At 56.0% G+C, this 54,394-nt stretch carries 64 protein-coding genes (1 of these 64 cut by a window edge); 42 read left to right on the top strand and 22 right to left on the bottom strand.

Translation table 11 applies throughout. The annotated features are described in order from the left end of the window. From ACRQ1B_RS28440 to ACRQ1B_RS28425, 4 genes are all read right to left on the bottom strand, one after another. Positions 1-1,326, bottom strand: partial view of a type IV secretory system conjugative DNA transfer family protein gene (locus ACRQ1B_RS28440; RefSeq protein ID WP_432297659.1) — the 5' portion only. 321 nt of this gene lie to the left of the window's left edge; only the first 1,326 of its 1,647 coding nucleotides appear in the window; the start codon lies at positions 1,324-1,326; the stop codon falls past the left edge of the window. Positions 1,327-1,643: 317 nt separating this feature from the next. Further along, positions 1,644-1,919 (bottom strand): mobilization protein, encoded by a 276-nt coding sequence (locus ACRQ1B_RS28435; protein WP_432297658.1) that lies wholly within the window; start codon positions 1,917-1,919, stop codon positions 1,644-1,646. An 84-nt stretch (positions 1,920-2,003) separates the two neighbouring features. Next, positions 2,004-2,354, bottom strand: coding sequence for a hypothetical protein (locus ACRQ1B_RS28430; RefSeq protein ID WP_432297657.1), 351 nt, complete (start codon positions 2,352-2,354; stop codon positions 2,004-2,006). Between the two features lie 106 nt (positions 2,355-2,460). Next, a complete protein-coding gene (locus ACRQ1B_RS28425; protein WP_432297655.1) occupies positions 2,461-2,727 on the bottom strand; it encodes a hypothetical protein in 267 nt (88 codons plus the stop codon). 240 nt (positions 2,728-2,967) lie between these two features. Between ACRQ1B_RS28425 and traA the strand changes: the two genes are divergently transcribed. The 10 genes from traA (at position 2,968) to ACRQ1B_RS28375 (ending at position 15,242) form a co-directional block, all read left to right on the top strand. Then, the gene (gene traA / locus ACRQ1B_RS28420; RefSeq protein WP_432297654.1) at positions 2,968-6,396 is read left to right on the top strand and encodes a Ti-type conjugative transfer relaxase TraA; all 3,429 of its coding nucleotides are present in this window, start codon (positions 2,968-2,970) and stop codon (positions 6,394-6,396) included. Between the two features lie 79 nt (positions 6,397-6,475). After that, positions 6,476-6,688, top strand: a complete 213-nt coding sequence (locus ACRQ1B_RS28415) for a hypothetical protein (RefSeq protein ID WP_432297652.1) — start codon at positions 6,476-6,478, stop codon at positions 6,686-6,688. Positions 6,689-7,165: 477 nt separating this feature from the next. After that, positions 7,166-8,314, top strand: a complete 1,149-nt coding sequence (locus tag ACRQ1B_RS28410; RefSeq protein ID WP_432297650.1) for a DNA cytosine methyltransferase — start codon at positions 7,166-7,168, stop codon at positions 8,312-8,314. Next, on the top strand, positions 8,311-9,162 hold the full coding sequence (locus tag ACRQ1B_RS28405) for a hypothetical protein (RefSeq protein ID WP_432297649.1): 852 nt from the start codon (positions 8,311-8,313) through the stop codon (positions 9,160-9,162). Before ACRQ1B_RS28410 ends, ACRQ1B_RS28405 begins: the two co-directional genes overlap by 4 nt. Positions 9,163-9,169: 7 nt before the next feature. Further along, positions 9,170-10,102: a DUF4928 family protein gene (locus ACRQ1B_RS28400; protein WP_432297647.1), complete on the top strand. Its 933-nt coding sequence runs from the start codon at positions 9,170-9,172 to the stop codon at positions 10,100-10,102. Continuing rightward, positions 10,099-10,518: a very short patch repair endonuclease gene (locus ACRQ1B_RS28395; protein WP_432297646.1), complete on the top strand. Its 420-nt coding sequence runs from the start codon at positions 10,099-10,101 to the stop codon at positions 10,516-10,518. The genes ACRQ1B_RS28400 and ACRQ1B_RS28395 overlap by 4 nt, the downstream gene beginning before the upstream one ends. A gap of 27 nt (positions 10,519-10,545) precedes the next feature. Next, positions 10,546-10,995: a hypothetical protein gene (locus ACRQ1B_RS28390; RefSeq protein WP_432297644.1), complete on the top strand. Its 450-nt coding sequence runs from the start codon at positions 10,546-10,548 to the stop codon at positions 10,993-10,995. Positions 10,996-10,999: 4 nt separating this feature from the next. Then, positions 11,000-11,779: an HNH endonuclease gene (locus ACRQ1B_RS28385; RefSeq protein WP_432297642.1), complete on the top strand. Its 780-nt coding sequence runs from the start codon at positions 11,000-11,002 to the stop codon at positions 11,777-11,779. Between the two features lie 87 nt (positions 11,780-11,866). Continuing rightward, the gene (locus tag ACRQ1B_RS28380; RefSeq protein ID WP_432297640.1) at positions 11,867-14,440 is read left to right on the top strand and encodes a toll/interleukin-1 receptor domain-containing protein; all 2,574 of its coding nucleotides are present in this window, start codon (positions 11,867-11,869) and stop codon (positions 14,438-14,440) included. 34 nt (positions 14,441-14,474) lie between these two features. Next, positions 14,475-15,242: a hypothetical protein gene (locus ACRQ1B_RS28375; protein ID WP_432297638.1), complete on the top strand. Its 768-nt coding sequence runs from the start codon at positions 14,475-14,477 to the stop codon at positions 15,240-15,242. Positions 15,243-15,334: 92 nt separating this feature from the next. Here the strand turns inward: ACRQ1B_RS28375 and ACRQ1B_RS28370 are convergent, their stop codons facing one another. Next, positions 15,335-16,138, bottom strand: a complete 804-nt coding sequence (locus ACRQ1B_RS28370; RefSeq protein ID WP_432297636.1) for an AraC family transcriptional regulator — start codon at positions 16,136-16,138, stop codon at positions 15,335-15,337. 74 nt (positions 16,139-16,212) lie between these two features. Between ACRQ1B_RS28370 and ACRQ1B_RS28365 the strand changes: the two genes are divergently transcribed. Both ACRQ1B_RS28365 and ACRQ1B_RS28360 read left to right on the top strand, forming a co-directional pair. After that, the gene (locus ACRQ1B_RS28365) at positions 16,213-17,154 is read left to right on the top strand and encodes an NmrA family NAD(P)-binding protein (protein ID WP_432297634.1); all 942 of its coding nucleotides are present in this window, start codon (positions 16,213-16,215) and stop codon (positions 17,152-17,154) included. 971 nt (positions 17,155-18,125) lie between these two features. Beyond that, the gene (locus ACRQ1B_RS28360; protein WP_432297632.1) at positions 18,126-18,683 is read left to right on the top strand and encodes a recombinase family protein; all 558 of its coding nucleotides are present in this window, start codon (positions 18,126-18,128) and stop codon (positions 18,681-18,683) included. 370 nt (positions 18,684-19,053) lie between these two features. On the opposite strand, the gene ACRQ1B_RS28355 is transcribed toward ACRQ1B_RS28360, so the two are convergent. After that, positions 19,054-20,709: an FAD-dependent monooxygenase gene (locus ACRQ1B_RS28355; protein WP_432297630.1), complete on the bottom strand. Its 1,656-nt coding sequence runs from the start codon at positions 20,707-20,709 to the stop codon at positions 19,054-19,056. 89 nt (positions 20,710-20,798) lie between these two features. Beyond that, positions 20,799-21,842 (bottom strand): aldo/keto reductase, encoded by a 1,044-nt coding sequence (locus tag ACRQ1B_RS28350; RefSeq protein WP_432297628.1) that lies wholly within the window; start codon positions 21,840-21,842, stop codon positions 20,799-20,801. A 132-nt stretch (positions 21,843-21,974) separates the two neighbouring features. On the opposite strand from ACRQ1B_RS28350, the gene ACRQ1B_RS28345 reads away from it, so the two are divergent. The 6 genes from ACRQ1B_RS28345 (at position 21,975) to ACRQ1B_RS28320 (ending at position 26,226) form a co-directional block, all read left to right on the top strand. Next, entirely contained in the window at positions 21,975-22,631 is a 657-nt protein-coding gene (locus ACRQ1B_RS28345) for a TetR/AcrR family transcriptional regulator (protein ID WP_432297626.1), read from the top strand. Positions 22,632-22,659: 28 nt separating this feature from the next. Next, positions 22,660-23,073 carry a DUF1761 domain-containing protein gene (locus tag ACRQ1B_RS28340; protein ID WP_432297624.1) on the top strand — a complete coding sequence of 138 codons (414 nt, stop codon included), beginning with the start codon at positions 22,660-22,662 and terminating at the stop codon, positions 23,071-23,073. 14 nt (positions 23,074-23,087) lie between these two features. Beyond that, a complete protein-coding gene (locus tag ACRQ1B_RS28335) occupies positions 23,088-23,663 on the top strand; it encodes a YdeI/OmpD-associated family protein (protein ID WP_432297623.1) in 576 nt (191 codons plus the stop codon). 95 nt (positions 23,664-23,758) lie between these two features. Continuing rightward, positions 23,759-24,397 carry a DedA family protein gene (locus ACRQ1B_RS28330; protein WP_432297621.1) on the top strand — a complete coding sequence of 213 codons (639 nt, stop codon included), beginning with the start codon at positions 23,759-23,761 and terminating at the stop codon, positions 24,395-24,397. Then, positions 24,394-25,002: a class I SAM-dependent methyltransferase gene (locus ACRQ1B_RS28325; RefSeq protein WP_432297620.1), complete on the top strand. Its 609-nt coding sequence runs from the start codon at positions 24,394-24,396 to the stop codon at positions 25,000-25,002. The genes ACRQ1B_RS28330 and ACRQ1B_RS28325 overlap by 4 nt, the downstream gene beginning before the upstream one ends. Before the next feature lie 105 nt (positions 25,003-25,107). Beyond that, positions 25,108-26,226 (top strand): metallophosphoesterase, encoded by a 1,119-nt coding sequence (locus ACRQ1B_RS28320; protein WP_432297619.1) that lies wholly within the window; start codon positions 25,108-25,110, stop codon positions 26,224-26,226. A gap of 216 nt (positions 26,227-26,442) precedes the next feature. On the opposite strand, the gene ACRQ1B_RS28315 is transcribed toward ACRQ1B_RS28320, so the two are convergent. Both ACRQ1B_RS28315 and ACRQ1B_RS28310 read right to left on the bottom strand, forming a co-directional pair. Continuing rightward, on the bottom strand, positions 26,443-27,273 hold the full coding sequence (locus ACRQ1B_RS28315; RefSeq protein WP_432297617.1) for a hypothetical protein: 831 nt from the start codon (positions 27,271-27,273) through the stop codon (positions 26,443-26,445). A gap of 338 nt (positions 27,274-27,611) precedes the next feature. Beyond that, a complete protein-coding gene (locus ACRQ1B_RS28310; protein WP_432297616.1) occupies positions 27,612-27,803 on the bottom strand; it encodes a CsbD family protein in 192 nt (63 codons plus the stop codon). Between the two features lie 196 nt (positions 27,804-27,999). On the opposite strand from ACRQ1B_RS28310, the gene ACRQ1B_RS28305 reads away from it, so the two are divergent. The 4 genes from ACRQ1B_RS28305 to ACRQ1B_RS28290 all read left to right on the top strand — a co-directional run bounded on the left by ACRQ1B_RS28305 (position 28,000) and on the right by ACRQ1B_RS28290 (position 29,483). Then, positions 28,000-28,248, top strand: coding sequence for a hypothetical protein (locus ACRQ1B_RS28305; RefSeq protein WP_432297614.1), 249 nt, complete (start codon positions 28,000-28,002; stop codon positions 28,246-28,248). 1 nt (position 28,249) lies between these two features. Next, positions 28,250-28,396, top strand: coding sequence for a hypothetical protein (locus ACRQ1B_RS28300; protein ID WP_432297612.1), 147 nt, complete (start codon positions 28,250-28,252; stop codon positions 28,394-28,396). A 215-nt stretch (positions 28,397-28,611) separates the two neighbouring features. Continuing rightward, positions 28,612-29,250 carry an SOS response-associated peptidase gene (locus ACRQ1B_RS28295; RefSeq protein WP_432297610.1) on the top strand — a complete coding sequence of 213 codons (639 nt, stop codon included), beginning with the start codon at positions 28,612-28,614 and terminating at the stop codon, positions 29,248-29,250. A gap of 74 nt (positions 29,251-29,324) precedes the next feature. Beyond that, entirely contained in the window at positions 29,325-29,483 is a 159-nt protein-coding gene (locus ACRQ1B_RS28290) for a hypothetical protein (RefSeq protein ID WP_432297608.1), read from the top strand. A 12-nt stretch (positions 29,484-29,495) separates the two neighbouring features. Here the strand turns inward: ACRQ1B_RS28290 and ACRQ1B_RS28285 are convergent, their stop codons facing one another. Both ACRQ1B_RS28285 and ACRQ1B_RS28280 read right to left on the bottom strand, forming a co-directional pair. Next, a complete protein-coding gene (locus ACRQ1B_RS28285; RefSeq protein ID WP_432297606.1) occupies positions 29,496-30,008 on the bottom strand; it encodes a ferritin-like domain-containing protein in 513 nt (170 codons plus the stop codon). 12 nt (positions 30,009-30,020) lie between these two features. After that, positions 30,021-30,200: a DUF3606 domain-containing protein gene (locus tag ACRQ1B_RS28280; protein WP_432297604.1), complete on the bottom strand. Its 180-nt coding sequence runs from the start codon at positions 30,198-30,200 to the stop codon at positions 30,021-30,023. A 447-nt stretch (positions 30,201-30,647) separates the two neighbouring features. On the opposite strand from ACRQ1B_RS28280, the gene ACRQ1B_RS28275 reads away from it, so the two are divergent. Further along, the gene (locus ACRQ1B_RS28275; RefSeq protein WP_432297603.1) at positions 30,648-30,923 is read left to right on the top strand and encodes a hypothetical protein; all 276 of its coding nucleotides are present in this window, start codon (positions 30,648-30,650) and stop codon (positions 30,921-30,923) included. A gap of 382 nt (positions 30,924-31,305) precedes the next feature. Here ACRQ1B_RS28275 and ACRQ1B_RS28270 read toward each other — a convergent pair whose 3' ends face one another. After that, positions 31,306-31,677, bottom strand: a complete 372-nt coding sequence (locus tag ACRQ1B_RS28270) for a hypothetical protein (RefSeq protein ID WP_432297602.1) — start codon at positions 31,675-31,677, stop codon at positions 31,306-31,308. 2 nt (positions 31,678-31,679) lie between these two features. Then, positions 31,680-31,823 (bottom strand): hypothetical protein, encoded by a 144-nt coding sequence (locus ACRQ1B_RS28265; RefSeq protein ID WP_432297600.1) that lies wholly within the window; start codon positions 31,821-31,823, stop codon positions 31,680-31,682. A gap of 295 nt (positions 31,824-32,118) precedes the next feature. Between ACRQ1B_RS28265 and ACRQ1B_RS28260 the strand changes: the two genes are divergently transcribed. After that, positions 32,119-32,283, top strand: coding sequence for a hypothetical protein (locus ACRQ1B_RS28260; RefSeq protein ID WP_432297599.1), 165 nt, complete (start codon positions 32,119-32,121; stop codon positions 32,281-32,283). A gap of 38 nt (positions 32,284-32,321) precedes the next feature. Here ACRQ1B_RS28260 and ACRQ1B_RS28255 read toward each other — a convergent pair whose 3' ends face one another. After that, a complete protein-coding gene (locus ACRQ1B_RS28255; protein WP_432297597.1) occupies positions 32,322-33,212 on the bottom strand; it encodes a LysR family transcriptional regulator in 891 nt (296 codons plus the stop codon). A gap of 121 nt (positions 33,213-33,333) precedes the next feature. Here ACRQ1B_RS28255 and ACRQ1B_RS28250 point away from each other — a divergent pair, with 121 nt between their 5' ends. Further along, complete coding sequence (locus ACRQ1B_RS28250; protein WP_432297596.1) at positions 33,334-34,203, top strand: SDR family oxidoreductase; 870 nt, start codon at positions 33,334-33,336, stop codon at positions 34,201-34,203. 152 nt (positions 34,204-34,355) lie between these two features. On the opposite strand, the gene ACRQ1B_RS28245 is transcribed toward ACRQ1B_RS28250, so the two are convergent. From ACRQ1B_RS28245 to ACRQ1B_RS28230, 4 genes are all read right to left on the bottom strand, one after another. Then, positions 34,356-35,042, bottom strand: a complete 687-nt coding sequence (locus ACRQ1B_RS28245; RefSeq protein WP_432297595.1) for a TetR/AcrR family transcriptional regulator — start codon at positions 35,040-35,042, stop codon at positions 34,356-34,358. 292 nt (positions 35,043-35,334) lie between these two features. Beyond that, entirely contained in the window at positions 35,335-36,081 is a 747-nt protein-coding gene (locus ACRQ1B_RS28240; RefSeq protein ID WP_432297594.1) for an ImuA family protein, read from the bottom strand. A 4-nt stretch (positions 36,082-36,085) separates the two neighbouring features. Further along, complete coding sequence (locus ACRQ1B_RS28235) at positions 36,086-37,357, bottom strand: Y-family DNA polymerase (protein ID WP_432297593.1); 1,272 nt, start codon at positions 37,355-37,357, stop codon at positions 36,086-36,088. Continuing rightward, entirely contained in the window at positions 37,354-37,785 is a 432-nt protein-coding gene (locus tag ACRQ1B_RS28230; protein ID WP_432297592.1) for a LexA family protein, read from the bottom strand. Before ACRQ1B_RS28230 ends, ACRQ1B_RS28235 begins: the two co-directional genes overlap by 4 nt. Positions 37,786-37,967: 182 nt before the next feature. Here ACRQ1B_RS28230 and ACRQ1B_RS28225 point away from each other — a divergent pair, with 182 nt between their 5' ends. Further along, complete coding sequence (locus ACRQ1B_RS28225; RefSeq protein WP_432297591.1) at positions 37,968-38,960, top strand: DUF4268 domain-containing protein; 993 nt, start codon at positions 37,968-37,970, stop codon at positions 38,958-38,960. 5 nt (positions 38,961-38,965) lie between these two features. Here the strand turns inward: ACRQ1B_RS28225 and ACRQ1B_RS28220 are convergent, their stop codons facing one another. Continuing rightward, entirely contained in the window at positions 38,966-39,160 is a 195-nt protein-coding gene (locus ACRQ1B_RS28220; protein WP_432297590.1) for a hypothetical protein, read from the bottom strand. 448 nt (positions 39,161-39,608) lie between these two features. Here ACRQ1B_RS28220 and ACRQ1B_RS28215 point away from each other — a divergent pair, with 448 nt between their 5' ends. The 9 genes from ACRQ1B_RS28215 (at position 39,609) to ACRQ1B_RS28175 (ending at position 44,360) form a co-directional block, all read left to right on the top strand. Continuing rightward, positions 39,609-40,178 carry a hypothetical protein gene (locus tag ACRQ1B_RS28215; protein ID WP_432297589.1) on the top strand — a complete coding sequence of 190 codons (570 nt, stop codon included), beginning with the start codon at positions 39,609-39,611 and terminating at the stop codon, positions 40,176-40,178. A 51-nt stretch (positions 40,179-40,229) separates the two neighbouring features. Beyond that, positions 40,230-41,096 carry a toll/interleukin-1 receptor domain-containing protein gene (locus tag ACRQ1B_RS28210; RefSeq protein ID WP_432297587.1) on the top strand — a complete coding sequence of 289 codons (867 nt, stop codon included), beginning with the start codon at positions 40,230-40,232 and terminating at the stop codon, positions 41,094-41,096. A gap of 508 nt (positions 41,097-41,604) precedes the next feature. Further along, positions 41,605-41,940 carry a hypothetical protein gene (locus tag ACRQ1B_RS28205; protein WP_432297586.1) on the top strand — a complete coding sequence of 112 codons (336 nt, stop codon included), beginning with the start codon at positions 41,605-41,607 and terminating at the stop codon, positions 41,938-41,940. A gap of 46 nt (positions 41,941-41,986) precedes the next feature. Further along, complete coding sequence (locus ACRQ1B_RS28200; RefSeq protein ID WP_432297585.1) at positions 41,987-42,292, top strand: hypothetical protein; 306 nt, start codon at positions 41,987-41,989, stop codon at positions 42,290-42,292. Between the two features lie 73 nt (positions 42,293-42,365). Then, positions 42,366-42,632 (top strand): hypothetical protein, encoded by a 267-nt coding sequence (locus ACRQ1B_RS28195; protein ID WP_432297584.1) that lies wholly within the window; start codon positions 42,366-42,368, stop codon positions 42,630-42,632. 103 nt (positions 42,633-42,735) lie between these two features. Beyond that, positions 42,736-42,969: a helix-turn-helix domain-containing protein gene (locus ACRQ1B_RS28190; RefSeq protein ID WP_432297582.1), complete on the top strand. Its 234-nt coding sequence runs from the start codon at positions 42,736-42,738 to the stop codon at positions 42,967-42,969. 64 nt (positions 42,970-43,033) lie between these two features. Next, positions 43,034-43,273, top strand: coding sequence for a type II toxin-antitoxin system VapB family antitoxin (locus ACRQ1B_RS28185; protein WP_080831249.1), 240 nt, complete (start codon positions 43,034-43,036; stop codon positions 43,271-43,273). Next, the gene (locus ACRQ1B_RS28180) at positions 43,273-43,707 is read left to right on the top strand and encodes a type II toxin-antitoxin system VapC family toxin (RefSeq protein WP_432297580.1); all 435 of its coding nucleotides are present in this window, start codon (positions 43,273-43,275) and stop codon (positions 43,705-43,707) included. The genes ACRQ1B_RS28185 and ACRQ1B_RS28180 overlap by 1 nt, the downstream gene beginning before the upstream one ends. 464 nt (positions 43,708-44,171) lie before the next feature. Beyond that, positions 44,172-44,360 (top strand): hypothetical protein, encoded by a 189-nt coding sequence (locus ACRQ1B_RS28175; protein ID WP_432297578.1) that lies wholly within the window; start codon positions 44,172-44,174, stop codon positions 44,358-44,360. Positions 44,361-44,421: 61 nt separating this feature from the next. Here ACRQ1B_RS28175 and ACRQ1B_RS28170 read toward each other — a convergent pair whose 3' ends face one another. Beyond that, a complete protein-coding gene (locus tag ACRQ1B_RS28170) occupies positions 44,422-44,649 on the bottom strand; it encodes a hypothetical protein (protein WP_432297577.1) in 228 nt (75 codons plus the stop codon). 613 nt (positions 44,650-45,262) lie between these two features. Between ACRQ1B_RS28170 and ACRQ1B_RS29225 the strand changes: the two genes are divergently transcribed. Beyond that, positions 45,263-45,526 (top strand): hypothetical protein, encoded by a 264-nt coding sequence (locus tag ACRQ1B_RS29225; RefSeq protein WP_489753114.1) that lies wholly within the window; start codon positions 45,263-45,265, stop codon positions 45,524-45,526. Between the two features lie 104 nt (positions 45,527-45,630). On the opposite strand, the gene ligD is transcribed toward ACRQ1B_RS29225, so the two are convergent. After that, on the bottom strand, positions 45,631-46,698 hold the full coding sequence (ligD, locus tag ACRQ1B_RS28160; RefSeq protein ID WP_432297574.1) for a non-homologous end-joining DNA ligase: 1,068 nt from the start codon (positions 46,696-46,698) through the stop codon (positions 45,631-45,633). 83 nt (positions 46,699-46,781) lie between these two features. Here ligD and ACRQ1B_RS28155 point away from each other — a divergent pair, with 83 nt between their 5' ends. Next, complete coding sequence (locus ACRQ1B_RS28155) at positions 46,782-46,985, top strand: hypothetical protein (protein ID WP_432297572.1); 204 nt, start codon at positions 46,782-46,784, stop codon at positions 46,983-46,985. Positions 46,986-47,295: 310 nt separating this feature from the next. Here ACRQ1B_RS28155 and ACRQ1B_RS28150 read toward each other — a convergent pair whose 3' ends face one another. Continuing rightward, positions 47,296-47,736 carry a hypothetical protein gene (locus ACRQ1B_RS28150; protein WP_432297570.1) on the bottom strand — a complete coding sequence of 147 codons (441 nt, stop codon included), beginning with the start codon at positions 47,734-47,736 and terminating at the stop codon, positions 47,296-47,298. A 505-nt stretch (positions 47,737-48,241) separates the two neighbouring features. Here ACRQ1B_RS28150 and ACRQ1B_RS28145 point away from each other — a divergent pair. From ACRQ1B_RS28145 to repC, 5 genes are all read left to right on the top strand, one after another. Further along, positions 48,242-50,149 (top strand): ParB/RepB/Spo0J family partition protein, encoded by a 1,908-nt coding sequence (locus ACRQ1B_RS28145; protein ID WP_432297569.1) that lies wholly within the window; start codon positions 48,242-48,244, stop codon positions 50,147-50,149. A 68-nt stretch (positions 50,150-50,217) separates the two neighbouring features. After that, positions 50,218-50,400 carry a hypothetical protein gene (locus ACRQ1B_RS28140; RefSeq protein WP_432297567.1) on the top strand — a complete coding sequence of 61 codons (183 nt, stop codon included), beginning with the start codon at positions 50,218-50,220 and terminating at the stop codon, positions 50,398-50,400. 372 nt (positions 50,401-50,772) lie between these two features. Continuing rightward, on the top strand, positions 50,773-51,975 hold the full coding sequence (repA, locus tag ACRQ1B_RS28135; RefSeq protein ID WP_432297566.1) for a plasmid partitioning protein RepA: 1,203 nt from the start codon (positions 50,773-50,775) through the stop codon (positions 51,973-51,975). A gap of 75 nt (positions 51,976-52,050) precedes the next feature. Continuing rightward, positions 52,051-53,037, top strand: a complete 987-nt coding sequence (repB, locus tag ACRQ1B_RS28130; RefSeq protein WP_432297565.1) for a plasmid partitioning protein RepB — start codon at positions 52,051-52,053, stop codon at positions 53,035-53,037. 154 nt (positions 53,038-53,191) lie between these two features. Beyond that, positions 53,192-54,394, top strand: a 1,203-nt coding sequence (gene repC / locus ACRQ1B_RS28125; RefSeq protein WP_432297564.1) for a plasmid replication protein RepC, incomplete at its 3' end; no start/stop codon positions are given.

The following is a 54,394-nucleotide window of genomic DNA, read 5'->3' as shown; positions in this document are numbered from 1 at the left end:
CTGACCGTAGGTAGCTCGTAGCTGGTGAATATCTTGCAGGATTGGCCAAAGCTGAACGCCATAGCCAGCCATGAGACCCATGGCGCGCTCTACTGCAGCCAGGTGACCAAGCGAGGCGAATTCATCGAGCAAATAGAGGACAGGCGATACCGGCTTCTGTTGATCCCGAGCCATCTCCAAGAGGCTTTGCGTAATCAGGAGGCGCAACCATCGGGAATATGTGGACAGGCGATCAGGTGGTAGTACGAGAAATACCGTCGCGGTGCGGTGTTTCAGATCGCCGAAAGAGAAATGACTGTCGTCAAGCACGCGATGCATCCGCGGGCTGTCCAGAAAGTGAGTATGCCGCTGTGCAGCAGAGAGAACGCCAGCCGCTTCGCGATCGGATTTGCCGAGGTGGCGGTTTGCAGCGCGAGCGATGAGCCCACCCGCCTGTTTGTTCTCCTGCATCTGCTTCAACAGTGAAGCGAAGGCTTCAGGCGCAAGCGTTAGATACTCTCGCAGCGAAGCTAGGTTGCGTCGATTACGTGGTTCGTCGGTGACAATTTTAAGGATCAGACCGCCGATAAGCGCTTTCGCCTCTTCATTCCAGTGGGCTTCTCCACCAGTTCCCGGTTCATCGAACACGAGAGCGTCAGCAAGCGTGCTGGCATCCTCGGCGACATCAAGGCCTTCCGGGTCAAGACTGTCGAGCGGATTGAACGCAGATGATTGCATTCCAGTTACGCCGAAAGGATCGAGGACATGGACTGGCCCGAACCTTTCGCGTGTGCGGCTAGCAATCTTGGCGTTCTCTCCCTTTGGATCGATGCAAATTACAGAACGGTTAGCGGTTAGGAGGTTGGGTACAATCGTGCCAACGCCCTTGCCAGAGCGCGTTGGCGCCATGGTCAAAAGGTGGGACGGACCACTGTACCTGAAGAGTTTACCCGTTTTGGTGTCGCGCCCGATGAGGAGCCCCTCGTCGGCGACAGTCAGAGGTGCTGTTTCCTTGTCCGTCGCAAACCGTGCCGAACCATGTGTATCTGCCATCTCATCGCTAAAATTGAGGGCGATCAGGGGCGCAAAGATGATCAGCGGGATAAGCGCAATGCTTACTGTAAACGCAACATCGGCAGCTGTAGCGACCCATGAGCCTTCTGCCACGCCCAGATCGCCTAGTTGCCCACTGACCCAAATCCCGGCGATGATGATCGCGAAGAAATAGATAACAATGAACTTTATCCCCTTCCTGGAGAAAGCTGTCCAGATCAACGCTGAGAACGCCCATCCGGGGTTTTTTATGGCTCTGCCGAACATGTTGCGATATGCGCGTGCCAGTCTCATTCGCTATGATCCTTCAGATGGAGAAGGGGGGGCGCTGACGTCGGCAGACTCTGAAAGTATTCAGCGAAAGCCTGGCGGTCAGTATCGCGCATGGGAGTAGCGGCGACCTTTCGTTCCAGCCATTCTTTTAGACCGGACGTGGCTCCCAGAGACACATGATAGTTCACCACTCGGCCTATCATCGTGTCGATGCGTTTCACTTTGTGCTGACCCCATCGACGTTCGCGTGCCACGACTGATGCGAGGCGTGACGAAATGTCCGCCCATATTTCTGCAACTGGTGTTCTCGTCATATTAATCCCATAGTCAAAATGAGGTCACGGATTACCGGACTTCGTCTCCACGATGTCTGCGAACAAAGCCTTGTCCGCATCCCTCGTTAGAAACCCTGGCAGTTCTCGCTTCACCCACGCCTGGAGGCTTTTGGAAAACTCGTCATCGCGGCTGTTTTCGATACGGTGGAGCACGAAGGCACCAAGCAGAACTTTGCGACGAGTATCGTTCGATCGTTCCTGCTTTGAAAGCCGTGCTTTGAGCGCAGATCGTTGCGCTTCGAGCTCGGCCAATCGTTGTTCGATTGTCTTGCGGGCCATGGAAAAATTCACCTTAAAAAAGCTAGCTGGCGGCGACCCTAGAGACCGGTCATTCCGCTGAGCCGTTGCACACTGCGAATCGTGTCAATCAGGAAGGCATGTCGGATTGCTTTGGGTGGCGATGTGGTGCTCACGGCCTCCCTTTCCGGGAAAGATAATCTCTTTTATTTCTGGCTGTCGTTCGAAAATGTCAGCGAGCATTTGGTCGACCTCAGCGATGTAGTTGCCGGAAAAATCGCGCGAAACTTCTGTTGCTTCGTCCTCAGTTCGGATCGTTAGTCCAGATACGCCAGGCAGCAGGTCAAGAATACGCGTGAGCGCGTCGATTGTTTTCGGCGTTAGGTCGAAGCTGTCACTACCGGTACTAACAGACGAAAGCTGCCAAGCCGGCCGTCGGAGGCGGGCCATGCGTTTCTCAAATTCATGGCTCTTCATCGATATCCCTTCTGCTGTTGTTGGTGGTTGAAGTCCCTTCGATAGGGGGGCCGCGCTCGGCAATATATCCGTTCCGCCTCTGCGGACCAGCATCGGCCGCGGCGGATTACCTCCACCGGTTCTTTGATTTTGCACTGACCCAAGAAATGGACTGACGACCCCCCTTGTCCATAGCGTGTTTTACTGCATCCTGCATCTCGCGGATCGGTTCAGATGGGACAAGCCGATAGCCGCGCGGCTCGATCTCTTCGAGCGCAAATCTCGTGATCAGACTGACATCCTTGTGCCCTACGCTAATGGCCCGTGCTTCGAGTGCCGCCTGCATGCCATTTCTGGTGCCTCTCCAGAAATCGATGTCTTGCTGCGTCGCCATTTGTCACCCCGCCCCTGTTACTATCCATAGTAATGATACACGGAGATGTTGCAACATCTAAGCCGAACTAATGCGCTTACCGGTAACCGTTTTTATTGTGCGCATGGGCTGCGCCTTGCTCCACACCAAACGGAGAGAGCGAAGCGAAGGAAGTGACAAGGGCGCAAATACGGGTTGATAATCAACCCACGCTCAGATAGCTTCATCTAACCGACGCAAATGATAGGAGCGCAAACGGCTATGGCGATTTTCTATTGCCAGATGTCTGTCGTTTCGCGTTCCACTGGGAGAAGCGCCGTGGCTTCCGCCGCTTATCGAGCAGCAGTAGTCCTTATTAATGAGCGCGATGGCCTCGTTCATGATTACAGCCGGCGTGAAGGTGTTGGGCATTCGGAAATCGTTCTTCCCGAAAGTGTCGATGCACGTTGGGCGCTCGACAGATCTGCGCTCTGGAATGCCGCCGAACGGGCAGAGCCTCGCAAGGATGCAAGAGTAGCCCGTGAGTTCGTGGTGGCGCTTCCTCACGAGCTATCGGAGGGGGGAAGGCAGGACCTGACGCGGTCCTTCGCGCAGGACCTGGCAGAACGCTACGGAGCCGCTGTCGATTTTGCCATTCACACACCGGGTACTCAGGGAGATGTTCGCAACCATCATGCGCACGTGTTGATGACGACGCGGCAGGTAACGAGTGAGGGGCTTGGGCCGAAAACATACATTGAGTTGGCCAACAAGGAGCTCCTGCCCAAAGGCCTCCCTTCGACGCAGATGCAGCTCGTCGATATCCGGCGCTCCTGGGAAGGAATGGCCAACGAGCATCTGGCACGTGAAGGTCATGATATTCGAATAGACCATCGCTCCTACGCGGAGCGAGGTCTCGAGATAGAGCCGACTGAGCATATGGGCGTTGGAGCTACCAATGTTTATCGGCGAGGTGGACATGTCGACCGATCAAGGCTGGCTGAGGAAGCGAGGGAGCGAAACGCAGATCTGATCCGAGAAAAACCGGAGCAGGTTTTGGCGATCATCACCTCGGAGAAGAGCGTATTCGACCGGCATGACATCGCCCGTACACTGCATCGCTACATCAACAACGACGCGCAGGCTTTTCAGAATGCGTTTGCGTCTGTCATGGCGTCTCCCACATTAACAGAGCTTCGCCCGGAACGTGTCGATGGGCAAGCCGGGGAGGTGGAGCTTGCCCGCTACTCGACCCAGGAGATGGTCGATGTCGAGAGGGGAATGTCGGATGCGGCTGAACGCATGCACCAGGCGCGCACCCACCACGTTGATACCCGGCATGCTGCTGCGTCGATGGAAAAGATGGACGAAGCGATGCGCATTACATCAGGCGATGCGGATCGGCGTTTGTCTAACGAGCAGAGGCGCGCCGTCGTGCATGTCACGGGCCCAGAGCAGATTGCGGCCGTCGTGGGACTTGCTGGTGCCGGCAAATCCACCATGCTCGCGGCAGCTGCAGACGCTTGGAAGCGGCAGGGATATGCAGTTCAGGGCGCAGCTCTCTCGGGAAAAGCGGCCGAGGGCCTGGAAGAGAGTTCAGGAATCAAAAGCCGGACGCTAGCCTCTTGGTCGCGCAGCTGGGAAAACGAGAAGCATCAGCTCGGGCGCGGAGATGTCTTTGTGATCGACGAGGCTGGCATGGTGGGCAGCCGTCAGCTGGCATCCTTCGTCGGAGAGGCGGAAAAGCGCGGCGCCAAGATTGTACTGGTGGGAGACCATGAGCAATTACAGGCGATCGGCGCGGGAGCGCCTTTCCGCGCCATTGCAGAGCAAGTAGGACACGTCTCGCTTGGCGAGATTAAACGACAGTTTGAGCCATGGCAGCAGGAAGCCTCAGTGGCTTTTGCCTCGCACCGGACCATAGATGCGCTGGCTGCCTATCGTGAAAATGGCAATATCCATTTTGCCGAAGGGCGGGAAGCTGCGCGAGCTGCCGTGGTGGAGAATTATCTCGCTGACCAGCGACAGCATCCGGATGGCAGTCGTGTCGCTATGGCCCATCGTCGGGTCGATGTCCGTGCGATCAATGATGGAATCCGATCAGAGCTTCAAAATAGGGGAGAGCTTGCCAAGGGGGAGGAGGCTGGCGAACTTAGCTACCAAACCAATGACGGCGAGCGCCGCTTCGCGCCTGGCGACCGTCTGGTGTTTCTGGAAAACAGCCGAGACCTGGGTGTCAAGAACGGCATGTTGGGTCAGGTGAAGACCGTCGAGAAGGACGCAATACATGTGGAGCTCGACGGTACGGCGGGGCAAACCGACCCCCGAATGGTCAGGGTACCTATGAATGATTACAGAGCTGTTGATCATGGCTACGCCACCACGATCCACAAGAACCAGGGCGCTACTGTTGACCGCGCTTTCGTTCTTGCCTCTGGCACCATGGACCGGCACCTGACCTATGTTGCCATGAGCCGCCACCGCCATGACGTGCAACTTTATGCCGACAGTCAGGAATTCCGGTCCTCAAAAGGCGCGGCCGTCGGCGCGCAGGGCAGGCTGGTTGAACATGGGGCGGCGCCCTATGAACACAAGGCCGGCAATCGCGAGAGCTATTTCGTTACGCTGGAAAACGCCAAAGGCGAACGCCACACGACATGGGGCGTTGATCTTCAGCGGGCGGTGGAGGAAGCCGGCGCTGACGTTGGCTCCGCAATCGGCCTTCAGCACAAGGGCTCCGAACCTATGCGATTGCCACCCGATGGTCATGAGACAAACCGCCATAGTTGGGCGGTGGTGAACAAACAGGATCTGGCCTACGCACAACTTGAAACCCGGCTCTCACGCTCGGGCGCAAAAGAAACGACGCTAGATTATGCTCGAGAGTTTGCCGAGCGGCGCGGTATAGCCGAGCGGCTGGGTGTTCATAGCGAGATCGAGATATCGACTGGCGCCCGAGAGCGCGGGATCCTGGTTCCGGCCAAGACGCAGTATGACCAAAGCGTAGGGGAGGTTGCTGCTGAAAGAACCATCGCGAAGATGGATGCGGTATGGTCGGCAACGGATCGACTTTTGCCTCAGGTGTTCAAGGACCCCAAAGCCGTTTCCGAAAAACTACTTTCTTCGTTGGCCCGCACTGGTGGCGACACCAGTCAAATCGAAAAGGGCCTCACGAGCAAGCCAGAGCAATATGGAGAGCTTCTTGGGAAAACAGGGCTTCTCGGCGACAATCGCGACAGGATCGATGCCCGGCAGAATGCGGCCGTGGTGTCGCGGCATGTCTCTGCTGCGGGGGCATATTTCCAGCGCTCGCAACAGCAGGAGATGCGAGACGAGCAGCGCCAGCGCGAGCGTGACAAAGTGATAGTTCCTGATCTAAGCCCTGAGGCCGAGGCAGCACTCTCTCGGATTGATCTGGCACCTGCGAACGAAAGGAGTGCCAAGTTCGACGAGCTACGAGTATCAGCTTCAGGACGATCCATCTTGGGAGAAGTGGGACGAGTTTCTACGGCGATGCAACAGCGTTTCGGTTCAAGTTTGCCTGCAGAGATTAAAGCGAGGGCAGATCAGGATCCTCAACTATCACATCTCGCAGAACGAGTTACTGACGTTGCGAAGTTGATCGGTCGCGCTGCGAACGAGCAAACTCAACATCAGCATGCCCTGGAAAAGCATGGTCAAATGCTTTCGCATCGAGACCATGAGCGTTAATTAATGATCTACGAGCTCACTCATTCGAAAGCGCGATAACGCGTGGCGCGCAATCGTGGTAGACATAGTTAGAGGACACATGCACCCTACCGACAAAACTAATCCTGGCGATGACCTTCGCTATCAACTTGTGCTCGTTTTAGGCGAAGGTGACGTTCCCGTTTTCGCAGCCATCGCACGGCGCGTGAACGGACTGATCGGTGAGGGTTGGATGCCGTTGGGCGCGCCGATTATCGAGCGTTTACTCGACGGGCATACTCAAGTTACTCAGGCAATGGTCCGTCCGAACTAAAATGGACGCTGCAATTTAGCGGCTGATGCCGCTGTATTGGTCTATGATGGTTGGAGTTGTGAGGTCTTCCATATTCATGGGATCTCTCCTGTAAAAATTTCCGATTCTCGACCGGTCAGGAGTATTTAGTGGAATCGTAATCTTCAGAACCGAAGGCCGATGCCCATCACCCAGGCGTCGCACAATTCCTGAGATCTTCGCCAGACGTTCAAAATCGTAGAACATAAAGAGAACGCATAGACAAGTCGGGCAGAAGGCGCCAATGTGGCGCCATGAACGATTCTTTGAAAACGCCGGTGAGTACCTTGGACAGGATCAATCTCCGCCTTTCGCCCGAGACATTTCAGGCAATAGACGATGCGCGCAGCCATCGAGCCGGAAATGTCTCGCGAAACACTTGGATAGCTGAGGCCATCGAGGATAAACTTGCTCGGGAAGCGACGCAGGTCTCCCAGAGCGCCATTTGGCAGGCGGCAAATGCCTAGCTTTTATGAATTTTTTGCAGGCGGCGGCATGGCCCGAGCGGGCCTTGGCGCCGGCTGGACCTGCTTGTTCGCTAATGACTTCGATCACAAGAAAGGCCTTGCCTACCAAGCGAATTGGGGCACGAACGGAGAGTTGAAGGTTGGCGATGTAAATGCCGTAACGACCGAAGACCTACCAGGCCAAGCCGATCTCGTGTGGGGATCATTTCCGTGCCAGGATTTGTCTTTGGCTGGCGGCGGTGCCGGTCTCAGAGGCGAGCGCTCCGGAACATTCTATCCTTTCTGGAACGTCATCAGAGATCTGATTTCCAGTGGTAGAGCTCCTAAGCTGGTAGCGCTCGAAAATGTAACCGGCACACTCACTTCGCACGGCGGCAAGGACTTTGAAGCAATCTGCCAAACTTTTGCCGACGCCGGCTATAAGTTTGGGGCCTTGGTCATCAACGCCGCTTTTTTCGTGCCGCAGTCGCGGCCACGTCTTTTTGTCATCGGCGTGCGCGGTGACGTTGAGATCGATCCGGCGTTGCTAGCTCCCGAACCTCTTGAGCCTTTTCACACCAAGGGCCTCTGTAAGGCGATGGAGGGCGTGTCAGGAAGCGCTCGTGAAAACCTTATCTGGTGGAATATTCCAACGCCATGCCATCGGAATTCGACCTTCGCTGATCTTGTCGAAGACAATCCGACTGGCGTGAACTGGCACACGCCGGCGGAAACGAAGAAATTGCTTGCGATGATGTCGGCCACCAACCTAGCCAAGGTCAGCGCTGCAAAGCGGGCCGAGCGGCGTATGGTGGGCGGAATCTATAAGCGCACCAGGTTGGACGAGAACGGCGTCAAGGTTCAGCGCGCCGAAGTCCGATTTGACGATATAGCCGGCTGCCTACGCACTCCGGCTGGAGGATCGAGCCGGCAGACGATTATCGTCATCGATGGCGATAATATCCGCTCACGGCTGATCTCGACGCGGGAGACTGCGCGCCTCATGGGGTTATCCGATGATTACAAGCTACCGAGAAATTACAACGAGGCCTACCATTTGACAGGCGATGGTGTTGCCGTTCCAGTGGTTCGGCATCTGGCCCATCATATCTTTGAACCACTGCTGGGCATAACAGTCGCCAATAGCCAGGAAGCCGCATGAGCGTGATCCCTTGCGAGCAGAACAAGGGGTTGCGCGATCAGATCGAGCGTTTCGCCGAAGTCTTGAAAACAGAGGCGCATAAGCTGGGTGATCACGGCCTGGACGAGCGCGAGTTCTACAACTCCGGACTATTCCGTGGAGCCGTTGAACGTGTTCGAGGTCAATTCTCGGCCACCATGCGTGGGAAGCGGGAGTTCGCCCAGCATGCGCTCAATCACCTGGAAGATGGTGGCTTCATTGCTAGCTGGGATTCGACCAACGATGCTAGCCGTAATGACTACATCGTCCATTTGAATAGCGGACGAACCGCCATTATCGATCTGAAAGGCTGCCTGGACGGCAATAATACCAACATCTTCGAGCGTCCGCCGACTGCTGACGAGTTTATTATCTGGAGCATTTGCTCTAACCCAGGTGCCGATCCGCGGAGAAATGCTTGGTCAGGCATCCATACACGCCTCAGCGCTGAAATGATTTCGCGCAATCAGCGGGTGGATGGTGTTGTTGTCTGGGATATGGTGTGCGGAACGATCGGCCGCCCCTGTCCCAAGCTAATAGAGGCGAATAGGGCTACTGATCTCGGGCCATTCCGAACGCCGCCGGCCTGCATTTATTTGTTGCCGGCCACTATTCCATCAGTCGCAAGTCCCGCCGCTTTCGCCCAAAACCTTGCCGACGTAGAACTGCTTGCGGCCTTTCACGCCTGTTTCCAAGGCCGTGACGAGGAGATTCACCAAGTGGATTTCAGCATCGCTCATACAGGAAGCGAGCTGATGCGCCAGACGACAGTGCGCAGAGGTGGCCTTATACAACAGACTTCTGACATGACCGCGATCCGGCGGGTATAGGAACGATATGACCACCTCGCAGCGGCAAGTCCTGAAAACCTTTGACGACCAGCATATTGGTCTGTCAAAAGGGTCGTTATCGTTGGTCCTGATCTTGACTAGGAACGCCCAAGCAAAAGCTTTTCCGCTGGATAAGGCCGAGTTCGTCACGGCCAAGGGCGGTCAGGTCGCAGGATTAGGCGGCCCTGCTGTCAAAAGAATTCTCAATGATCATGGCGTGGAGCGGATTCTTTCGACCGAAGGCGGACGGACCAGCCGTGGCAACATGGAGCGCATGGGCGCTTACATCGACGTCTTGAATGACCTCTCTGCGCAAGGCCGTCTCGATCTGGAAGATGCTGAGCGCTATTGGGTCGAGCGCACTCAGGCGTATTTCGACGCCTTGCCTTTCACCTTCAAACTCGACCCGGCGCGATCTTTGCGAGCCTGTGTTCGTGACCTTCTGGCACAGGCCGTCGCGCGGCAGCGCGAGGTCAGAGGCACTATGTACGCCGGCGCGGTCATGCAACACCTTGTCGGCGCTAAGCTAGATTATGTGACCAAGGGCGCCGCCGCCCATCATGGCTTTTCCGTTGCGGACGCGCCTTCAAATCGCTCTGGCGATTTTCTAATAGGTGACGTGGCGATTCATGTAACAACCGCGCCAGGCGAAGCGTTGATCCGTAAATGCCAAGGCAATCTATCGCTGGGGCTTAGACCCCTGATCGTGACTACCGAGGACGGAGTGGGCGGCGCAAAAGCGCTCTCTAAGCAGGCCGGCGTAGACGATCGACTTGACGTTATCGAAATCGAGCAGTTCATCGCGACGAACGTCTATGAGTGGAGCGTGTTTCAGCGCGATGCTAGGCCAACAGCGGTTCAGGATATCATCGAGCGCTATAATCGCATTGTCGCTGACGTGGAAAGCGATCCAAGTTTGCGGATCGAATTTGAGGGATGATGGTCGATGAGGTTCGGTCCCGGACCATGCGAGCGGTCCGATCGAAGGACACAAAGCCCGAATTGATCGTTCGCCGGCTGGTTCACTCTCGCGGTTTTCGATTTCGCCTGCATAGGAAGGATCTGCCTGGCTCGCCAGACCTCGTTTTTCCTCGAAGGCGAAAGGTCATCTTCGTACATGGATGCTTCTGGCATGGTCATGATTGCGCTCGCGGCGTCCGCCAGCCCAAAACCAATGCTGACTATTGGGTCGCCAAAGTGGCGCGAAACCGCGAGCGCGATAGGCGGACGCAACAGCTCCTGTTTAAAGCCGGCTGGGAGACCTGTATTATCTGGGAATGCGAGTTGAAAGATCTAGAAGTTATGCAGGCCAAAATTCTAGCCTTTCTAGGACCACCTGCAGAACATCTACGATGAAGCATCTACTTCTTTTAAGGGGATGGAATGGCTGCTAATCCAAGCAAAATGACCGATCCTAGAAAAATCAGACAGCTACTTGCGAACGCCGAACGGCTTAACGCCAACGAATTGGCGACTGCATGCCGGCGGAGGCTTTACGAACTTGGCGGAGCCGATCTCGATGACCCGGTTGAACGCCGGTTGGCGCAGGCGGTGGCCGAGCTGGAGGAAACTTATCGCGAGAAACATGGCCGCACACAGGTTGCCGGCTATACCCGGCGGAAGATCGCCGATGCTGGCGCGATCGCTAACCTATCGGATTGGGCATCAAAGCCGGAAGTGACGCCCGGTTTTTTGGCTTTAGTAGAAAACGGCATAGCTGAATTCACGAGCGAGTACGTCGTTGCTGAGTTTCCTGATCGTTTTGCGCCCCATGTCGCTGCGGCGGCCCGTAAGCGGCTTGAGCAGCATGGCGTTAACGTGCCGCAGGGCTAGCATTATGGCCGATAAGTCCAAGCAATACTACGAAGCTCGCGGCTTCAGTATTTATTATTTCGCCAATGTCGTGTTCAATGTGGTCAAGGACGCTGCCGCTTATCTACGTGGCATTGAAGAAATCCTTGGGGACATGCAGGTCCTCAATTTGATGAGGCCCTTTCACAAATTCAGTAACCTTTACCATTTCCTCGAAGCTATCATCCGCCAGATCATTCACGAGGAAATGGAGAGTTGGGAAGAGCATGAGCCTCGCTTTCTGATTACCTTCCTTGAGACTTATAAGGTTCCATTCAACGCCGAGAATTTAGCGGACGAGGACGCATTCTATACGTTTGTTTCGGAATCTGAGGAATACGATACTGCGATGGATGAACTGGTAGACGAGGTATTTCATGTCTTCTTCAATGACGTCCGCTTTCTCCAAAGCTTCAACCAGCTATGTGCTAAATATATCGACGGAGCCGGTATGACGCAAGCCGGGACACTGAAGCGCGTGCCAATTCCAGCGTGGGCGCGCCGTGCCATTTTTCACCGCGACAAGGGAGAGTGTTGGGAGTGCAAACGCAGCTTAGCAATGTTGATCAATCGCCCTGAGACGGAGTGCTACGACCACATAGTGCCGTTTGCACGCTTCGGTGCGAACGTTGTCACGAATCTTCAACTATTGTGTGAACCTTGCAATCTTCGGAAGTCCGCGAACGAACAACCTGTTTCATCGCTTTATCCGCGAGCATTTAGCGTTCGACAATGCACAACGAGCCAATCTCTGGAAGTCGCATGAAATGCGCACTCGTCTTCACTAAACGGCTTTACAGTTGTAGGTAACGAATTAATCTAGTCTTCTTTACCCTTATAGAAAGAGAATTTGATGCTGCCCACGGTTTTCTTATCCTTGGAGGGTGCCGACGAAGCATACGTTGCTCAGATCCAGAGGTTCCTGCCCGACGGCCTAGCCTACTTCTATCCTAAGAGTTTTGAGACCGGGGAAAACCTGATTTCAGCGATGGAAGAAAGAGTCGGCAAGTCGAGCATGTTCGTTCTGTTTGCTTCGAAGAAGTCCGTGGCATCCTGTTGGGTTGGGTTTGAAATCGATCAGGCACGCATTGCAAAAATAAAAAATCCCGGGATGAAAATAATTGTAGTTCCGACTGACCCCGAATTATCTTACGCGGACCTTCCAAATTGGATGAAAGCCTACTGGGTCGGCAACGTCGGTAAAGGCTCTCGAGATGTTGCTCGATATATCAGGCGATCTCTAATTGCTGGATTGCTCAGCCAGACGTCGAACTACCAAGTCTATGGACGTGGAGCGCTTATAGATCAAACTCTTTCTGACATAACTGAAGTTGTAGTAAAATCTCAGAAATCACCAAATGTTTTTGTCGTAGCGGGGAATACTGGAATAGGTCGCCGAACTTTCGTTCGTAAACTACTTACAGAGGCTTTTCCATCTTCGCCAAATTTGAACTATGGCCCTGAGTTTATACTGCCGCAATTCGCTGATCTGGAAGATATTTATAGAGCTCTCAGACAAGAGGTCGAAATTGACATTCCGCTGTCGACTTTTGAGGCAGACTCCAAAGCGTTTAAATCAGCCGAGACATCTGTGCAAGTCGAAGAGATCGTGACGCGATTCAGGCACTTCGGAGGCCTTGGACAAGCGGTCACACTTATTACCGGCAATGGTATTTATGAAGATCGTGGGTACCTAAAGTCCTGGGTTCAACCGCTCATCTCGCGACTCAACCGAGATGAAAAAGTTAAAGTCCTGTTTGTTACTAATCGCAGCATCCACGAGAATGAATTGAGGGCATTTTCTAACCTAGTTCAAGTATCTGTTCCGCACATCGAAGATCGGCATATCAAGACACTCATGGTTCAAACCCTTGCCCAAGCCGGCCGAAAGCCCGACTTGCCGCCGAGTGATATCATCATGCAGATCGGCGGCCATCCTGGAATTGCGCGCGCCACTGCCGCTCTTATCGGAAGAAAAGGTCCGACGATCCTCAAAACCGATCCCAGAGATTTCTTCCAGCTGCAGGAGGACGTGCTTGGCGAGTGCTTAAATTTCAAAAATCTAACTAACATCCAACGAGACGTCCTGTCCGTATTAAGCTGGGTTCCCCAACTTTCTGGAGAGACGCTGCTGAATGTGATTTGTAAGCAGCATAATATTCAGAAAAGTGTTTTCGGTGAGGAAGTTAACAATCTTCTCCTCAGCTGCCTGGTTGATGTCGTCGGGGCGAACTACGCGATAGCCGGTCCCGTCAGGACTTTGTTTAGACGGTTACACGGTTATGGCTCTAAGCCTTTGATGAGCGAATTTTCACAGGCCCTCAAATCCGAGTGGGAAAGTGCAAAGCAGGATGGGAAGCTTAGAAACGAGCTCCTGGACGCGTTGACATATATGGCTGCTTTAGAGGGAGGAACATTCCCGCAAGAATTCAAGCAGCTCTTACTGCCTTCGACGCTTCAAGAGGTTGTTCGTGACACCTACGATCGCAGTCACGATGATCCTTCCATGCTAGATCAGGTCGTGACTTGGGGCAGTGTTGCTCGGACTCTGCCTATGGATGAAACTACGCGCGAAGAAATTCTTTCCTATGTAGTCAGAGCTCTTGCGAGATTGGAGAGCGAGCCTGCTGTCGAGGACTTTTTGCAGTTTTTCGAAGAAAGGCGATATCGTTCACGATTTTATCTTCGAGCATTCTACCTGAGAGTTCACCATCATGATTACCGAGGTGCAATCGCTTATCTGATAGAGGCCAAAGCTGTTCGAAAATATCAGAAGCAAGTCGTTGGAGACCTTGCACGCTGCTATCAAAAGGAAGGTATGTGGTCCGAGCTTCGTGACCTTGTTCGAGACCAGGGTCAATATATCGGCCGCAATGGTGTGCTACTTGATGTCCGCATCGGCATGCTGATCGCTGAGGGCCAATATCCTGAGGCCGAGCGCCAAATCGAAATTCTTAAAACAATGAGAGGTCAGGAAATTTACGCCGAAGGCCGGACGGCAATGATCAAAATGCGCCGAGACCGAGACTTTAAAGGTGCGCAAGACATGCTGACGTCCTTGATACAAAGAGGGACATCTGCCCATACTTATATCCGGAAGTTGAGAGCCATCTCGGCGGCATCAAACGGCGATCTTCTCACCGCGCGCGGCGACGTCGATTTCTTGGAGACAAGAATTGGGACGCGCGACGTTACTGGTCTCAGGGCGCGCATCAAATTGGCGGAGGATGATTTCGCTGGTGCGGAAGCGGAGCTCTCTCGTTTTGCACGCCCCACAGCGCAAGAAGAGTTGCTGCGTGCTAGAATATTAGAGTCAAAAGCTGACCACCATACGACCGCATTTACTCAACGCGAAGAACTCCGAAAAGAAGCTGCATGGCTTAGAGCCAAACATGTGTCGCTCGACGAGTTCGAAGTGGGCAGATAGCCATGTCTCTCAAATGTAGCATCAGGAAGACGAAATGACCGTGGTCGGGCCGCTGGTCGAGAACCCAATCGCAGACTGGATTTCCCGCAAAGTATATGACCGACTTTCCGGACGCGCCCTTGCGTGCGCAGTAAACGCTCGAAATCACCTAGTCAGGGCTCAAAAGATCGCAGACATTTCGGAGACGATATCATTTTTCTGCGCCACTCATGCGACGGAAGGGGCCGTCGCATGTTTCGTGGCTGCAGCAAAAGCTAGTCGATATCCTGACCTGGCGAAGAAGATAAACGTCCGGGACCATGCCCAGAAAATCGTCTTGGCGTCTTACGTTCAGATCATCGCTGACCAATTCGACGGCGCCGGGCTTTCCGTTGGACACGACCCGGGCGATGACACGTTGCTGGCAAGAGTGAGGAAAGATGAGGGTGACAAGATTTATCCCTTAGGACTTCACCTCTTTTCCTTCAACGAGGATTGCGAGGATCCATCGCATGCCGCCGCCCACGAGGCTTTCATGAGCCGTTTCCCGAACCCGATCGAGATGGTAGGTTACATTTATGGTCGGGCAAGCGATCGGGACAATGCACTTTATGCCAAGGATGGGGGCGCCCCGGCTTTGAGCCGCGAGCGCTTGGACGTTGGGCTGAAGGAGCACACCCTCCTGACGCTCGGCCTGATTTGGGCGGCGATCGACGTTACCTATCACGAGGAGCCGGAGCCGTTCGTTGTCCAAGTGCTCGGCGCCGTGGAGGAAGTGATCAATGAAGTGAGGCCCTTGAAAACGAGAGCGAAGCATGGCTGAGAAGGCGAACCACGACTTCATTCGGCCCAAAGCGGTGATTGCACGTGCCGCAAAATGCCGATCATCCTTACCGAAGTTGTCCGTTTCGAAAATCAGCTCGCGAAGTAGCGTGTCGGCGTTGTGCCCAATGCCTTCTTGAACATGACGATAAAGGCGGTCGCGGATTCATATCCCAAGTCGCTCGACACCCTCTGGACCGTCGCCCCGCTGGCCAGTTCACGCAACGCGATGACCAGATGAAGTTGCCGCCGCCATCGGCCGAAGGTAAGCCCCGTTTCCTGGACCATCAGCCGCTTCAGAGATCGCTCACTCATGGCGACCTGTGCCGCCCAATCGACCAGAGTGCGACGGTCGCTCGGCTCCGCCATCAGGGCAGCAGTGATCGCGGCGATTTTGGGATGGCTGGAAGCGGGTAAGTCCAGCCCCTGTATTGGCATTTGAGCGAGTTCATCCAGCAAGACCCGCACCATGCGGCTGGTATGATCGTCCAGATCAGAATTGACCGGTACATCCGCCAATCGGAGGATCATCTCGCGCAGCATCGGCGACACCGACAGAGTACAGCACTCCTGCGGCAGCTTGGCCGCGCCTGGCTGGACAAACAGATAAGATAGACGTGCGTTGGATGTGGCCTGGTTGCTGTGGGGCACGCCGCCGGGTATCCAGACCCCGCAGTCTGGTGGGACAATCCAGAGACCGTTCTCCGTCCTGCAGGTGACGGCACCGTGCAGGGCCAAAATGAGCTGCCCTTGCTCATGCTGGTGTTGCGGCACCTCAGCTTCGTACTCACTGAAGTCGAGGCGGACCGCAACAGCCGGGCTATCCGACCGACCGAGATTGATGTCGTCATAGCAGGGACGCAGCGGTTTTGCGAATTGGCCCGATTTGGAGATCATTTGGCATTATCTCCAAATTCGGGCGCACGGCAATAGTCTACATTCTCGCGATCAACAACCGAAAGGAGATCGTCATGCTAATTTCAGTCGTCGGCGCAACGGGACGAATTGGCGCTAAGCTCACCCGGACCCTGCTGAGCGCCGGGCATCAGGTCAGGGCATTATCGAGAGGTGGGCCAGCGCTGGACGCATTGGTCGAACTCGGAGCCGAGCCATTCCTGGGAAGCTTCGATACAGGGTCGGGAGACCTCGACCGATTTTTCCAAGGTGCAGATGCCGCGTTTCTCATGGTGAAGACCGACTGGAACAACATTGCTGGGCACTACCCCGCTGTTGCCCAACGCTTCGTCGATGCTCTCGAAAAATCATCCGTCAAATTGGCCGTAAGCCTGACCGCCATGGGGTCGGACGTGAAGGGCAAAACGGGACATTTCGAGTGTTTCCACGATCTTGACCAAAAGCTTAACGAACTCGGCAACATCAACTTGGTCCACCTTCGCGCCGCCTGGTTCATGGAAAACGTGATGGCCTGGACGGGGGCGGTTGCAAAGTATGGGCGAATTGCCTGGTTCTACGAACCTGACTTAAAAATGCCCTGGGTAGCGACCGATGACATCGCATGGCTGGCCGCGAAGGAACTGACCAATCCCACAGGCAGACACCGCGCCTATCTCGAAGTCGGCTCAGAAGACATCTCGATGAACGAACTGGCCGTGATCATTGGCAAGGAGATCGGCAGGTCGGTCGAGTACCGACACATCGAGACGACTCGCAAAGACGTGGAAGCTGAATTTCTGGCGCGGTTTGGGACGCTGGAGAAATGGCAGGACGACACACTGAGTGCTGACGCTCTCAATAATGGCATCGTCAGGTTCCATGGGGAGCACGCGGATCGTCCGAAATTGCCCACGACCATGGAGGTCTTCATAGGTGATGTTTGGAAGCCGCGCTACCTGGAGGCAGTCAGAGCGGGAGATCAACGAGAGACGTTTGCCCTGTGGACCGCGCGGGACTAGCGGGAGGTCATGCTGGCTCTCTTGAATTGTGCCGGCAGTTTTCAGCCCATACTAGGAGCTACCGCAAATTTTGTCTTGCGGTAGCCATGACTGCTTGGCGCAAAGCAGACATTGCTTCCAGCGCATAGCTCAGTGCTGTCGCACATTTCCTAATAAGTGCTACGTGCAGGTTATGTTGCATAAGTCGGCTATAGGGCGGTGCCTGCTTCAGCTTTCGGCCCTAAGCGGTCATGATGTCTCGTTCGGGTTCCATTGTTACCGACGATTTGGCGCACGACCGCAGACAAGACGGAGGTGTGTCTCCGAAAGATAATTGCTCCCAGCCCGAGAATATACGCCGTACGCTAGGAAGCCATACGCATCCGCCACGAAATTGCTTTGCACCAAAATCCTAGACGGTCGTTCTGGCGAGCGATCCATCCTGGCGAATTCCTTCGCTTCATCAAGTGATTGGAAAATCAGCGCTCGGCTTTCATCACCGTAGTAATTGACCCATAACATATCTTCTTTCTCTCGGTCGCTTTGACGAAGTTCAAAATTTAAAGGCAAAGGAATGTCTTTGCAGACGTTCTCGGCGTTGCACACGCTATCTGGTCTGCATGACCATGGCGGGGGGCCCGGTGGGCTCGCCGCTCCAGCCGTTGAGGCAAATAGAACGACCAAAAGCGAGCCGACAAATCGCATATCATCTACTCCGCAGTACCATTTTGAACACCAATCTCTTCGAGAGGCTACCACGCTTAAGCACCTCCAAAGCTATTTGGCTACACTTCTTATTTCGCAGGTTTTGCAATGGCCGCTTGTGGCGCAAAGCGGACAATGCTTACAGCGCATAGCTGAGCGCTGTCGCACATTTTCTAAGTTATGCGACATCACTGCTGTGTGCGGCGATGCAACGGTTTTCGCTGTCGCATAAGTCTGTCGCAAGTGCTAGAAGATTTGCGACATGATTTGCGACAAGAGGACGGCATATGCACATCGCTTACGCGCGAGTTTCGACTCAAGGGCAGGATCTCGAACAACAGCGCGCCGCCCTGCTGGCTGCCGGGTGCAAGCGGGTGTTTGAGGAGAAGATGTCGGGCGCGCGAAAAGACAGACCAGAGTTGGCGAAAATGCTCGACCACCTTCGACCAGGTGACGTTGTTAACGTCACGCGGCTCGATCGTCTCGCTCGGTCCACAAGCGACTTGCTCCATATCGTTGATCGTATCAAGGAGAAGGAGGCCGGCCTTCGATCTCTTGCCGAGCCTTGGGCTGACACTACTTCGCCAGCTGGGAAGATGATCATGACTGTCTTCGCCGGCATTGCGGATTTCGAGCGGTCATTGATCTTGGATCGAACAAGCGTTGGGCGAGCGGCCGCCAAGGCTCGTGGTGTCCGTTTTGGACCGCCGAACGCGCTTAGTCCCGAACAGGTGGCGCATGCACGTCAGCTGATCGAGGCGGAACAGAAATCAGTTGCGTCGATCGCTCGGCTTTTCGGTGTTCACCGCGCCACGCTTTATCGGGCTCTGAGCGGGCCGGAATGAGTATACTCATGGGAGCCATATCAAAAATTCGAAAGTTGAAACAGTTCATTGGAGTGGTCAGTTTGTTTCAATAAGCTATACCAAGGGTTGCAATTAATGAATTGCGGCATCCCTCTTAGGCTTGATCGCTGGGGCTTATGCCTTTGAGCCGAGCCTCGGGCCTTTCCAAGGCTCGACCCGGCTCAGTCTAAAACAGTTGGAGCGTGACCAGCAGCTGATCGAGGCGGCACAGAAGTCCTTTGCCTCGATCATAGGATTGTTCGTCGTAGATTGTTCTACGCCGTATCCGCCATTGCCCGCTGTGGAAGATTTCGGCAGTAGGCTAAGTAAGTCAAGGTCGGCGAAACTTTTGGCACTCCTCGCGCTACGCTTAGGTCCTCGGTCCGAATACGCGAGCACAGTATGTAACGAGCTCATCCGAGCTTTCCGCTGAGGCACGAAAGGCAATATGTCCATCAGGGCGAACTAATATGAGTGCGGGTTGTCCTTCCATTCCGTAGGTGCCATGAGCCTTGCCATCGAGATCAGACAATACCGGTGCTTCACCGGCGGCAAATATCGGTCCCGCTAACACTAGGCGCGGACGGACCAGCGTCCACGAAGCAACTGCTTGGATAACCGGGAAAATCAATCTGTCAGCGTCTCCGGTGCGCCCGTCGAAACAAAGCAAAGCCCATCCGGTCGTGCGGCCGTCCGGATTGTAAAGATACGAAAGAAGGTTTGTTGTGTTCCCGTCAACCACCACCTCGGCGTCGGGTGCCCTGTCACCTGGCTTTGGGCCTTTGTGCAACAAATGGGCGAGCCCGGCTAAATGGTCTGAATTCAGCAGGCTGTTCGGATAGCTGACTGACAGCTGCTGCATGTCGTCAGTGCCTTGCATGAGCGAACCAATGTTTGGAACGATCTTCGCGGCAATGCTGAGAACCGCGTCAGTGATTGAGCCGCGATAGATTGTACGCTTAAACCCCTTGACCTGCTGCGTGCTGAGCCGGATGTGTTCGTCGCCACGCTCAACATAGGAATCCAGCACAAGCGGAGTTGCCTCCCCTCGCAGGGTCATCGCCAAGCGCCACGCGACTTCCACTGCATCATGCAGACCGGCGTTCATCCCTTGTCCGCCGATTGGCAACGAAAGATGGCCGGCATCCCCCGCCAGCAGTACGCGGCCACGCATATATCCTGCCGAAACGCCGTACTGATACCGACTGTGACTCAACCATTGTGGATCGCTCAGGGTTAGCGTCTCGTCGCCGACCACCTCTCTCGCTACTGCCTGGATTTCCTCTAGTGTTGGATCGCGCTCGGGCACACTCTCGTCGTCAGACAGAAAGAAGACGCGATGGTAACCGTCCCATACCGGCATGACGCCGCAGAACCCACGTTCGTAGTAGAAAAACCATAGCTGCTCCGGCTCCCCCGACCGACGCCAAGTTAATTTGGCATCGACCTGTCGGGATAGGCAATTCTCCAGTTTCTTAGGCTCGAAATCGAGGTCAAGTAGCGGGCGCACCGTACTGTGTGCGCCATCTGCCGCCACGAGGTAGCGGCACCGACGTGTCTCTTTCTCGGCACTATCATGACGCGTGAACGTAACAGTTACACCCTCTCCGTCATCGTTGATGTCTACGACTTTGCAGCCGTGCTCCAGGCGCCCGCCCCGCCGTTCAAAGATTCTTGCTAGCGTTCCCTCGATGACTTCCTGTGAACTGTAAAGAACCGTTGGAAATGGACTGTCGACGTCGGCAATCGCTGTCGGCGTCGTCGGGACACCATTGACGAAGAAGTTGATGGTGTCGATGCCGTAAGCATTTTCTGCCAGCGCATCCCGTACCCCAATGCTTTGAAGGAGTTCTTGAGGGCGAGCCCATAGATTGTTCGCGCGCGAATATTCCCGCATCTCTGTGCGTTCTTCTAGGATCAAGCAATCGACGTCGTGATGCCGCAACGCGCACCCCGTTGCCAAACCAATGGGCCCTGCTCCGACAATGATGACTTCAACATCGTAATGGCTTGTTTGCGTGTTCATCGTGTATTCCTGTGTGCTTGAGGGGGGCGGATTTCCGTCAATGAACGGTCCCGGCTTGCTGAAGACCGGGACTTCAGTCCATCAGGCTATCAATGCGATTCCGCCAGAATCCCCGTGGTCATGAGGGTGCCACGAGCCGCACTTCCCTGGGCCAGCATCCAGCCGGGATATTCCGGGGCGATGGCTCCAACGTCGTTTAGCGAGGCAATCTCTGTGTCCGTCAGAGTGATATTGACGGCGGTAAGGTTCGCATTCAGCTGCTCGACATTCTTCACGCCTGTGATGATGCTGGTGACTACTGGGTTCTGCCGCAACCATGCGAGAGCCACGGCCTCGAGCGTAGTCGCGTGAGCGGCGGCAATGCCGTCCATGACTTCAAGAACCTTCGCACCCTTTTCCTCGTCGACGGGCGGAAAGGGAACGGTGGCGCGGCGTCCATCCTTTTTGTCGCGGTACTTACCAGTGAGATATCCGCCCGCGAGTGGGCTGAAGACAATAAGGCCAAGGCCATGCGCCTCGACCATCGGAGTGACCTCCCGCTCGATTTCGCGCCCTGCCAGTGAATAGTAGCCCTGATAGGTCTTGAACCGTGACGCCCCAAGCGTATCCGCAACGCCGAGTGCGGTCGCCACCTGCCAAGCCGCCCAGTTTGAGACGCCGATATAGCGAATCAGGCCTTGGCGAACGAGGTCGTCGAGTGCGCGGATGGTTTCTTCCACAGGGGTCGCGGGGTCCCAGCCATGCATCTGGTAGAGATCAATGTGATCGGTTCCAAGACGCTTGAGGCTTGCCTGTACCGCTTCAACGATGTGGACGCGCGAACCGCCGCCGTCGTTGGGACCTGTCCCCATGGCATGTTCGAACTTCGTCGCCAGCACCACGTCCTTGCGCGCGATGCCGAGCGTCTTCAGCGAGCGTCCGACGATCTCTTCCGCCTGACCGTTCGCGTAAACATTGGCTGTGTCGATGAAGTTGATCCCGGCATCGATCGCGCGGCGCAGGATCGCGTCGACCGAGTCCTGGTTGACCCCGCTTGCGGCGGCGTAACGTCCGCCAGCCTGCCCAAAAGTCATCGTGCCGAGGCAGAGTTCGGATACGAAAAGGCCTGTCTTACCCAGACGGTTGTAGCGCATGATAGGGGTCCTCTGATTACATCGTGCATACGGATCGGGGTGACCCGGCATGCACAAAGCAAATCACACAAAATCGATACTTGCAAGTTTCGAAACCGGTCGGTATTGATAATTCACGGAAGGAGTTGCGAGATGAAGCCAGCGGACAAGACCCAAGGAGCGCCAACCGAAAACGGCGCAAGAGAGCCCGCACGGGTCGGCAGAAAGCGCGACCACACGCGTGACAACGATCTTTTGGAAGCTGCGATCCTGGTGCTTGCAGAGACCGGCTACGACCGGATGACGATGGACATGGTCGCTGCGAAGGTGAAGGCTTCAAAAGCGACGATGTATCGCCGCTGGCCGTCGAAGCCCGATCTGGTTCTTGAAGCGATCGCACATATGAAGCGCGATCAGGTGGACCTTGCAAGCCTCCCTGACACTGGAACGCTGCGGGGAGACCTCCTCGGTCTTTTTAAACCAAAGTCGGTAGAAGAGGGCGAACTCAAGATGAAGGCTCTTTCTGGCCTATCGTCGATGCTTGCCCAGCATCAGGAGCTCGCGGACGCGACGAACGCGGTGATCGTCGAACCCTGGACCGCCGTCAACCGCGTCCTGATCCAACGTGCCGTCGATCGCGGTGACGTCTCGGCAGACATCGATATCGAGACATTGGCTCAGGTCATCCCGTCAATGTGCGCCTATCGCACCGTAATCCTGCGGAAATCAGTCGATCAGCAGTTCCTGACTTCATTGATCGACAACGTACTACTCCCCGCCCTCATGAAACCAAAGCGCGCTTCGACGTAAGCCGCCCCTGTCCCGAAAGGCACCCCTCGTGAATAACGTTCTCAACCACGTCAGCATCCTCGCAGTCCTCGTATCTGCCATCGCCGTCATGGTGCTCGGCTTCGTTTGGTTCGCCGTGGTCTTCAAAAAGCAGTATGCCGTCGTGCTCGGACGTGTCGGCCAGCCGGATGCAATGGGACCGCTCTTCATTGTCGGGCCGTCGATATGCGTGCTCGTGACGGCCTTCACAATGGCGTACCTGATGAGCACCCTTGAGGTCGCTAGCATGAGTCAGGCGCTTGGCTTCGGGGCAGTGGTTGGTATTGGCTTGATAGGCGCAACAGCCATGAACATGGCGATCAATCCCAACATTCCTCGTCCAATCACTTACGGCCTTCTCAGCTCGGCCTATTTCTTGGTATCCAGCGTCTTGATTAGCGCAGTCGTCTACTTGATCTCGTGACTGAGGCCGCGACGGTGACCGAAACAAAATCCGGCCTGCCGATCCTGTCCTTTTCGGATGCGAAAGCGCTGGAAGATTGGATTGGCGTCAACCCTGTGGCTCCCGGTCTCTGGATCAAGTTTGCAAAGAAGAAAGCGGGATTGGCGCGGTTCGACAAGGAGCAGGCACTCGACGTTGCACTGTGCCACGGGTGGATAGACGGCCAGGCGGCAAGCTATAATGCCGATCATTTTCTTATGCGGTTCACTCCGCGCCGCGCCCGCAGCCTTTGGTCGCAGGTCAATCTGCTCAGGATCGAGAAGCTGACGGCTGAGGGCCGAATGCGACCCGCAGGCATCGCTCAGGTAGATGCTGCAAAGGCCGACGGCCGATGGGAAGCTGCTTATGCTCCACCGTCCCAGATCGGAATTCCCGAAGACCTGGCGGCGGCGCTCGCCGAAAATGTGAATGCACGCACGGGTTTTGAGGCCTTGGGCAAGTCGAAGCGGTACATGCTTCTCCATGCCATCGTCACCGTGAAAAAGCGGGACACTCGAGCCCGCAAGATCGCGGCGCTGGTTCTGTCCCTGTCATCTCCCGCGACCCACTAAACCTGATTGTTCAATACATCTGAGGAAACCGATTAGGCAGGCAATACGTGCGGCTTAATCGTCAATCCACCGCCACCCCTGGAAGAGAGAATATCATGGACCCGCTTGGAAGCATTATTGAATGGATGGCAGTCTACGGGGCGGTTGGCCTGCTAGCGGTCGGCATCGCGGAGCGTTTCATACCTGTTATGCCCTCCTACGGTGTCCTGGTTGCGATAGGGGTCGCAGCGGCCGGCGGCACCTGGTCCGTCCCGATCGCCATCGCCATGACGACGTTCGGAAGCTTCATGGGAGGGTTAGCAATGTATTTGTTCGCAGTAGCCTTGGGACAATCCAAGGCAACACGGCTCCTATATTGGATCGGAAGATGGCTGGGCCTTTCCCGGTCGCGGATCGAAAAGACCGTGTCTTCGTTCCAAATGCGTGCAGGAACTCTCGTTTTCATTTCCCAGCTCATCCCGACAATTCGCTTGATCGCGCCCTTGGTCGCGGGACTTATCGGAACGGATATCCGCCGTTTCTCTGGCGCGACGGTTCTCGGGATCGTTCTGTGGAACAGCCTCTTCATCTTCGTTGGTTACGTTGCAGTACTGGTCGTCCCTGAGATCAACACGTCGGCATTGGCGCTGAAAGTCCTCATCCTCCTGATCATCGCAGAGGCAATCGTCGCACTGTTTTGGCGACTTTTAAGCCGCCGCTCTAGGCGCTTGTCTTTTTCGGAGAGCGCATCATGAGTGGCGGAGCTATGGAGGCGTTGAACTTCTTTCGGGCTTGGCTCGCGGAACCGCTTCGGGTCGCAGCTGTCGCGCCATCGGGACGCGCACTCGCAGCAATGATGACGGCCGAGATATCCCACAGGACGGGGCCTGTCATCGAACTTGGACCAGGAACAGGCGCATTCACGCGTGCTATCATCGAACGCGGCGTAGCGGAAAAAGACCTCGTGCTAGTGGAATTCGGGGCTGAGTTCGCCGCTAAACTCAGCATGCGTTATCCAAAGGCTAAAACCATCCAGATGGACGCCGCAGAGCTACGAACCCTCGAATTTGACGGATCGATGCCAGTGAGTGTGGTTATCAGCGGCCTACCTCTTCTCTCCATGCCTGCCCGCAAAGTGATAGCGATACTCGATGGTGCATTCGGGCACATGAAGCCGGACGGACGATTTTACCAGTTCACCTATGGGCCGACATGTCCGGTACCGAGGCGGCTCCTCGATAGGCTCGGCCTCAAGGCAACCCATATCGGACATACCTTCGCCAACATCCCACCCGCTTCGGTCTACCGCATTCAGCGTCGTCGACCGCGTAGCGTTATCTCGAGCTTTGAGTTTGGATAGGGTTACAGATTCTTCCGGGAACCCGCTAAGTAGCGGTAGGAACGGGTCGGGCGCGCGCATTCGATGCACCATCGCCTTCGACAATAAAGATATTGAAAGCGCCAGATGTTTCATCTCATATTCGGAATTCCGTGGCTGGTCGTCGTCGTTCGTTTTATCCAGCCGCTACCGTGGCTCTGGTCGGTGAAGGCGGCTTTGGCGATCTTCCTGTTGATCGCCTCGCAATATCATCTCTTCAGTCGCCTTTCGTCCGGTTCGGTCTTCTCGCCGGAATTCCCGCGCCCGCTGATCATCGCATTCAACGTCCTGTTCGGCACGATCTTACTCCTTGCCGTGTTCCAGGTCGCCCTTGACCTTGCCTCACTGGCAATCACCCCGTTCAAGGGTCGTTTCCCGTCGGTGCCCGCTAGCTTTCGTTACGTCATCGCCAGCGTGGCCCTCTGCCTTTCCGCCTATGGTGTAAGCCAGGCGATTAGGATCCCCCCGCTCAAGGACATAGAAGTCTCAATTGCAGGGCTGCCGTCGGAGTTCGACGGATATAGGATCGTTCAACTGACCGATCTCCATATCAGCCGTTTGTTTCCGGCCTCCTGGACGAAAGAGGTCGTTGCGAAGACCAACGCTCTCAATGCCGACCTCATCGTTATCACGGGGGACTTCATCGACGGCAGCGTTTTGAGACGCCGAGATGATGTAGCGCCGCTCGCCCGGTTGCGGGCGCGCGACGGGGTCTACGCCATCCCCGGCAATCATGAGTATTTTTTTGCATACCAGGAATGGATGGGCCACCTTGCCACCATGAACATGACGATGCTGCCGAACGCCCATGAAGTGCTGAGACGAGGCGAAGGGAAGATTATCCTGGCGGGCGTGACGGACCTGTCGGCAGACGAAACCGGGTTGCCACCCCCGGATCTTTCGAAGGCACTCGAAGGAGCGCCTGCCGGTGCCCCAATCATTCTCCTTGATCACCAGCCGATGATGGCCCGGCAGTCAGCCGACTCCGGCGTGGCGCTCCAGCTCTCTGGTCATACGCATGGTGGCATGGTTCGTGGGCTTGATACGCTGGTCGCACGCGGCAATAACGGGTTCGTTTCAGGCCGCTACCATATCGGTGACATGACGTTGTACGTGAATAACGGTACAGCGCTCTGGCCCGGCTTTGCCCTGAGAATTGGAGTAACCTCAGAACTGACGAGAATCACGCTACGAGCGTCGCGGTGACATCTAGGGGCCTTTGAAGCAAGTAACGCTATTCAATGGTCCGCCAAACTTCCACAACAGAATTGATCTCTTAGTTGCAGGTATGCACGCAAGCGGAGGCTCATTTGAATATAGCTCAAAGCGCCTGGCTAGTGAGCTAGGCGCATTATATGAAACCACAACTCTAATTGGCTAGGCGCAGAGGAGCAACCCTATTGAGCCAGTGCGCGAGAAAGATCACCTTGGATTGAGATCTTGTTCGAGCGTCAACCCCTGAAGAAGTGATCGAGGATTGCCCATCCCGTCCTCAATCGTGTCACCGAACACGTCAATCAAGAACGCCGATCGCGGTGCGGGCTCTTTTTCAGGGTAGATATATTTGAGGGCAAACGATGTATCTTTAGTACTAAGGCGACCGAGTTGCCGGAGGGCTTTGTCAACGACCTCGACGGGATTAGGTGAAAAGTCATCATTCGGCCATTTGCCGCTGTCACGGGCGTAGGCCCAATGCTTCTGCGCGTGCGCTGCGACGGTCTCTCGAATATGTCGGTTCTCGTCCTCACGCCAAAGATCAATCAATCGATGGCCGTAGTTCATTTTCACCTGTTCGAGCGTGTTTCCTGCATAGATCAAAGGAAATTTAAGAAGCATCTCTATGGCGTGCGATAGCAAATGAAGTGTCGGACGTGCGAGCATTGAGGATTGATAATCCCATCGTTCGCTTTCCCGTATAATACGAGCCGAACGAACATACATTGCTGCGGTCGCTATAAAATGACCGGCCTCAGAGAGGTGAAAGTTCTCATCGAAAGCCGGTTTCACCATAATCTCTTCCTGTGGCGGACCGGAAGCCAAGCTGCCTTGCGCAAGTTGCCGTTCAGTCCTCACGGCCTTTATTATCCGCTTGCTGATTCCGGGCTCACGCAACATCTGAATGTCGGTCATCTCGTCAAAGTCTGACAACCTCGTATAGTAGGCATTGCGCAGACGCGTGATGAAATTCTTCGGCAGGTTTGTATTTTCGAGAAGATCGGGGTCGTCCTCGCGGTATGGTTTCGCGTCAATCATGGTTCGTCCTCCTAGATCAGAAGACAAAAATCATGCGATTTCTTTCTGAGAGCAATGTGCAGATTTGCAGGTGGAACGATATGCCAGCCCAAATTGAACATTATAAAAACCACCGGATCGCCATCTACAGTCCGGGTGGCCATTTCGCTGTGGTGACGCCGCCCGGTGGAAACGCTGTGATGTCCTTTCCTGCAGGTCGGCCAGAGGCGTCACGTGTAGAAGGGCCGGAGGTTTGCCTGGAGCGAGCTAAAGCCGCGATTGATGGGTTGCCGCAATCTGCATAAAAAAGGCCCGCTCACTGAGCGGGCCAGGGTCCGTGCTGGGAGGCACATAAGCAACTAGGCCTTGTCGACGACACTTTTCACGCCGTCCTTGGCATGGCCCTTAGCCTGCTGCGCATCGCCTTTGGCTTCCTGCGCTGCGCCCTTGGATTCCATGTTGCGATTGTCGGTTGCGTCACCAATGGCCTGCTTGGCTTTGCCGGTCAGCTCGTTAGCCTTGCCGGAAATCTTGTCGGTTGTCGAACTCATGTTCTCATCTCCTTCATTGCAGCGGTGGAGCGGTCTCAAGTCGCCATCCGATCATCACGCCGGGTAGGTCCATCTTCGATCGCTCATCGACCCGCCTGCAGAATCAACACGGCGGCCGCCACATCGTTCCGATTTAGTTTTTTGGATCGATCTGCTCTGCGAATTGTTGGGGTGCATTGCACAACAGGAGCCAACAATGAATCTCAGCGATGCAGCTCGATCCATTCTCGTCTTTGCAGCCTATCACGAACTCACCAGTGGCGAGCCTGTGAAGGAAGTTGTCCTCGATGATGGTGCCGGCCATAAGGCCAGTTCTGCCGGTCAAACGGAGTTAGAGGAAGCTGGGCTAATCCAGATCGACGGCGATCGCGCCGCGATCACAGACGAGGGCGAGCAGGTGCTTGCCACTCTCTTGAACGCCATCCGTAATGCAACAGGAGCTTGATATGACCGATCAAAAGAACGCGCCGGAAAGTGATGCTGCCCGCTCCGAAGGCGGGGAACACGCCGACAAGAACCGCGAGCTGCTGAAGGAGAAGGCTGAAGAGGGACTGAAAAACGCAGACAATGAGCTTCCGAAGGATGAGATATGAGTAGCGGGGGCAAAGCACGGTTCGGTATGATGACGTTCGTCGCAGTGATTTTCGCAATCGCGATTGTCATTGCCGGCGTCTACATGGTCTTTTTCACGCCGGCCCAGCCGGAGCAGCAGCCCTCTCCGCATGCTATTCAACAGAACGGATAGGGTCGAAACGGGATTGTCATATGTGCGGGCGTTATACCAATGAGATGACCTGGGCCGAGATCCATGCACTCTACAGCATCCATAACCCTGCCCCGCCCGTCCAATATGCCGCCGCAATACAACATCGCGCCGACGCAAAGCGTCTATTTCGCGCATAGGGACAAGGCCGGCGCGATCGAGGTCGACTACGGCCGCTGGTGGCTAGTGCCGTTCTTCGCCAAGGAATTGCCCAAAGCCGCGATGTTCAATGCCCGGATCGAGACCGTCGACACGTCCGGTGCGTTTCGAGCGCCGTTCAACTCGAAGCGCTGCCTCATTCCGGCCGATGGCTACTTTGAATGGACGACGAGCGCCGAGGACGGCAAGAAGGATCCATGGCTGTTGCAGATGCCCGAGGGCAAGGGCTTTTCCTTTGCCGGTCTGTGGGCGCATAACGAAAAGCTTGGCGTGACGAGCTGTACGATCATCACCGCGCCGGCCGTCCCTCACATCGCCCACATCCATACGCGAATGCCGATCATACTCGATCCGGCTTGTTACAGCGCGTGGCTCGATACGGACATCAAGGGCAAAGACGCCAAAGCGCTTTTGCTTGATCGGCAGATTGACGATGAGCTGGTGTTCCATCGCGTCGGCCGAGAGGTCAACTCGTCACGATATGACGGTACGGATACGAAAAAGCCGCTGGTGAACTCGTTATGATGTCGGGTTTCGTACCAACATTGGTCTGACCCAGCCAGCGCGCTACCTTCTTCGGACAGACTAGGGAGGAGCACATGGTCTATCAACGCGCGACACTGGAAAGAGCCGAAGAAACGCACCGCGTTTCCGCTGAAATCATGGCTGCTGAAAAGCGCGCTCGCCTGGAGAAAACAGAACGACTGCGGCAAGCCCGGCTTGCCGCAGTCGCTGAAGAGGCTGATCGCCCATTATAGGAACCGCATCGGTCAGACCTTCGCTGTCTGGCCAGCTTCTTTCAGTTCTGCAAACTTGATCGTGGTCGGGCGCAAGTTGGTCTCAAGCCACTGCGCCATGGCGATCTCCTGATCCAGGTTTAGCTGCAGCGCCGAAACCAGACCTTCATAGCCGCCGAGCTCAGCCACCGTGATCAGCGATTTGTAGGCTGCGATCTCGAAGTTCTCGAAGGCAAAGTTGGCGAAGCTGTTCTTCAGGATCTCGTCGCCGGCGACCGTATGGCCGAGGGCGGCCATCGAGCCACTGATCGAAAGCGCCATGTCCTTCAGCGAAGAATGGTCTTCCGCAAGGCTGGTCAGCAGCTCTTCCAGACGTTCGATCTGACCTTCGGTCTCGATGATGTGCTTTTCAAGCTGCTCAGCGATTTCCGGATAGTTCTCAATCCGCTTCACCTGCGGCTTCATGATCGAGAGCGCCTGGTTTTCCATGGCATGGGCATTCTTCAGGCCGGTTACGAAAATATCACGCGTTTTGTCGTCGCTCATAGTTCGGTCTCCTCAGTGTTTTTTGCCGAGCTCACGCTCGACTTTTTCACGGCTGTTCCCGACTTCCTTGACGGTGTCTTTCACCATGTCCTTGGAGACACCCTCCTTGTCGGCTTCATATCGAACCTCATGGTCCTGATTGCCGGCAACTCGCGCGCGGTCCTGTTCGCGACCTCTTCCAGAATTTGACATATTAGCTCCTCTACCTGTTCCGCAGGAGAACCAGCAAAGGTGAGGAACTGTTCCATTTCGGGTGCGCCGGCGAGAACGTTTGTGAGGACGGTGAAGCGCCTACGCGCTTCCTTGAGGATATCGGAGCTGGCGAGTGCCAACCCTACGATATCCTTCAAGACATCGACTACGTCATCCGCGGCGGACTTCAGCTGCGGATCGATGGTCTCGTTCGATATTTCCTGGGCCAACGCGTACATGCGTCGAAAGCTGCAGGCATCTTCTGCAGCTCTAAGCCAATCATCATGTTTGCTCATGGCGCAGGACATACCCCTGAAACGCGGTATGTCATTGTTCCATGGCAATTATGGTCAATCGCCCATTAATACATTAGAAACCACAAATAGACGCGGAACCCAGCTCCAAGCTCGGTTGTTCTCATTGGGAATAGCCAAAGGAGTTAAGCGTATGGCACTCACTTCAAACCGTAAGGTTTTCTCCCAGATGAACGCGTCCGAACGTGATGTCGTCCTGCAGGAGCTCAGCAAAACGCTGCGGTACAGAGCGCTTGCATCCCGCGCCGTCGCCTATGAGCGTTGGAAGGATATGGATCAGCTGGGCGAGCGCATTGAGCGCGATCACGCGGCGATCGCCGGCGACCTCGAAGGCGCGGCCGCCACGGTGCTTGAGGCTGTAAGGCTACTGTCCGACGTTGATCGGGATCTATCAGCGACCCGGCACTGAGAACCAACTCAAGAACGACTATTGCCTCTTTAACCATGGCAATAAGCTCAGATCGTCAAACGGGAAGATATGCACTATTCCTTCTATGGTTGTGACGACGGGGTAGGTCATGGGTATCCTGGAAACAGTTCTCGTGGGGGCAGGCATTGGCGTTGTCGCCATTTGGATATGGGCGAATCTTCGCCGGTTTCTGCCCGCTATAGGTCGGGGAACGTCGCGCCTTGATCGCGAATATCGAACCGTGTTCGCAATGATGCCCGAAGCCCGCCGTCGCGACCTGGTACAATCAATCATGAAACGCAAGCAATGCAGTCGGGCAGCTGCAATGCGCTTTGCAATGGACGACCGAGCCCGCGATGAACGCCGTTGGGACTAAGATCGATCACGACAAATGACGGCGTGCGCGCCTCCTTGCCCGCTTGGCTCGCATTTCGCTGATAGGGCTCGCAGTAGGGCCGTCGCTTCTGCTGCAGATCCAAAGCAGCCCGTAAACCGGCAGGGCGAGCAGAGCGATGTAAGCTGTTCCTTCGGCATGGCACGACGCATTGTCTGCCCACCGCTCAACCGTCGCAGCTTTTCCGAAACCGCCAGTGACGACGAGAGTAGACCCAACCAGGAGGGCAATCGCTGCAAGCACAGTGATGGCCCAATGCAACGAGATCGCGTCAGTCTGATCGAGGTAGATAACCATGCCGGCGATGGCGCCGAGCAATATCCCGAAGGTGATGAGGTAAGACCGATAGAACAGCGTCATGATCACGGACCTGGACGCAGCATGCCACGCATATCCAGATCCTCGTAGTTCAGCTCATCGACCATTTCGTTGACGTGTTCGGCCGAAAGGCAATCCATGACGATGCCCCCAACGACGATCGGCAGGCCGGTGAAGATGTCGATCACGGTCCATGTGCCTGCATAAACCCGGCTAGGGGCGGCATGATATCGAAGGGTTTGGCGCGTAATGGTCATGACAGTCGAAGATTAGAGGGCGGAATACGGAGAGGTTTATCTCTCTCAACATGGCCCAATTACACCGAACGGAAAGACCTGCGTCAATGATGCGCGGTCCCGCCAATTTCGCCGCTGCGCAACGAAATCGGTTCCCCCACGCCCCGGAGGCGGCCTTTGGCCGTCATTGACTCAGCCCCTCCCTTATCGGTTGGCGACCTTTGTTTTCATTCAAAGGAGCTGACAAATGACCACTTACGATCACATTCAGGAACTGCGGGCCGAGCTTAAAGCGGTTTTTGATCAGGCCGAGCGCCGCCAGATCGCCGCCGAGCTGGCGATGGCCGAGGCGAATCTCGCCGAGGAAGAAGCAGCTTTTGAAGCATCGGTCGCCGCTGAGCCGCCCCATTGAGGGCGGCTTTGCGCCAGAAGAGGACGCGGATAGCGCCGCTATCTTTCGACATAGGCTGCCAGTTCTTCGGCAGACCCCGAGGGAAAGGCCTCTTTGAGATAGTCGAGGAAAGCAGATACCCGCGCGCTGAGAAGGCGACGTGAAGGATACAGCGCCCATAGCGCCGTTTCCGGCCCTTCGACATCTCCCAAGTGAACCAGCCTACCCTCAGCTATGTCATGGCTGACGAGCGACAGGGGAAGACGGGCGGCACCCACGCCCAGCCGCACGGCGTCGCGAACCATGGTCATTGAGGACAGACTTAGCACAGGGTCGATGTTGAGATTGGTGCGGCCCGTCGGTGTGGTCATCGTCCACGAGCGCGTCTGGCCGGATGCACCACGGACGACGGCTGGCACAACACCTCCGGCTGGATAAACAAGGCTTGGCGCTGCCACAACCGCCAATCCATCCCGCAGGAAAGCTCGGCCCACGAGGCTCTCATCCGGGGCAGGATTGACCCTGATAACAAGATCGTAGCCTTCTTCAACCATGTCGACAGGCCGATCTTCTGTCGTAATTTCCAAGCGCACTTCCGGGTATTTCAGAGCGAAGCCGGCAGCCAGCTTGCCCATAGCCGTCTGCGAGAACAGCAATGGCGCGCTTATCCGCAACCTTCCGCGAGGCCTGTCGCCGCCGGAAGCGATGGCGGTGGCAGTCTCGTCGAGTTCGGTCAGCAGAGCACCCGCCCGCTCTTGAAGCGCGCGCCCTTCCTCCGTCAGCTTGAGCATCCGCGCGCTGCGTTCGAATAATCGCAGGCCGAGGCTTGCCTCCAGTTCCGCTACGCGGCGCGAGAGCGTTGCCTTTGGCCGTCCGGTGGCGCGGGAGGCGCGGCCGAACCCGCCATGGCGGGCGACGGTGACAAAATCAACGAGAGCAGCCAGATCCATGAGTGTTCCATCAGCGAGACGATTCGTCTATATTTAGCGTCTATTGGTGCGAATGTGAACCATCCATATTCGGCGTGTCTTCAATACCGAAGTCTTTCACACCGAACCAAGGAGAACTTCCATGACCATTCTCGTAACAGGCGCTACCGGCCGCGTTGGCCGCCATGTCGTTGACCAGCTTGTGGCCCGCAATGCAGATGTCCGCGTCCTCGTGCGCGACCCCGCCAAGGCTGACTTTGCTTCCGGCGTCGAGGTGGTTCAGGGTGACATGCTAGACATCGATGCGCTCCGCCCGGCCTTCAGCGGCGTCAGCACACTGTTCCTGCTGAACGCTGTTGCCGGCGACGAATTCACCCAGGCCATCATTGCCCTCAACATTGCGCGGGAAGCAGGTGTCGAACGGGTTGTCTATCTGTCTGTCTTCGATGCCGACCGGGCGGTAAACGTCCCGCACTTCGCGGTAAAATATGGTGCGGAACGCATGCTCGATGCCATGGGCTTCAGCGCCACGATCCTGCGTCCAGCCTATTTCATCGACAACGAAGTGATGATCAAGGATGTCATCTTCAATTACGGCGTCTACCCGATGCCGATTGGCAGCAAGGGCGTGGCTATGGTCGATGCCAGAGATATCGCTGAAGTCGCGGCGATCGAACTCGTGCGCCGCGACCGGGCCGCAGAAAAACTGCCGAGCGAGACCATCAACCTGGTTGGCCCGGATACGCTTACCGGCGCAGGCCTCGCGGCCATCTGGTCTGAAACCCTGGGCCGACCTGTCGTCTATGGCGGCGATGATCCGTCCGGCTTCGAGCAGAACCTCGCCAACGTCATGCCGAAGTGGATGGCTTACGAAATGCGCCTGATGGCCGAGCGCTACGTCAGTGACGGCATGGTTCCCCAGGCAGGCGATGTCGAGCGCCTGACACAAATCCTGGGTCGCCCGCTGCATGGCTATCGCGAATTCGCAGCACAGCTTGCCGCCTCCGCCTGAACCGGACGCCTCACTCGAGATAAAGGAAGTGCGACGATCCCAACTACGATTGGTATGAGTACAGCGGAATCCAAGCCCTTACATGCCATTTCTCCGGCCAGTGGACCTAACGCCAGTAATTACCGAGCCGCCTTCAGGCGGCTCTCTTCGTTTTACGCGCTGGCCTTGATGCTCACCGGCCAGTTAGGCCATCGGCCATCGAAGAAGAAAGTGACTTGAGTCTCAACAATCACCTTGAAATGAGCGATATAGGCCTCGCATTCCTGCGGCGGTGATTTGAGGGCCAGGCGCAGTGTCGCATCCGCCATGTTGAACATCAGAAACAGGGCTGCCTTAAAATCTTCCCGTCTTGACTGCGCAACGTACTGCTCGGTCGCCTCGTAAAAATCCTGCACCTGATACCGTGTCTCCTCAATATCCTGCTCCGCAAGGCTCTTGCTCGCCTTTATGGCCATCAGGATTTGGACCGCGGCGGCGTTCTCGCGCATTGCACGATAGTAGGCGTCGAACAGCCGACCCGGTGCCTCGAGCGCATCTTGGCGAGATTTGATGGTTGCAACCACTTCGGCTACTAGACTACGGGTCAGGTTCACGTGGCGGTCATGGAGCATGGCGAGGATTGCCGCCTTGTCTGGGAAATACTGATACACCGACGAGATCGGTCCACCGGACTGTCTGCCAATTTCTTTCATCGTCACTGCATCGATTCCCTGTTCACCGATCAGCTTCTCAGCAACACTTAAAATGCTGATGACACGATCGAGCGCTCGATCCTGCTTCGGAAGTCTCCTGAGAATCTTCCGCTCATGTTTCCGCCCGCTAATATTCTTTTTCTTCATATTGAGTACCCCCAGTATCGCAACGCTAAAGCAGCAATTCCGGACAAGCTATTCTTTTAGCGGTTTGGTTCAATCAAAACGCCTGCTTTCAACAGGCACGGAAATCTTGCTTCGCACTTATCCGTGCCGCGTCGATCGCAGCCGATCGCAAGGCGACGGCGGATCTCGACAAACTCGATCGACGCTCCGAACTTTTTCACCAATGCCTTTCGATCATAGACGCCGTGTCGATCGCAACGACGGCAAACCATGTCGATCTTGTCCGCTCGATAGTCTTTCAGCCGGGGACGTGTCATTGCGCCATTCTCCATTCCGGCCAGTCGTGGTTGTGTCGCTGAATGCTCGCCATCCTGCCCGCCTCATCGCAAGCCCCTACTTCGACATCGAACGCCTCGCCCGCCCGCGAGCGCATCAGCTCAATCAGCCAGCGCGGCCGACCAAGCCCTGGAACCGGAAGCGGTTCGGATGGCATTGACGACACGCGCCAGCGCGTGACGGAGGCCGTGGGTTGGCCGTAATCCGTCGCTTCTGTCTGCCGGCGCCAGCGCCGAATGATCAAGCCGAGCGTGCCGGTCTGTTCAGCTGCGAGCTGAAGGCGGCGCGATGCGACCATTGGCAGGCGCACTGTTTCGGCAATGACGGCGCCAATGCCGCCATAGCGAAGGGCCTCTTCGGCGTTCTCCAAAACAGTCTCTTCTTTGTCGGTCTCGACAAAGATCACGCGGCCCATATCAAGCCCGACCTGTTGAAGCGCTGGCGCGAAAATGTCGTGCCGATGCAGACACCAAATGACCGGCCCTTTCGTCCTGGCGGCGATACCCGCCGCGAACAGGGACGAAACCGCGCCGGTTACGGCGTCCGCTCCACCCCCTGCAATTTCATGGGTGCAGCCGTAGGCAAGCCCGCCGCCTGGTAGACGACCATCGATCTCATCCACGTCGAAAGGCAGTGTCTGCCGTTTTTTCGCGGAACCGCCTGCAATTTGGTCGATCCGCTCTTGAAGGTCAGCAAGAATTTCGGGGTTCACGTTCCTGGTCATCGTCTCATCGTGCCGTAGCTATGGGCAGCTCCTTGATGTTCGTGGTGTAGCGCGGCGAGCGGCGATCGAACTTCGTTTGCCAGTCTCTCTTGATGCCGGCCGAAGCCGGGATCAGCGAGCCGCGGCCGAACTTCCCGTTCACCGCATCCAGCGCCGCCATAAGCCTGTCTGACTGGTCGCGGTCGCGCGCGTCGAACAAAGGCCGCGGCTGCGATCTTGCCGGGACAAGATCGTTCATGATGATGCCGGCCTTTGCGTAGCGATGGCCGTCCCTGAAGATCTTGCGCGCACCGCTTTGGGCGGCGCGGATCAGATCGAACGTATCGTTCGATGCTTCAGGGAAATGCACCGTCGTTTGCGCCGAGTGCGGCTTGTCTTTCTGGTTGAAGCGCGACGTGTGCATGAACACGGCCATGTGGGTAGCTTCAAGGCCGTGCCGGCGCAGCTTTTCCCCTGCCCTCATGCCGTAGGCGGAAACCGCCTCGAGCATTCCAGCAAGATCCGTGACCGGCGTTCCAAAGGAACGGGTCACAGCGCAACCTTTCCGCTGTGGCGGCACGTCCTCAAGCGGCAGGCATGATATGCCCTGCAGCTCCAATACCGTGCGTTCGCCCACCACGCTTAGGAGATTACGGGCAAGCCGCGCATCAACGCGGGCCAGGTCGCCGGCCGTCTCGATGCCGAGTCCGAACAGCTTACGTTCGGAGGCAGCACCTACGCCCCATACTTCGCCTACCTCGATACGGTCGAGCCAGCTTTGACGAACCTTGCCGTCGGTCAGATCGCAGACGCCGCCAAGCTCCGCATTCTTCTTGGCCACATGGTTGGCGAACTTCGCGAGCGTTTTTGTCGGGCCGATGCCAACACAGGTTGGAATCCCGGTCCGTTGCTGGACCTGGGATCGCAGATCGCGGCCGAAGGTGGCGCGTTCGGCGGGGCGGATGTCGGTCATATCGAGAAAGCTCTCATCGATCGAATAGACCTCAACATCCGGCGACCATTGCCGATAGATCGTGTTCAGCCGAGCCGACATATCGCCATAGAGGGTGTAATTGCTGGAATAGACCGCCACATCGTTATCGCGACAGAGATCGCGGATCTTGAAATAGGGCTCGCCCATTCCGATGCCGAGCGCCTTGGCTTCCGGTGTCCTGGCAACGGCGCAGCCGTCGTTGTTGGACAGGACGATCACCGGTCGCTTGGCGATTTTCGGGTCAAACACCCGCTCGCACGAGCAATAAAATGAATTGCCGTCGATGAGCGCGAACGAGGTCATGTCCGCTTCCTCGGACGCAGCCAGTGGACATTACAAAGAGCTACGCCCCAAATCTCGACTTCCGCGATCTCGGGCAAGTCGAACAGCGGCATGTCCGAATTCTCGAACATCAGCCGCGGCCGGCCGCCATTCATGCGCAGCCGCTTCAACGATCGTTCGCCGTGAACTGTGGCAACGACAATATCGCCGTCGACGGGCCTGACGCTGCGATCGACCACGATCAGGTCGCCATCGAATATGCCGGCATCTCGCATTGAATTGCCGTCGACCTTCCACAGGAAGGTCGCAGGCGGATTGCGGATCAGCAGCCGCGTGAGGTCGATAGATTCCTCAATGTAGTCATCGGCAGGGGATGGAAATCCAGCACACAGCCCGTGGAGCATGAGAGGCACATAGACTTCTGCCTCGATTTTCAGGGCGGCGAGCATTCCGGATATCCTTTCACGATACGCGAGCGAAAGGAACAAATAGGGAACATAAACGGCGATGAAAATCAAGATCGAATATTACGCGATCCTCATCAACTACGTTCGCTGGAAGGTTGTCATCGTGCTTTCCGAGTAAGCTCTTCCAAGCTATTGAAGGATTTACGATAGGGGGAAACTGGACGATGTATAATCTAGGCAAGCTCGAAAAGATCGAACTGCGAGACATTTGGGTAAGTGAATCATCGCACTTCACCCCTTGGCTGGCTCGCGAGGAAAACCTTTTGACGCTTAGCGAAACGCTAGGTTTGGAGCTTGAACTAGAAGCACAGGAAAGAGCTGTCGGCCCGTTTCGTGCCGATATCCTGTGCAAAGACATTGGTACCAACACATGGGTTCTGATCGAAAATCAGCTCGAACGAACCGACCATTCGCACCTGGGGCAGCTTTTAACCTATGCTTCCGGTCTGGAGGCAGTTACCATCGTTTGGATCGCAGCCCGTTTCACCGAAGAACACCGGTCCACGCTTGATTGGCTCAATCGGATCACTGACGAGACATTCCGCTTTTTTGGTGTAGAGGTTGAGCTTTGGAGGATTGGACCATCCCCGCCCGCTCCCCGTTTCAACATCGTTTCCAAGCCCAACAACTGGAACAAGCTGGTCACGCAGGCGGCGCGAGCGATTGATGAATCTGAGCTTTCCGGCACCAAAGCGATCCAGCTGGCCTATTGGGGCGCATTTGGCACTGCTTTGATGGCAAAGGGTGGTCCGCTCGCAAGAGAACGGAAACCGCAGCCTCAGTCCTGGATGGGGTATTCGATTGGCCGAAGCGGAATCCAAGTCACCGCAGCAACCGCGCGAAACAAACGACAGATTAGGGCGGAAATATATATATCTCACACTAATGCTAAGGCGTATTTCCACCTACTTCATGCGCAAAAAGCCGAAATCGAAGCCGAGTTAGGCTATGCCCTTCTTTGGGAAGATTTGCCCGATGGCCGTGACACGCGCATATCAACGGCGTTGACAGACACTGATCCGGAGGACCGGAGCGATTGGCCGCGTCAACACGAATGGTTGACGGCTCGACTGAATGAATTTCACAGAGTTTTCGTAAATCGCGTGAAGGCATTGGACGCCAGTGCCTGGCAACCTTCAGCCGAGGCAGACCTGTAACGCTTTCAGCGAAACCAACGATTTGCAGCTGCCAACAACTTCTCCTCGTCGCGCATTCCTTCCTGAAATAATCGAATGAGCAGCATTGAAAGCTCGTCGGGATGGGTGTCGTGCTCTGGCACGACCTGCGCGAACACCCGTTCGAGCAGAGCGAGATCATCAGGGCGAAGGTGGACGTCTGAAGGTAATCTGCCGCGCATAGCGGGAGTATGGCCTAAAGGCTTATTTTAACAAGCGGAACGTTTTTGCCGGGGGAAGTCGGTCCCGGCTCCCCCTTCGGGTCGCTATACTGAGCCTCCTGCGGCGTCCCTTATTCCGGCAAAAAGCGTGTCGAGAATTCCCGGTTTCCCGGCCCTGGCTGTCGGCGTGCCGGCGCTATGCGGAAACCTCCGATGTTCTTCATCGTCTTTCTCGGATCCGGCCTGTCGCCGGTTGATCCGAGCATGGCGGTCATGGACCGCTCTTCCTCATATGGTCGACCTGGTTGAACTCAGAGCTGCCCGGTAAGCGGAGCGCACATCACTCGGAGCGCAGCGGGCAGATCGATCAATGAAAGTGCACACAACCCATCTCGTTGTAGCAGTCCCTTGTAGGAGCCTCCGTCACTATGTAGCAATTAAACATAAAGTTGATTCACAGGAGGCCCCGTTGGGACAAGCAAAGCAAAAAGCGAAGTTGCTGGATGTTTGGAAAAGTGGCCTTTCCGGAGATGAAATGGTCTTGTTTGATGCGGCCTATAAATTGCACAACAACGTCATCAAGTCGCGTAACGCAACGGGAATGTGCTACCATTCTGTTTTTTTTCTCTACCTCCACCTAAAAGAAAAGCACGGAATTGATTCTTCTCCGGTGATTGCCTACGTCAACGACGGGACGGATGACATCTTTATCTCACATGCCTGGCTCGAATTTAACGGTAAGCGCACCGATGTTAGCTTGGCTGTTACCGACCCGAGAATAGGAGTGGCAGGCCAACTCATCATCTTGGACCGTGTCTTTAAGGCTGGTCATGAATACGGATATTTTCGCGAAATCCCTGAGGTTGGACTAAAGAAGAACGAAGAGCTTTGCCTATCAGGGATGCGTACCTTGCTAGAACGTAAAGAAAAAGAACATCATGCTATGTTAAAGCGCGTGGGCGACGACAGCGCAATTCGCGCTTACCTCGATGCCGAGCCCAACGGGTTCAATTTTGAGAAAATAGCCTCTCTACTCTGAGAGTGGCCTCCAATTGTAGTCATTAATCGATCGGCTGGGGAGTAAGAACCAATGCCTATATTCATCAGCCACAGCCATCAGGACAAGGCGTTCGTTGACAACCTAGCGAAGATGCTCGTGGTCGCAAAGCATCATGTGTGGGTCGATCGTTGGGAATTGAAACTGGGAGACTCGTTGACATCGAAAATCCAAGAGTCACTTACAACGTCTAGTGCGATACTCGTGATTCTCTCCAAGAGTTCTGTGGCCTCTGAGTGGTGCAAAAGAGAGCTGAACGCTGGATTGATCCGGGAACTCGAAGAGAAGAATACGATTGTCATGCCCGTCGTGATCGACGACTGCACGATCCCGCTTTTCCTCAGAGACAAGCTTTACGCGAACTTTGATAAGGATCCCGACGAGGCGTTCAATCTGATTGATAGTTCGCTAGCCCGGATTTCGAATCCATCAATGTCGAGGTTTCTGCAACCAGAACACAAGACGGATTACGCTTTTGACTGGCGTAGTGCGCCAGCGACCGAGCTGCACGATGGTTGGTTACTCCGTTGGACCTTCATAGATCATGCAGACTCGATGGAGTTTTCAATCCTTAGCGAGTGCCGGGTGTATGCGAGTGATGAAGGCGAAGAGGCTTTCTTCGAGGCTGCGACGAAGGGGCGCGAGGTTGAATTTGGGCGAGACATTCTAGAAGCTATAGGGGCGATACTTGATCAAAAGCCTTTGGTAGAAAACATTGAAGACAGCCTCCCTAAGGTTGTGGTATTCCCAGTAAAAAGCAAGGGTCACGTCTTCGTCGTGCAGTATAATTACCGTAGGCTTGGGATAGATCAAGGTACAGATACTATCGTGTACCTTGATAATCATATCAAGCTTGCTTTGGATTACATGAACTCGGTCATGAAACGGAGGGGCAACTGATCGCAGTGGCGAGCGCGGCAACTGATGATCTGGTGGTGGAATTTCTTATCCGAAGAAATGCCGTGTTCAGCTCGACCCCTTCCGGCGATCCGACAAACGCCGTGAGGCGGTCAACCTCCTCGACGCTTACGAAATCCGCAAAAAAGTAGGTCACGTGCACCTTGAGGTAATCGGCAGGATGGGTTGACGCACTGTCGAGACTGTATGTGATAAGATCCAGCGTCTCTTTCCCCAGGGCGTGCCCTTGTGCGGTCGTCTCGTCGTAGACGGCGCTGTAGCTGCATCAAGCCGGTTCCTATGGACGCCTGCGGCGGCTTCGGTTTCGATAGGATTGATAGTGGTTGGCAACGTAGATAGGCGCGCGCATTCGCAAGCGTCGCGAAGCGCTCAAGGTTACGCGCAAGGAAGCCGGAAGCGGATTTTCTCGCTCAGGCTTGCGCGTACGCGCTTGCCAGTCACCGCGCCAATCAAGGCCTGTTCACACATTTCCGGTTCTAGGAGGCCGACCATGGTGCAATCCATCTGCAAGCGCTGCGGCGGCAGCTTTTGGGAAAGCGAGAAGGGCGCGCGAGGCGAAGACCTATGCGACACCTGCGAAGGCAAGCCAGCGCCGGGACGTTCCGCCCGTCGCAGCGTCGAGGTTTACGATATCCCGTCCGGATTGGGCGGGACCCATACCGTCGAGATTGTCGAAAATCTCGAAGGCGATAAGGTACGGTTGCGCGTCTGGTACGGGATCGCGACCCCGAGAGGGTGGGAAGCGTGGGAAGATTGGGACGCTTACGAGTTCGAAGCCGCCCGGGCCGACCTCACCAAAAAGCGGACAATGCCGCTGTTCAAGTGAACAGAGGGCCGCGCCAAGCGCGGCCTTGTCATCGAGAGGAACGACATTGAGCCGTCACACCGTCACCGTAAAAAGCAGCAGCAAGACCGACGAAAACGCCGTTATCGGGTATGATCCGCCGTTGCGATCCTTTTTCCTTACGGCGTTTCCAGACGAGGAAACCGACGAAAGCGTCCTTTGGTTGGGAGGTTTCTTGGAAGAATATCCAAGCCTCGAAATCCTCATAGAGGCGGCCCGCGCCAAGGGTTACGAGGTTTCAGGCTTGAGCGATGAAACCATCGTCGCCATGACCAAGGAGGCCGGAACGCCGACGCCTCCGAGCGTTGGCGAGCGCTTGGGCTTGGTTCGCTAACTACCGATTTTATGCTTGTCCTGAAGGGCCAGTTTCCCGAAACTGGCCCTAACTTTTTGGAAAGAGACGATCAGTGACCGATAAACCAAAATCCCTTGAAGGGTTTGGATATGTCATGGACGACATTCAAACCTATTTCGAATGCTCCGCTGATCCTGATCGACCTCAGAAGGGCCGCGCTATCGTGACGCTGAAGGGAGCAGACAAGGCCGAGGAAATGGACTTGGCAGACGCAGTGCATCTCAACACCGATAAGCGTCTAACGCTGTACGAAGAGGATTTTCACACGATAGCGCGGGCGTTCTCAAAGATGGCGACGAGGGCCGCGCCGATCAATTGAGGGCCGCCGACCCTGAGCCGCATCGAGCGGCCCAGGTTCGGACGAGGGGAGCCCTTTCCCCTCCCCTCGAAACTCCCCTCCCGCCCGAGAGAAGGAAAATGTCATGAAAAGCACTACAGAACAGATGGGGTCACGGCTTGCCGATGTGCGGGCCGAAACAGGTCAGTCTATAACCGGCTTTGCTATGATGCTCAGCGTCTCGCCGGAATCCTATGCCTCATATGAAGACGGCACGGCAGAAATGCCGTTTGCTTTTCTTCGCAGATTGCACGAGATTCATGACGTCAATCCGGCTTGGCTCATGGCCGGTGAAGGCGACAAATACGACGCCGCATAACACCCGATCATTGATCGGATATCCTTTTTGGGATATATTTATATCCTCACAAGGATATATGCGCATGGCGCTTTTCATCAAAGATCCAGAGGTAGACAAGCTTACGGCCGAGCTGGTCACCTTGACTAAAACGACGAAGACCGACGCGGTAAAGATGGCGCTGCGGCGTGAGATCGCACTTCGGAAGGTCAACCGGCCTATTCGCGAACGTCTGTCGAAATCGCTCGAGTTGGCCCGCGCTGCGGGACCGTTTGCACCCGGCGACCATAAGCGCGAGACGGACGAAATGTGGGGCGAAGACTGATGCTGTTCATTGATGCATCTGTCATCGTCGCCATTCTTGCCGAGGAAGACGACGCCGGCCAGCTGATGGACAGGCTCGATCAGCACGAAGGCGCGTTCTACGTATCGGCAGTGGTTCGGATGGAGGCTGCCATGGCGCTGACGCGGCGCATGGCAGAGGCCAAAGGCCGCGACAAGCCCGCGACCCCTGAAATGCTGGCGAAGGCCCGCCAGATGGTCGAACAGTTCACTTCTGACCTGGAAGCCAAGGAAGCGATGATAACCGGCGATGTTGGATCCAAGGCGCTCGATGCGGCTCAGCAGTTCGGCAAGATCGTCAATCATCCCGCAAAGCTCAATTTGGGCGATTGCTTCACCTATGCTTGCGCCCGCGCCTATCGGCTCAAGATTGCCTATAAGGGCAATGATTTCACCGAAACCGATCTAGGCTGGTGAAGCCGAGCGCCTGAGTGCCGCATCGAGCGGCACACAAGCGCAATGAGGGGCGCCCCTTCGGCCCCTCCCCTCAAACTCCCCTTCCCCCTCACGACAGACGGCCCGCAAGCGGGTCGGCTCATTGAGGCTATTTTGCATTTCCGGCCGGAGACGTCCTGATGTGTACTCACCACCGCTGCAGCATGACGGCGATGGAGATCCGCCCTGGCGGTCGGATCGCGAATTGCCGGTTGAAGGCAAAGGCGACGGCCGGGGCTACGAAGGCCGCGTTTGCCGGCTCCTCCTCCTTGGTGGCTGTACGTAATCTAATGCTGCGCACGATACGTCAGGCCCCGCGTTGGCGTGCAACCCCAAGGGGTTCTCCACTTCGCTTCGCTCCGTTGCGATCGCTGCGCGATGCACTCGGCGGTTCCTGCCGTATTCGAGCTTCGCGATTACGCACAACCACCAAGGAGGATCACCTCATGAAAACGCTCGTAACCTTCTGCCAGAAAACCGGCCGTCGCCTTCGCCAGTTCATCAACCGGCAAATCGCGAAGTTGGCCCACAAGGGCCAACTTAAAATCTCCATCCCCGTCATGCTTCCGCTCATCGCAAAGGTCGAGGTGAGCTATCAGGTCGAACTCGGTGGCAAGGCCGGAAATGCAAAATAGCCTCAATGAGGCAAAGCCGCGCCCGAGGGCGCGGCTTTTCTGTCGTGATCCCGAACGGCCGCTAATGTTCGGGGGCCTCGGGCGCGCGAGAAGGCCGTGTTTCAGCCTTATCAAAAGACGCTTTCATGAAGATGCTGAACGCCCCAAGCTGGATATCGTTGGGTTTGAACAGCGCGGTGTAGGTGAAGGCCCAAACGGCGAGGATGAATAGCGAACTTGCAACGGTCGCTTTCAACCACGCGATCGCTTGAGCCAAGACGGATTTCCAATCCATGTCGGCCTCGATCATGTGTTTGAAAGCGCTGCGTTCGCTGACCGCTCGTGGCCGAAATGACTGGTTTCTCGGCGGAGACGGCTGTCATGAGCAAGTTATCGGCTCTGACGCGTAGACAACACTTCGGTTCTGCACTGCACTTTGTTGGCCGTCCCGATGCCAGTCCTCGGCACGACTCCCCGTATTCGGGGCCGTTGTTTAACGAGCGGGAATTTGCACCGCGCTCGCATAAAATGTTGGCAAGTGGCTTTGCGATTTCAAGGGCTATTAGATGGAATGTCCGCTTTCGGACAGCCCCTAGATTTCTAGGGGCGCGATCTTACTTTTTCAGGGATGACTAATTTTCCTAAGCCGCCTGCCGGAAGCGCAGAAAACCGGCACGTTGTTTGTCAGATGTCCGTCGAGACGCCCTTGCAAGACCTGGTAGAGGATGCAGTGCAGCGCGGCTGGACAGATGCGGAGGTCCTGGCCGCTATTATCGAGGTGGCCGATAACCTCATTGGCGTCGAAGGCGAATACTGACCTCAATCAACTTCTCGCTTCAGTTCGTAAAAACACCCCCAAAACCTAACGCCTTCCAGCTGAGGGGGATATCCTCTAAGATGCGCGAAACGGGAGAGCCGAGATATTGCCAAAGCTGAAAACCGCCGCTGACGTACCCGATCTTGTTGACGCGCTGATCGATGCCAGTCCGGATATCGCCGCGATCGGTGACGACATGTATTGCGTCATCGATCTCGATCGACCTGACGCCAATGCCAAAATCGAGGCCATCCTTGAGGACTTCGGGCCCCGCGATCACTTGTTGCTCGATATCGTCGCCTGCCTGAAGAACAGAGGCCGGTTCATTTCGCTTGAGCGCTGGCCCGTCGAAGCCGGAACCATCCATTAGGCGCTGTCCGGCCGTGACGCATAAGGGGGATGGGGTTCGCCACGACCGGAGGAGAGCCACGTCATCATGTCGTGGAGCCTGATTTCATCATCGGATTGCAGGCGTCACAAGCCTTCGTCGGTCTCATCACCCTCAAGTGAAAAGATATCCCCTGCATCCGCCTCTTCACGAATGCCTTTGAACGCCGCGTGACGCAGCTTTCGGTCATTCGTCCAACCGCGGAATTCAATCTCTGCAATCAGGCGCGGCGCGGTCGCGATGCGCCCTTCGCCAAACCGGATCGGCGGGACCTTCGTTCGCGCAAGCTTGTCGAGCTGCTTTCGCAGCGATCGAGCCTGCGTTTCTTTGAAGCCTGTTCCTACGCTCCCAACGTAGACGTATTCTGTGCCATTGAGGGCAGCCAGGAGCAGGCTTGCGAAGCCGTCGGGTGCTGCCCTGGACGGCTCGAAGCCGACGATCGCGAAGCTTTCGCGCTGGACGCACTTGACCTTGATCCAGTCGCCGGTACGGCCAGGTCGATACGGTTGGTCCCGGTTTTTGCCGATAATGCCTTCCAGACCATGCTTGCAGGCATGCTCGATCAGCACATCAGGATCCGCGTGAAATTCTTCCGATAGCCTAATGCTCCCGACTTCGCCTTCCAAGAGATCATCGAGAAGATGCCGGCGTGTCGAGAACTCGGTTCCCGTCAAATCGTGCCCGTCGAGATAGAGCAAATCGAATGCCATCATCACGGCCGGTCCTGCCGGCGTTTTACTGCCACGGCCGCCAAGGGTGGCCTGCAGCAGACCGAAATCGGATCGGCCTTGCTCGTCCATCATGACGGCTTCGCCGTCGAGGATGAACGTCGCCGGCCCAAGCGCAAGCGCGGCCGCCTCGATGCCTGGAAAGCGATAAGTCCAATCGTGTCCCCCGCGCGTGAGAATGCGGGCCCGGTTCGGTTCACGATGAACCGCAATCCGGTAGCCGTCCCATTTGATATCCCAAGACCATTGCGGCCCGCTTGGCGGTCTTGCCGCCAGCTTGGCAAGACAAGGTTCGATCCGCGCCGGCATTGGGTCGAACAGGAGTTGCGGCTGTTCGGGATCACGACGCTTCACGCGCCGGCTTTGCAGCGGCGCATTTTCCTCATTCAGGAGCGGTTGCGGCGGTTTGCGCGGGCGCTTCGTCATGCCCCATTGCAGCAGGGATAACTTAATAACCCATGCTATAGGCTTCTGGACCGACGCAGTGGCAGACCACAGGCAAAAGAACCATGGCTACGACAGAGCAATTATTGGCGCTGGTGCGCGAGATTGCCGATCCATGCGAAACCCTTAGAGAGGGTTTTCATGGCATCGCAAATGACCCGACCGCAAAACCTGACATCAGACAGGCCTCACAGGACATTACCGACGCTATAGAGCGGGTTTTCCAGATTGCCGCTTATATCATGGCAAATACCCGAACCCCTCACTAGCGGGCTGCCTCGCCCGTTGATTGGAAGTCAGCCGGTGCGTATTGTCCGCGCCATGACGACAGATGATTTCGAAAATCGTTTCAAGAACGCCGAATGGGTTTTGAGCGCCGAGGCGGAAGCGAAAGCGGTCGGTTATCGCTGGCAGGCTGAAACGGCCCCTCGCACCTGCCCAAAGCGAATGTCCGAAATTCCTTCATAGGGAGCCAAGGCCCAGGTCATTAGTTTGCCTTTTTGCAGGCAGGAAGCTCGTAGATGTGAAAGCTCAACTGCCGTCTATCGCTAGCTCGCCGCGCACATGGTGCTTAGCGGTTCAAACAAAGGTAATGTCCTTGAATCGGGCGAGCCGGTCATCCCAGAGCCCCTGAGCGAAAGCAGTGACCGAGTGGTCACCACGTACTCCTTCGTCTAGGCGGCCGGCCGTGATACCTATATCCTTGAACAAAACGGTCCCGGCATTCACTCTAGCGCCGTGGGTTTCCTGCTCAAAGAACTGCAGGATTGCCAATCCCGGTTCGTCGAAAACACGCCGACCACGAAAGATCACGTTTTCCACATCGTAAAATGCTTCAATCTCGGTTACTACGTTATTTTCATAGGACACGATCGGCAACTCGACCGCCCGATACTCGCGAAGATATTCGTCGTCTTCATCGACGGATTCAGGCGGGCCGACAATGGCTGCGACTTCCGCCGGAAACATCCCAAAGCGAAGCGGCCCCATGCCGATAAAAGGTTGGATTTCCCATTCCATCGATTGGTCCCTTTCTTACCTCTTTTTGCGTGGCCTTAAGCCAGTTGATTTTTTGCCTTGCAACAAGCCGTTCTTTTCGAGGCACGACCTGGTTGAACTTAGGGCTGCCCGGTAAGCGGAGCGCACGTCACTCGGAGCGCAGCGGGCAGATCGATCAGCAGTGAACCGGCTTGCCGGTTCGCATCGAAAGAGAGCGTCCGAGAAGCGGACGCACATTTCATCTTTTCTATCCGCTCTTACGACAGCTCCCCGATCGCGCCAATGGGCAAGCGCGCAAGCGCTGTCGCTCGTCTGGAAAAACGGCTTTCACCGCTTGGGCGGCGAACCTTCCGTGTTTCCCTCCTCCCGACCCATGACCCGCTCTGCGACCTGACGGGAGCGGGCTACGCCCTCCCCCTTCGTTCCGCCGGATGTGGGGGCACATCCTGCGAAACGCAGGCAGAGGCTTCGCCCACTAGCGGGGCTTGCTCCCAAGGGAAACGGGAAGATTTGGAGATCGAAACCTATGACCGAGATTATCAGCATCCCCCTCAATAAGCTTGATGCGGACCCGAAGAACGTCCGCAAAACCTACACCAGCGAGACCGTCGAAGCCCTTGCGGCGTCCATCCTTGCCAATGGCGTGGTTCAGAATATCGTCGTGCGCAAAGGGGCCAAGGGCCGCTTTCTGGTGACGGCTGGCGGTCGCCGCCGCGCTGCGCTGTTGCTGCTGGCCGAGCGTGGCGATATCGCCGCCGATTATGCCGTAAATGCTATGGTGAAGGCCGAGGCCGACGCGACCGAAATAAGCCTGACGGAAAATGTCATGCGGGAGGGGATGCACCCCGCCGACCAGTACGAGGCATTCAAGGCCATGGCCGATGCTGGCAAGTCCATCAAGGATATCGCCGCCCGTTTCGGTACGACCGAAATCATCGTCAATCGCCGCCTTGCGCTGGCGAAGGTCGCGCCGGTTCTGTTTGAAGCGTTCCGCGCCGAGGAAATGAAATTCGAGCAGCTTGCCGCGTTCACAATCACCGACGACCACGCAAGGCAAGTGGAAGTGTGGAACAGCCTCACCAGTTGGGACCGGGATGCACAAACGATCAAGCGCCGTCTGACCGCCGAGGAAGTACCGGCCCACGACAAGCGCTTGACGCTGATCGGCGGTCTTTCCGTGTACGAGGCGGCAGGTGGGCCGGTTCGGCGTGATCTGTTTTCCGGGAATGGCGGCGGCTACGCTTGCGACAGCGGGTTGCTGGAAAGGCTGGTTGCCGAGAAGCTGGAAGCCGAAGCCGAGGCGGTACGCGCCGAGGGCTGGAAATGGGTGGAGTGCGCTTCACAACAGCCCGATATCTGGGGCATGGCGCGCGTACATGCGCGGAGCGCCGAACTCAGCGACGACGATCAGGCCAAGCTTGATGCGCTGTCCGTGCGCTACGACGAACTTGCGGCTATTATCGACGCCGAGGAAGATAATCAGGCCGCAGAGGCCGAGTTGATCGAAGTCGAAAACCAGATGGAGGTTTTACAGAACCGCGAAAAGGAATTTCTGGCCGACGACAAGGCGACGGCGGGAGCTTATGTCACCATCGATCACTACGGCAAACTCTCGATTATCCGTGGCCTTATCCGAGACGAGGACGTGAAGGCGCAGCCGACAACCGATGCCGCCAGCGAAAAGGCGGGTGATGACGCCAAGCCCGAAACTGCGAGCCTGATCCATTCGGCGGTATTGGTCGAAGACCTCACGGCACAGAAGACCGCCGCCCTTCGTGTGGAACTGGCGAATAACCATAGTGTTGCCCTCGTCAGCGTTGTACACGCCATGCTGTTGAACGTCCTCTACCCGGGCCAGTACGGGGCAAAGGGAATGACGGCTCTAGAAATCAGCACCACGCATCAGCGCCTTGAAGGCTCGATGAAACGCCCCGAAACTTGCCGCGCTGCCATCGAGTGGGAACGGATTGCGGAGAACTACGGCCATCAAATCCCCGGCAATCCGGCTGACCTTTGGGATTATCTGCTTGACCTTCGACAAGATGAACTTTTGGGGCTGCTCGCCTTCGCAGCCGCTCACACGCTGAACGCCGTCGAAACGAAACATAGCTTCCGAAAGGAGGCGATTGCTCATGCTGGTATGGTTGGCCGCACGCTCGATGTCGATATGCGCGACTGGTTCGAAACCACTGCAGACAGCTATTTTTCGATGCTCAATCGCGGCAGCATCCAAGCGGCAGTTGCCGAGGTGCGCGGCGCTGACTTCGCCGCAGGTATCGGCGGCATGAAGAAGGCCGAAGCCGCCGCCTACGCTGAAAACGCGATCAAGGGCAAAAACTGGTTGCCGTCCAATCTCCGGTTCAAGCCGGAAGAAGCGGCCGAGGCCGAAACACCCGGCGAAGACGCTCACGATTTCCCGATGGCAGCGGAATAAACCGCCGCTGCTTTCTGCCGGTCACGTCCCTCCAGCGTGACCGGCTTCCCTATTTTCGAGCAAATGAAATGTTCGACCGTGCTCCCGATCCGACCAAAGCCGCCGCTTGCTGCTGCCAGCTGATCCAAGCGTATCTTGCTGATCCTGAACATGTGGATTGGAACGATGTTCAGACCGCTCTTGATGCTGCGCTCGATGCTTTTGGCCTGCCCGCGACCTTCATTGAGGAAAACGAGATGCGGGCCGCTTGATTCTCCCCAGATCAAGCGCCGCTGCGCCCGCCCTGGCATCGAGCCAAGGCGGGCGCTTTCGCGTACGCGAATCTACTGCAATTTGGGGTAATCGTCGGGGGCCATATGGAGGCAGTCGCTCGTTGCGCCTGCCTCTTGAGAGAAGGCCCTAACCCCCTCCTCTCAAACTCTCCCACCGCCCATGCGTTTTTGACAGCCGTGCAGATTTGATAAAACAAAGTAAGTTCAATTGGTTAGCTATTTTGGTATAACAGGAAAAGCGCGTTAAGGTTTCGTTAACGAAAAACCGGTTGCCGACTCGCCTAAAACCAGTGATGTTAATAGCGCTTTTACGGAAGCAAGCTTCAGCAAAGCGCTATCGCGGGTTCGGCAATGAATTTGGTATCTACATCAGACGTCATCGACTTCGATCAGGAGATCCTGCAGCAAGGTGAGTTGATTTCGGACAATCTGAATATGTTGCGGCTGGAGCAATACCCTCCTAATGCTGAGAAGGGACTGCGATCTTTTTCGATGGCAGAAGTTGCGGAATTCATTGGCGTAGCGCAAAACACGGTCAAAAAGCTTCATCTAGAAGGGAAGGGTCCTGTACCCGCGACGTCGCACTCAGGACGGCGAACATATACCGCTGAGCAGATGCTTGAGATCCGTCAATATCTCGACAAGAATGGCCGGTCCGACTTCAAGCGATATCTTCCTCATCGACGGAGCGGGGAGGGCTTGCAAGTAATCTCTGTCGTAAATTTCAAAGGCGGCTCGGGAAAGACGACCACCACTGCCCACCTTGCTCAGTATCTTGCGCTGACAGGACACCGTGTATTGGCAATCGATCTCGATCCTCAAGCATCGCTCACAGCGCTTCACGGCATTCAGCCTGAACTCGACAAGAACCTCTCGCTCTTTGATACGCTTCGATATGACGCTCAAAGGAAGTCGATAACAGAGGTTATACGGAGCACGAACTTTCCAGGCCTCGACATCGTCCCGGCAAATCTTGAGCTGCAGGAGTACGAATACCAGACGCCACTCGCAGCGACGAACAAATCGTCGGCTGAAGGAAGACTTTTTTTCACTCGTATTTCGAACGCGTTGAAGGAAGTAGACGATAAATATGACATCGTTGTCATCGACTGCCCCCCACAACTTGGCTACCTCACGCTTACAGCGCTCACTGCTTCAACGGCGGTCCTAATCACGGTGCACCCGCAGATGCTGGACATCATGTCGATGAGCCAGTTTCTTCTTATGCTTGGTGGGATTCTGGAATCAATCAAAGGGGCGGGGGCACGGGTTCAACTCGATTGGTTCAGGTATCTGGTCACTAGATATGAGCCCACCGATGGGCCACAAGCGCAGATGGTCGGCTTCATGCAGGCGATGTTCAACAAGCGGATGCTGGCCAACCAAATGGTAAAGTCGACCGCTATCAGCGATGCTGGCATCACCAAGCAGACACTCTACGAAGTGGAAAAGAGCCAGTTCACTCGGTCTACTTATGAGCGAGCCTACGAATGTTTGAATTCTGTAAACGGTGAAATCGCTGCACTGGTTCATCAGGCGTGGGGTCGGAAGTAGACATTGTTTGACAGCCGTGCATTTCGGAAAAAGTCGCAAGAACATAGCTAGTTAGAGCAGAAAGGACTCAACGCGATGGCACGTAAACACCTCCTGACTGGCTTTAGCCATTCTCACGTGGATGCAGTTCAGTCGAATGGGTCGCGGACAGAGTACACGCGACGCGGCGCATCTGCCGCGATGAAGCAGTCCTTGGACGAGCTTGCAGAAAACTCTCTTCGCCTGCTTGAGGGCGAGACCATAGTAAATCTTGACCCCTTGATCATAGATGGCTCGTTCGTTGGCGATAGAGTTGGAAATGATGAGGAAGAGTTTGTTGCTCTTCGGGACGCTATATCGGCATCTGGACAATCGACCCCAATTCTCGTTCGGCCCCATCCCGAGCATCCTGGTCGCTACATGATTGTCTTCGGGCACCGTCGCGCCCGGGCTGCGAGGGAGCTTGGAATCCCTGTTCGCGCGATCGTCAAGGATATCGAGGACATTGCCCATGTGATTGCACAGGGGCAGGAAAACACAGCTCGAGCGGACCTTACTTTTATCGAGCGTGCGCGTTTTGCGGGCACACTCCTGAAAAATGGTATGTCCAAGGAAGTCATCAAGGCATCTCTATCTGTGGACGACACCCTGTTGTCCAGAATGCTGGCAGTCATCGACACTGTGCCCGATGAAGTCATTAAATTTCTGGGCGCGGCGAAAGGTGTTGGCCGCGACCGCTGGGAAGATCTGAAAAAACTGCTCAGCTCTCCGCAGAATTTGGAGAGGGCCGTTCTTACTACTCGTCGCGACGATTTGAAGACAACCGACGAGCCCCAACGGTTCAACATCCTTTTGACTGACCTCAAAATGTTCGTGAACAGGCCGAAAGCAGTCAAGAAGCCCATTACGAAAAAATTTGCAGTTGCGGCAAACAGCGTCGCTGTAACGACGCAGTCGGGCGGCAAGACTTTCACTCTGTCTATGAGTGCAAAAGACGCTCCGGCTTTCGGAGAGTTCGTAACCATCCAGCTGGAAGAGCTTTACAAGGATTTCCGCAGTCAACAGACCTCGGAAGGAGAGTGACAGCAAAAGAAAAAGGCCCCCCAAGCGTTGCCGCCGTGGAAGACCCTCTCTGATTTGAACACTTAGAGAATCACACTTCCACGAAATTTAGTCAAGAGTCTTTGGCACCGTTTTGGTGAGCGGATTTCTTTTGCCTATCGAAAGGTAAAAGACGATGCAGATTGGAAATGTGACGACGCCTTTCGGGCGGCGGCCGATGACGCTTGCCTTGGTGAAAGGGCAGCTGGATGCGGCCGGACCTCGGCCGGAGCGGGCCGTGGAAAAATGGAAAGTGTTTCGCGATGTCGCGGAAGCGCGCCAGCTGCTCGGTCTGCAGGATCGCGCAGTTGCCGTGCTCGATGCGCTCCTGACCTTTTATCCCGGCAATGAGCTGAAGCCCGACGGGAGCCTGGTGGTGTTCCCCTCCAATGCCCAGCTGTCGATCCGTGCGCATGGCATTGCCGGCACGACTTTGCGCCGGCATCTGGCAGCACTCGTCGAGGCTGGCCTGATCCACCGCCGTGATAGCCCCAATGGCAAACGCTACGCGCATCGCGACAATGGTGGCCAGATCGAGCAGGCTTTTGGCTTCGATCTCGAGCCGCTTGTGTTACGCGCCGCTGAACTCGCTCGCCTTGCCCAGCAGGTGGCGGAGGAGGGGAGGGCGTTTCGTCGTTCCAGGGAAGCACTAACGATCTGCCGTCGTGATGTTCGCAAGCTGATTTCCGCTGCCATGGACGAGGGCGCTGATGGCGACTGGGAGATGATCGAGACGATGTATGTCTCCATTCTTGCCGGCCTTCCGCGCACGCCGAACCGCGCCCAGGTCGAGAATACCCTCGAAGAGATGGGACTTTTGCGCGAGGAAATCCTCAACCGGTTGGAAAGCCAGCTGAAATCTCAAAAAACAGATAGCAATGACGTCCAAAATGGCCGCCACATACAGAATTCAAACTCCGAGTCCAGCTATGAACTTGAACCTCGCTCTGAAAAGGAGCAGGGGGCGAAACCTGAGCCAACTAGGACCCGTGTTGCCGAGCCGTTAAAGGCATTTCCGCTTGGGATGGTGATGCGGGCCTGCCCGCAGATTGCCGATTACGGGCCCAGCGGCGAAATTTCGAGCTGGCGCGACCTGATGGGGGCCTCGGTGGTGGCACGATCGGCGCTCGGCGTCAGTCCGTCCGCCTATCAGGAGGCCTGCGAGGTGATGGGGCCGGAAAATGCGGCCGCGACAATCGCCTGCATTCTCGAGAGGGGAGGGCACATCAATTCCGCTGGCGGCTATCTGCGCAATCTGACGGAACGCAGCCGGAGAGGCGAGTTTTCGCTCGGACCGGTGCTGATGGCGCTGCTGCGGGCGCGCGGCGTCGAGGAGGCG

Origin of the sequence: Endobacterium panacihumi (assembly GCF_050847465.1) — a bacterium.
GTDB lineage: Bacteria > Pseudomonadota > Alphaproteobacteria > Rhizobiales > Rhizobiaceae > Neorhizobium > Neorhizobium panacihumi.
The sequence above is the reverse complement of the archived record's forward strand: the minus strand, read 5'-3'. Positions and strand labels throughout refer to the sequence as shown.

Coding starts and splice junctions, on each gene's coding strand:
- ACRQ1B_RS28435 (WP_432297658.1), bottom strand. CDS start 1,919: ATGGCCCGCAAGACAATCGAACAACGATTGGCCGAGCTCGAAGCGCAA.
- ACRQ1B_RS28430 (WP_432297657.1), bottom strand. CDS start 2,354: ATGAAGAGCCATGAATTTGAGAAACGCATGGCCCGCCTCCGACGGCCG.
- ACRQ1B_RS28425 (WP_432297655.1), bottom strand. CDS start 2,727: ATGGCGACGCAGCAAGACATCGATTTCTGGAGAGGCACCAGAAATGGC.
- traA (WP_432297654.1), top strand. CDS start 2,968: ATGGCGATTTTCTATTGCCAGATGTCTGTCGTTTCGCGTTCCACTGGG.
- ACRQ1B_RS28415 (WP_432297652.1), top strand. CDS start 6,476: ATGCACCCTACCGACAAAACTAATCCTGGCGATGACCTTCGCTATCAA.
- ACRQ1B_RS28410 (WP_432297650.1), top strand. CDS start 7,166: ATGCCTAGCTTTTATGAATTTTTTGCAGGCGGCGGCATGGCCCGAGCG.
- ACRQ1B_RS28405 (WP_432297649.1), top strand. CDS start 8,311: ATGAGCGTGATCCCTTGCGAGCAGAACAAGGGGTTGCGCGATCAGATC.
- ACRQ1B_RS28400 (WP_432297647.1), top strand. CDS start 9,170: ATGACCACCTCGCAGCGGCAAGTCCTGAAAACCTTTGACGACCAGCAT.
- ACRQ1B_RS28395 (WP_432297646.1), top strand. CDS start 10,099: ATGATGGTCGATGAGGTTCGGTCCCGGACCATGCGAGCGGTCCGATCG.
- ACRQ1B_RS28390 (WP_432297644.1), top strand. CDS start 10,546: ATGGCTGCTAATCCAAGCAAAATGACCGATCCTAGAAAAATCAGACAG.
- ACRQ1B_RS28385 (WP_432297642.1), top strand. CDS start 11,000: ATGGCCGATAAGTCCAAGCAATACTACGAAGCTCGCGGCTTCAGTATT.
- ACRQ1B_RS28380 (WP_432297640.1), top strand. CDS start 11,867: ATGCTGCCCACGGTTTTCTTATCCTTGGAGGGTGCCGACGAAGCATAC.
- ACRQ1B_RS28375 (WP_432297638.1), top strand. CDS start 14,475: ATGACCGTGGTCGGGCCGCTGGTCGAGAACCCAATCGCAGACTGGATT.
- ACRQ1B_RS28370 (WP_432297636.1), bottom strand. CDS start 16,138: ATGATCTCCAAATCGGGCCAATTCGCAAAACCGCTGCGTCCCTGCTAT.
- ACRQ1B_RS28365 (WP_432297634.1), top strand. CDS start 16,213: ATGCTAATTTCAGTCGTCGGCGCAACGGGACGAATTGGCGCTAAGCTC.
- ACRQ1B_RS28360 (WP_432297632.1), top strand. CDS start 18,126: ATGCACATCGCTTACGCGCGAGTTTCGACTCAAGGGCAGGATCTCGAA.
- ACRQ1B_RS28355 (WP_432297630.1), bottom strand. CDS start 20,709: ATGAACACGCAAACAAGCCATTACGATGTTGAAGTCATCATTGTCGGA.
- ACRQ1B_RS28350 (WP_432297628.1), bottom strand. CDS start 21,842: ATGCGCTACAACCGTCTGGGTAAGACAGGCCTTTTCGTATCCGAACTC.
- ACRQ1B_RS28345 (WP_432297626.1), top strand. CDS start 21,975: ATGAAGCCAGCGGACAAGACCCAAGGAGCGCCAACCGAAAACGGCGCA.
- ACRQ1B_RS28330 (WP_432297621.1), top strand. CDS start 23,759: ATGGACCCGCTTGGAAGCATTATTGAATGGATGGCAGTCTACGGGGCG.
- ACRQ1B_RS28325 (WP_432297620.1), top strand. CDS start 24,394: ATGAGTGGCGGAGCTATGGAGGCGTTGAACTTCTTTCGGGCTTGGCTC.
- ACRQ1B_RS28320 (WP_432297619.1), top strand. CDS start 25,108: ATGTTTCATCTCATATTCGGAATTCCGTGGCTGGTCGTCGTCGTTCGT.
- ACRQ1B_RS28315 (WP_432297617.1), bottom strand. CDS start 27,273: ATGATTGACGCGAAACCATACCGCGAGGACGACCCCGATCTTCTCGAA.
- ACRQ1B_RS28310 (WP_432297616.1), bottom strand. CDS start 27,803: ATGAGTTCGACAACCGACAAGATTTCCGGCAAGGCTAACGAGCTGACC.
- ACRQ1B_RS28305 (WP_432297614.1), top strand. CDS start 28,000: ATGAATCTCAGCGATGCAGCTCGATCCATTCTCGTCTTTGCAGCCTAT.
- ACRQ1B_RS28300 (WP_432297612.1), top strand. CDS start 28,250: ATGACCGATCAAAAGAACGCGCCGGAAAGTGATGCTGCCCGCTCCGAA.
- ACRQ1B_RS28295 (WP_432297610.1), top strand. CDS start 28,612: ATGCACTCTACAGCATCCATAACCCTGCCCCGCCCGTCCAATATGCCG.
- ACRQ1B_RS28290 (WP_432297608.1), top strand. CDS start 29,325: ATGGTCTATCAACGCGCGACACTGGAAAGAGCCGAAGAAACGCACCGC.
- ACRQ1B_RS28285 (WP_432297606.1), bottom strand. CDS start 30,008: ATGAGCGACGACAAAACGCGTGATATTTTCGTAACCGGCCTGAAGAAT.
- ACRQ1B_RS28280 (WP_432297604.1), bottom strand. CDS start 30,200: ATGTCAAATTCTGGAAGAGGTCGCGAACAGGACCGCGCGCGAGTTGCC.
- ACRQ1B_RS28275 (WP_432297603.1), top strand. CDS start 30,648: ATGGCACTCACTTCAAACCGTAAGGTTTTCTCCCAGATGAACGCGTCC.
- ACRQ1B_RS28270 (WP_432297602.1), bottom strand. CDS start 31,677: ATGACGCTGTTCTATCGGTCTTACCTCATCACCTTCGGGATATTGCTC.
- ACRQ1B_RS28260 (WP_432297599.1), top strand. CDS start 32,119: ATGACCACTTACGATCACATTCAGGAACTGCGGGCCGAGCTTAAAGCG.
- ACRQ1B_RS28255 (WP_432297597.1), bottom strand. CDS start 33,212: ATGGATCTGGCTGCTCTCGTTGATTTTGTCACCGTCGCCCGCCATGGC.
- ACRQ1B_RS28250 (WP_432297596.1), top strand. CDS start 33,334: ATGACCATTCTCGTAACAGGCGCTACCGGCCGCGTTGGCCGCCATGTC.
- ACRQ1B_RS28245 (WP_432297595.1), bottom strand. CDS start 35,042: ATGAAGAAAAAGAATATTAGCGGGCGGAAACATGAGCGGAAGATTCTC.
- ACRQ1B_RS28240 (WP_432297594.1), bottom strand. CDS start 36,081: ATGACCAGGAACGTGAACCCCGAAATTCTTGCTGACCTTCAAGAGCGG.
- ACRQ1B_RS28235 (WP_432297593.1), bottom strand. CDS start 37,357: ATGACCTCGTTCGCGCTCATCGACGGCAATTCATTTTATTGCTCGTGC.
- ACRQ1B_RS28230 (WP_432297592.1), bottom strand. CDS start 37,785: ATGCTCGCCGCCCTGAAAATCGAGGCAGAAGTCTATGTGCCTCTCATG.
- ACRQ1B_RS28225 (WP_432297591.1), top strand. CDS start 37,968: ATGTATAATCTAGGCAAGCTCGAAAAGATCGAACTGCGAGACATTTGG.
- ACRQ1B_RS28220 (WP_432297590.1), bottom strand. CDS start 39,160: ATGCGCGGCAGATTACCTTCAGACGTCCACCTTCGCCCTGATGATCTC.
- ACRQ1B_RS28210 (WP_432297587.1), top strand. CDS start 40,230: ATGCCTATATTCATCAGCCACAGCCATCAGGACAAGGCGTTCGTTGAC.
- ACRQ1B_RS28205 (WP_432297586.1), top strand. CDS start 41,605: ATGGTGCAATCCATCTGCAAGCGCTGCGGCGGCAGCTTTTGGGAAAGC.
- ACRQ1B_RS28190 (WP_432297582.1), top strand. CDS start 42,736: ATGAAAAGCACTACAGAACAGATGGGGTCACGGCTTGCCGATGTGCGG.
- ACRQ1B_RS28185 (WP_080831249.1), top strand. CDS start 43,034: ATGGCGCTTTTCATCAAAGATCCAGAGGTAGACAAGCTTACGGCCGAG.
- ACRQ1B_RS28180 (WP_432297580.1), top strand. CDS start 43,273: ATGCTGTTCATTGATGCATCTGTCATCGTCGCCATTCTTGCCGAGGAA.
- ACRQ1B_RS28175 (WP_432297578.1), top strand. CDS start 44,172: ATGAAAACGCTCGTAACCTTCTGCCAGAAAACCGGCCGTCGCCTTCGC.
- ACRQ1B_RS28170 (WP_432297577.1), bottom strand. CDS start 44,649: ATGATCGAGGCCGACATGGATTGGAAATCCGTCTTGGCTCAAGCGATC.
- ligD (WP_432297574.1), bottom strand. CDS start 46,698: ATGACGAAGCGCCCGCGCAAACCGCCGCAACCGCTCCTGAATGAGGAA.
- ACRQ1B_RS28155 (WP_432297572.1), top strand. CDS start 46,782: ATGGCTACGACAGAGCAATTATTGGCGCTGGTGCGCGAGATTGCCGAT.
- ACRQ1B_RS28150 (WP_432297570.1), bottom strand. CDS start 47,736: ATGGAATGGGAAATCCAACCTTTTATCGGCATGGGGCCGCTTCGCTTT.
- ACRQ1B_RS28145 (WP_432297569.1), top strand. CDS start 48,242: ATGACCGAGATTATCAGCATCCCCCTCAATAAGCTTGATGCGGACCCG.
- ACRQ1B_RS28140 (WP_432297567.1), top strand. CDS start 50,218: ATGTTCGACCGTGCTCCCGATCCGACCAAAGCCGCCGCTTGCTGCTGC.
- repA (WP_432297566.1), top strand. CDS start 50,773: ATGAATTTGGTATCTACATCAGACGTCATCGACTTCGATCAGGAGATC.
- repB (WP_432297565.1), top strand. CDS start 52,051: ATGGCACGTAAACACCTCCTGACTGGCTTTAGCCATTCTCACGTGGAT.